The sequence below is a fragment of the Herbaspirillum sp. Her2 genome, from assembly GCF_057961375.1.
In genome coordinates this window covers 230,175-287,845 of record NZ_CM176331.1, presented here as the reverse complement: position 1 = coordinate 287,845, position 57,671 = coordinate 230,175, and the positions used below count along the sequence as shown (strand labels likewise).

Below are 57,671 nucleotides of genomic sequence, written 5' to 3'. Positions count from 1 at the left end.
CCCGGCTGCATGCCGTTGAAGAGGCGGTCCGTGAACAGTCCGCCGGGCAAGTGGCGCACGTGCAGCTCCAGCAGATCGCTGCCGTCCCTGGCATAGGTCGCCATGGAATAGCTGCGGCGCTGGCCGTCTTCCAGCAGCAGATCGATGTACTGGCCGGCGCGATAGGACAGCGGCGCCGCACAGCGCAGGCGCAGGATGGCCACATCCGGAGCGGCGCGCGTGATGCTTTCCAGCGTGGCCTGCACTGACTGCAATGCCGGTTCGGCGCTGGCGATGGCGGCGGCATCGCTCTCCCCGCCCACGCCAATTTCGACCCGTCCCGCGACTACACGCACCGGGAAGCTGCGCACCGCCTCGGTCACCGGCGCACAGCGCGGTGCACCGCTGCGTATGTCGAACAGCCCCTGGTGCAGCGGACACTCGACACAGCCATCTTCGACATAGCCATCGGAGAGCTTGGCATTGCCGTGGGTGCACAAGTCCTTGAGCGCAAAGATTTCCTCGCCCAGGCGGAACACCGCCACCGCCTGGCTGCCCGCGCGGGCCGCAGCCACTTCGCCCTCGGCGAAATCATCGGCATGGCCGACATCGAACCACTCGCTCATGGCCGCCTCAGATCGGAGTGGCCAACAGGGTCGCCACGCGCAGCGTGTCGTAGATCACGCGGCGGCGGGCATAGCGCCAGCCGGCCTCGGTCCTGACCACGCGGTCCTCATAACGGCCGGCCTGGTAGACGAAGGACTCGCCGTTCTGCAAGGTCTGCACCACCACGTAGCTCGATTGCGCATCCACCGAACCGTCGGCGTTCTGCGTGAACACCAGCCCGGAAGTCATGTGGCGATAGGTGTGCGCCTCGTAGATGTTGGCGTGGCGCAGCGAGAGCACGCGATCCTGCAGCATCTTCTTGCTGTCGCAATAGATGATGCCGATGGGCAGGCCGGCATCGGCGTTCTCGCGCGGCACGATTTCATACAGGCAGTCGTCGGTAAAAAACTCCGGCCACTGTTCCAGGCTGTCGTTGTCGAGCGCATGCACGTAGCGCTCCTGCAGTTGGTGCAGCTCGAACCACAAGCTCATCTGTTCCATGTTTTGCATCTGCTTTGCCTCGCTCATGCCTGCTCGATGGACGGGAAGCCCATCAGTTTCTGGTAGCCCATCCAGAACTTGCGGATCAGGCTTTCGGTAATCAAAGTGTCTTCCTGGTCGGGGTTGTCGCGCGCCATGTCGATCACCGAGCAGTGGTCCGGGTCACGGGCGGTGCCACGCTGCACCAGTTCAGTAGCCTCGGTGTCTTCCATCGAGATGTAGCCGGCCGGCCCCACCAGGTTGGCCTGCTTGATGCGCAGGGCGCGCAGCTCGGGGGTGTCGTCCTCGTAGCCGAAGAAGTGGAAGACCAATTCGAAGTTGCTCGGGCCCTTGGGCAGCAACTGGCGCGCCACCAGGGTGTTATGGATTTGCTGCACCACCAGCTGCGGGAAGATGGGCTGGATGTGGTTGGTGGTCAGTTCCTCGAATTCCTTGATCTGGCCCAGCACCGACGGATCCTGCAGCGAAAAGCCCTCGTCGAAGGAGCGGATCTCCTGCTGCTTGTAGGCATCCGCCGTCTCCACTTCATTCTTGGTGGCGGTGATGATGCTGTGCAGGCCATGATGCTTGTCGGCCAGCGAGCGCGCCTTCATGCCCACGCGGAAGATGTTGAAGGTGGTGTGGAACAGGTGCAGCAGGCTGGCGTGATACGGGTCCTTGACGTTTTCCAGGTAGAGCTTCCAGTTCGACTTGGAATACTGGCGCGTGCAGCCGAGGTAGACGATGGGCTTGTGGAAGATGCGGTCGATCCACGGGCGCATCTCGGCGCCGATGTAGTCCGGCAGCGATTCCACGGTCTCGCTGAAGGTGGCGAAGACCAGGCCCTTGTAGCTGTCCACGCGCAACTGGCGCAGGCCGTGGCACTTGGGATCGAAATCCTTGGCCATGCCGGTGGCACCCTTCTGGCCACGGCGGAAAGGCACGCCCAGCAGGTTGCCGCGCGAGTCGAAACTCCACTGGTGATAAGCACAGCTGTGCGAACTGGCATTGCCGCGCGGCGTACGGCAGACGATGGCGCCACGATGCGAGCACTTGTTGACCCAGGCGGCCAGGGTGCCATCTTCGGTGCGGGTGACCACCACCGGGGTGTCGCCGACGAAGGTACTTTTGTAATCGCCGTTATTGGGAATCTCGGCTTCCAGGGCCAGGAAGCTCCAGGTCTCGCCACGGTAGATGCGTTCCTGCTCCAGGTCATAGACCTCTTTGGAGCTGAATACCTTGTAAGGAGTGCGCGCACCATCGGTGCGGGGGAATTGCACCAGCGGTGCATAGCCTTGCTGTTCGAGTTCGGTGGATGTGCTCATGCGACGGTCCTCATCGTGGGATGCCAGGCGGGGCCTGGACGATGAGCCATCTTAGGCAGACTGCACAAGGACGAATATCCGCCATTTGCATAGTTGCGGGGCAGTCTTGTCCGTTTTTTGCATACCCTCAACGTTATACCCAAAAGGTATGCAGCATGCCCGAATCGGTCTTGGACACCCAGGCGGCTTTGTTCCTATCATCCATTCCAAATCAGACATCGTCAGCATTCGCCTTCTTCTTTTCTACGGACTGCATCTTGAATTCCACCCTGCCCGCCACCTCCATTGAAACCGTCGAGGTCCTGCTGCTGGACGTTCCCACCATCCGCCCGCACCGCCTGTCGATGACCACCATGCACCGCCAGACCCTGGTGCTGGTGCGCATCACCGGCAACGATGGCGTGGCCGGCTGGGGCGAGGCCACCACCATCGGTGGCCTCGCCTATGGCGAAGAAAGTCCGGAAAGCATCAAGGTCAACATCGACACCTACATCACGCCGCTGCTGCTGGGCGCCGATGCCAACCAGGTTGCCGCCCGCATGCATCACATTGCCGAGCACGTGCAGGGCAACCGCTTCGCCAAATGCGCCATCGAGACCGCGCTGTCGGATGCGCTGGCGCGCCGCCTGGGCGTGCCCCTGTCGACGCTCTTCGGTGGCCGTGTGCGGGAAAGCCTGCCGATTGCCTGGACCCTGGCCAGCGGCGACACGGCGCGCGACATCGAGGAGGCCGAGAAGATGCTGGCCCAGCGCCGCCACAACATCTTCAAGCTCAAGATCGGCGCGCGCACCGTAGAGCAGGATTGCGCCCACGTGGCCGCCATCAAGCGCGCCCTCGGCGAGCGCGGCAGCGTGCGGGTGGACGTGAACCAGGCCTGGACCGAGACCGAGGCCATGCTGGGCATGCAGCTGCTGGCCGATGCCGGCGTGGATCTGGTGGAGCAGCCCATCGCCGCCGGCAATCACGATGGCCTGGGCCGCCTGCGCCAGAAGAACCGCATCGCCATCATGGCCGACGAAAGCCTGCATGGTCCTCAGGATGCTTATCAACTGGCCCGCGTGGGTGCTGCCGATGTGTTCGCCGTGAAGATCAATCAATCCGGCGGACTGGCCGGTGCGCAACAAGTCGCGGCCATCGCCGCTGCCGCCCAGGTCGAACTGTATGGCGGCACCATGCTGGAAGGCGCCATCGGCACCATGGCCTCGGCCCAGTTGTTTGCCACCTTTGGCACGCTGGCCTGGGGCACTGAACTGTTCGGCCCGCTGCTGCTGACCGAAGAAATCCTGGCCACGCCGCTGCGTTACCGCGACTTCGCCCTGGAACTGCCGAGCGGCCCCGGCCTCGGCATCACCCTGGATGAAGATCGCGTCAACGCGCTGCGCCGCGACCGCAAGACCCCGCTGGTCTCCGTGGCCTGAACCATCGGCCCGGACCAACCGCACTCACCCCCACACATATCCAACCAGAGACAGGAGAGACAACGTGGACAAGAAAGCCATCGACGCCGTACTGCAAAAAATCGAAAGCACCGAACTCGCGGAGGGCAACCAGCGTGTCAAGACCATCGTCAACCGCCTCGTGCGCGACATGTTTTATACGATTGAAGAGCTGGATGTGCAGCCGGAAGAATTTTGGGCTGCCGTGGATTATCTGACCTCGGCGGGCAAGTCGGGCGAGTTCGGCCTGATCGCCGCCGGCCTGGGCTTCGAGCACTTCCTCGACCTGCGCATGGATGAAGCCGAAGCGCGCCGTGGCGTGCAGGGCGGCACCCCGCGCACCATCGAAGGACCGCTGTACGTGTCGGGCGCGCCCGAGCAGAAGGGCTTTGCGCGCATGGACAAGGACCCGCAGCCGGGCGACACCCTCTTCATGCAAGGCCAGGTTTTCGACGAGCACGGCAAGCCGCTGGCCAATGCGCTGGTGGAAGTCTGGCACGCCAATCACCTGGGCCGCTATTCCTTCTTCGATCCGGACCAGAGCCCGTTCAACCTGCGCTGCTCCATCCGCACCGACGAACAAGGCCGCTATCGCTTCCGCAGCCGCGTGCCGGTCGGCTACAGCGTGCCGCCGGGTGGCGCCACCGACCGCCTGCTCAACAAGCTGGGCCGTCATGGCAGCCGTCCTGCGCACATCCACTTCTTCGTCACGGTACCGGGCTATCGCAAGCTGACCACGCAGATCAACATCGCCGGCGATCCGTACCTGTGGGATGACTTCGCCTTCGCCACCCGCGAAGGGCTGGTGCCGGAACTGAAGCACGTCACCGATCCGGCCGAGATCCGCAAGCATGAAGTCGATGCGCCCTTCTATGCCATCGAGTTCAACTTCAACCTGCTGCCGGAACAGAAGGACCTGCCCAAGGCCGATATCAATCGTCCGCGTCTGGCCGCGTGATCCTGCGCTGAACTGAACGACCACGGGCCATGCGATTGCATGGCCCGTGTGCATTGCATCTCGCCCTTCGGAGGCCTGCGATCAGGCGTACTCCTCGGCATGCATGCGCGCAATCGAGGCCGCTGTCGACCGTAATGTTTGCAGCAACAGCGAGCGGTCGTTGGCGCGGAAATTCATGATCACCGGCGAATGCACGCCCTTGTTGGACAGCGGCCGGTACACCACATCCGAACGATGCAGCCCCTGCACCGAACGCGGCACCAGGGTCACGTCCACGCCGGCGGCGACCAGGCCGATGGCGGTCTGCATCTCGTTGGCTTCCTTGACGATGGCCGGCCGCAGGGCGCGGCTCGAAAAAATGTCCAGCACCTGGTCCGCATAGCTGGGACGGGGCTTGGCCGGATAGAGAATGAAACGTTCCTCGGCCAGCTGCGCCAGCGTCACCTTGCTGCGCGCCAGCAGCGGATGGCCTAGCGGGAACACCGCCACCAGCGGTTCTTCCACGATGGTCTCGCAGAGGATGTCGGGGTCGCTGATGGGCAGGCGTCCGAAGCCTACATCGATGCGCCCGGACTTGAGTGCCTCGATCTGTTCCATGGTCACGATCTCGGAAAATCCGATTTCAATGTCCGGCATGTCGGCGCGGAAACGCTTGATCATCTCCGGCAGCAAACCATACAGCGCCGAGGGCACGAAACCGATGTTGAACCAGTGCTGCTGTCCGTGGGCGATGACGCGCGTTCCTTCCTCGATCTGTTCCAGCCGGGACAATACCTGCAAGGTCTGTTCATAGAAAAACTTGCCCGCCATGGTGAGCGCAATCGGACGCGAGGCGCGGTCGATCAGCTCGGCCCCGAGCATTTCCTCGAGCTGGCGGATCTGCCGGCTCAGGGGCGGCTGGGCGATGTGCAGCAATTCGGCCGCACGGCTGAAACTGAGCGTGCTGGCGACGGCATTGAAATACTTGAGATGACGCAGTTCCACACTACCTCCGAGGCATACCATGATGCTGATTTGATATTGTACGTTCACCCGCCAAACGCATAGAATCGGCGATCAGCCGGCCGCAGAGCCGTGCCCCACAGCAACGAGGCCCGCGTCCACGGCAGCAGGGTCCGACCAGAAGACCGTAGAGGAGACCGACATGATCCACCCCGCCCATGCTGGCGCGCTTTGTTCTGCGCACCGCCGACGAGCTTCCATCCCGGGCATGAAACTTGCACTTGCATGACGCTGAACGCAGCCGCCGCTGGCTGAGGGAAAGCAGACAGCGCGCACTCCGTTCGCATCGTCCATGAAGGTGCATGGCAGACCGGATCCCGCGCCGTCTGCACGCAGCAGCACCCCACCCCGGTACCACCGCTCTTCCGCCACCGGCCCGTGCGGAAGGGCAGCGTTAAGAGGTTAACATGCTCAACACTGTCCATGCGCTCAGTCTGGAGCCCTTGTATCGTCGCCGCGTTTTTCACTCCACCCGCAAGGTCGACTGTCACGCCCAGGTCGCCAACGAACTCGCGGAACATGACCTGTTCTGGAAGGGCGACGATGTCGATACCGTGCTCTTCAAGGCGGCGATCCAGCAGTTGCAGATCTTCATGCTCAAGTATGGTGCCGAGGTCGTCGTGCGGCCGCGCCTGTTCAATGGTTTTGCGCTGGTCCACATGACGCTCTCGGGCAGCGCCGAGATCGAATCCGATGGCCGCAAGGTGTGCATCCCGCAAGGCCATACGGCGCTGATCGCACCAAAGAAGAATCTGCGCCTGTGGTGGCAGGCGGGCTCCGAGCAACTGATCCTGAAGGTGCCGCTGGCCCTGTTCGAGGAATTGCGTGCCGTCGGCCAGCGCGGCCCGATGGAGGTCCCCTCGGTGTTCCTGCTGCCGCAGCAGGCCGCGCCTTATTGGGACTTGCTGATCCAGTCGCTGCTGCGCGTGCTGGCCCTGCCCGGCCAAGGGGCCGGACAGGGAGAATGGGTGCAGCACTTCGAACGCAGCGCTGCGCAATTCCTGCTCTCGCAACTGACGTCCACGGTGGAGCCCGTGCATGCCTCCAGCAGCGGTCAGCGTGCGGCCAGCGAATCGGCCGACAGCCTGGTCGGTGCCGGCAAGCTGCAGCGCCTGGACATGCTGGAGCGCTACATCCGCAGCCGCCTGTGCGCGCCGCTGGCGCTGGCCGACCTGGCCGGTGCGGCCGGCGTGAGCGTGCGCGCGCTCAATGCGCTGTGCCACCAGCAATATGGTGTGGCGCCGATGGACCTGCTGCGCAACATCCGGCTCGATGCCGTGCGCGAGCGCCTGCTCACGCATCCCGGCGCCAACATCACCGATACCGCCTTCGAGTTCGGCTTCGGGCATCTGGGACGGTTCTCGGCTTACTATCGCGAGCGGTTTGGCGAATTGCCCAAGCAGACGCGCAGCGTCACGCGCTGATTTTTTGGCCCTGCACCACGCGACGGCATCCTCGCTCGTTCTTGCACCAGCGCGCAGCAAGGCTCACACCGCGTGCCTCCCTTGTGAAAAAGAAGGGAAAATCCGCGGCTGCATGATGCAGGCGGCGCATATTTTTTGGTCAATTCCTTCACCAAGTTCGCCGCAACAAGCATGGGCATACGCATGTCCACGCACGCTGCCTGTCGGGAAATTCATCCGTGCTTGTTACCACCGCGCTTCAGGATCTGCAGAGCGGCCATTGTGGTGTGCACAGCCCCGAACACTCAATCGACAGCAAATGGGGGATGAACATGAAGAACTTGTTCGCACTCAGCTGGCAGACTCCATGGCCTGCATCCATTCCCTGCAGGCCGCCAGCGCCGAGGGCTCGCCCGCCGTGATGGCGTGCTGGAGTTCGACGCTGCGTGCTGCCAGGTCATCCAGCCCCATGGCTTGCAGTCCCCCTTGCAGGCGATGCAGGATGCGCAGCACGCGTTCATGCTCACCGCGATCGATGGCTTGCTGCAGCTTCTCTTTTTCCCCCGGCCAGCTCTGCCGGAATGCCTCCCGCACTACCCGTTCAAACGGATCGACCGGCACCGTCTGCACTGACGGCGCTGACTGCAACGATGGCGCAGGCACCGTGCGCACCAGGCGCGCCAGGATCTCCTGCATCTGCTGCAGCGAGGCCGGCTTGGTCAGCAGGGCATCGAAGAGCGCCGGCGGCCATTGCCCCAGACTGCCCGGCCCTGCCGCCGTGGTGGCGATGATGCGGGCGTGCGGCTGCTGCTCGCGCACGCGCGTGGCCAGCGCCACGCCATCCAGACCGGGCATGCCGAAATCGGTGATGAGCACATCGGCCGGGTGCGCCTGCCATTGCGCCAGTGCATCCAGACCATCGCGGGCCAGCCGCAGAGAGGCGCAGCCCAGCGCCTGCAATTGTTGCTGCATCAAGGTCAGGTTCACATAGTCATCCTCGACCACCAGTACGTCGAGTCCGGCGGCCACACTGACGAGCTCTGCCACCGGTAGCGGCTCCACAGCAGCAGGCTGGCTGGCCAGTGCGCGCAGCCAGTCGTGCCGGTCGAAGGCGCTGACCTGTTGCCAGCCAGGCGCAAGACTGGCGCGCATGGCCACGTCAGGACAGATCAGCACGGCCGGCACGGACTGGTGTTGCGCGCAGGCGATGAAATCATCCACGCAATCCGGTGCGACCAGATGGATCACAGCGCCGGGCGCACTGGCGCTGTCACGCCGCGCTGCACCCCACGCGGCGAGATAGTCGCGGAGCGTGGCTGCCATGTCCGCATCGTGACAATGCAATGCCACGGTCTTGCCTGCCAAGGGGCGCGAGACCGGCAGCGTGCCGCCTCCCTCCACCAGCGCCAGCGTGATTTCCGCACCGAAGACGCTGCCCCGGCCCGGCTCGCTGTCGAGGGTGATATCGCCTCCCATCAGCTCGGCCAGGCGGCGGCACAGCGACAAACCGAGGCCAGTGCCGCCGAAGCGCTGGCTGATGCTGTCATCGGCCTGTTGCAGCGACTTGAAGATGCGTTGCCGGGCGCTGGGCGAGACGCCGATGCCGGTATCGCTGACGTCGAAGCGCACCACCATGCGCGCCGGTTCGCGGCGCAGGAGCCGCACCGACAAGCGGATACGCCCCTGCGCCGTGAACTTGACGGCATTGCCGACCAGGTTGTGCAGGATCTGCATCAGCCGCCGCGGATCGCCCAGCACCGGTGCTTCCAGTGCCACGGCGGGCAGGCAGGAGAAGCTCAGTCCCTTGTCCAGTGCCAGCGGTGCGAACAGCTGCGCGCACTCTTCCAGCAAGTCGTTGAGCTGCATCGTTTCCGAGGCCAGCGTGATGGATTGCGATTCGATCTTGGTGATGTCGAGGATGTCGTTGACCAGCCCCATGAGCATGTCGAAGGCATGACGGATCAGCTCAATGCGTTGCCGCTGCGGCAACGACAGCTCTTCCCGCGCCAGCAGCTCCATATGCCCGATGGCCCCATGCAGGGGCGTGCGGATCTCGTGGCTGACCTGGGCCAGGAACATGGACTTGGCCTGGTTGGCGCGGTCGGCCATGCTCTTGGCTTCGCGCATGAGGGCTTCGTGCGCCTTCTGCATGTTGAGATCGATCATGCCCAGCAGCAGCACATCCTGGCCCGAGAAGCGGGTGCGCGACCAGACCGCGCCCAAATGGCTGATGCCGCCATCGCGCAGCGGCAGTTCGGCTTCGATCATGGCCTGGCGCAGATTGTCGCCGACCCGCACTGCGGTGAGGATCTGCGCGTAGAAGGCCGCGCAGGGCAGCGCCGACTGCTCCAGCATGCGCGAAGCCACCGCATTGCGCAGTACCACTTCGCCCGAGCCGGGCGCATAGACGGCGATGCCGACCGGCAGGGTATCGATGATGGTTTGGCTGAACTGGCGGCTCTCCACCATGGCCAGCGCCTTCTTCTGCAGCGGCCCGATCACGCAGCGGTCGAAATACAGGGTAGCGACCCAGACGAAGAGCAACGCAAACAAACCCCAGACGGCCCCCGTCGTGAAGTCGCCCTGCAAGCCGGCCAGCACGTCGCGCCAGGTGAAGGTGAGCACCACCACCCACTCCGGCCCCTCGATGGTCTGGGCAATGAAGAAACTGCCGTCATCGTGGAAATGGCCGACGTGATCGTGCGGATCGGTGGCATGCCGCACATGCTCCTGGATGTGGCGCATCAGCAGCGGATTGACGTGTGGATCGGGGCTGCTCAGCAAACGTGTGCTGCCCTGCCCTTCAAACACCATCAGGCCGGGCATCTCTTCGTTCTTCATGAAGAACTGGCGAAACTGGCTGGCCGGCACCGAGAACACGGCCGTTGCCTGATCGCCCTTGTCCAGCGCAATGCGCACGGCCAGCCGGGTCACGGCCGAGCGCTGCAGCGGTGCGCTCAAGGCCGGACTCATCCACAGCACGCGCTGCCCGGTGCTGCCCTGGGCGCGCGCCGCCCGTTCGCGCTCGGCGGCGAAGGCCGCATCGACCGGCGCGCTGATGGCGCTGATGTAGGGCGAGATGCCGAGCCGGCGTACCTCTTGCTCTTCCGTGCCAGACAGCGGCGGCGAGACCGCCAGGAAGCCGGCCTCGGCGGTATAGATGAAGCCGTCCAGCGTGACACCGGGCTCGGCCGGATTGAACATCGGCAAGGCCGAGGCCTGCCGCAGCAGGAGCAGCAGCGTGGCCAGGCGCAGGCGGTCGGCGGCGGTGTCACCGCGTATCACGAGGGAAAAAGGCACCACCGTCAGACTCTCGGGACTGCGGGTGATCTCGCCGGGATCGACGCGCTCGCTGTAGGTATCGAGCACCATCAGTTCCTTCTTGTAGAGATGCTGCAGGCGGGCATACATCTCGGCGAACTGGACCACCCGCGCGGTGAGGCGATCGACCTCGGACTTGATCTGCTCGCGCTTGCTGGTGAAGCTGCCGATCTGCCGTTCACGGAATTGCGTGAAGGCGCTGTAGCCCAGAAACATCACGGCGCAGACGATGGCCACCGACAACAGCGTGGCACAGCCATACAGGAGCCGGCGATAGTAGCGCTCCGACAGGGCAAGGATCTGGCGCGGCATCGCGGCTCTCAGTGGCCCAGGTTCTGGAAGATCCGGCTCAGTTCGACGTCATTGCTCACCCCCAGCTTCTTCATGGCCGCCACCTTCTGGTTGCTGATGGTCTTCGGACTGCGGTTGAGGCGCTCGGCGATGTCGCTGATGGACATGCCCTGGCAGATCATGCGCGCCACCACCAGCTCGCGCTCGGACAACTGGGCCAGCCCGGTCTGGCGTGCGTTGACATTGAACAGACTGCCCAGCAAGGCCGACGACAGCGACTGCGGCAGATAGACCTGGCCGTGATGGACGCTGCAGACGGCTTGCGGCAGGTTGACGAAATCACTGCGGTTCTTGCCGATGAAACCGGCCGCCCCCAGCTCCAGGGCGCTGGAAATGATCTGCGGCTGGGCATGGGCACTGAGGAAGATCACCTTCATCGCCGGATGCTGGCGGCGCAGGCGCTTGAGCAGGTCCAGCCCGTCGGCCTGGGGGTCATCATCAAAGGCATAGTCGCACAGCAGCACGTCCACCGGATCGCGCTCCAGGCAGCTCATCAGCTGCGCGATGCTCTCGGCCGAGAAGGCCAGCGCCAGGTCGGCGCAGGTGGCCAGGATGGCTTCGATGCCCCGCAACACGACCGGATAATCATCTGCGATCCCGACCCGTATCAATGTCCCCTTGGTCGCCATGTTGGCATTCCCTTTCCGCGCTGCTCAGTTGGTGGCCGCCTGGCCCCGGCGGCGCTGCATCTGCCGGAAGAACTCCGGCATCGCCAGCGGCCTGGCGAAATAATATCCCTGGAAACGTCGCACCCCCATCCGGCGCAAGCGCTGCCACTGCCCCCGGGTCTCGATGCCTTCGGCGGTGACGGTCGCATCGAACTCGGCGGCCAGGCTGACGATGGTTTCGATGAGGCGACTGTACAGGGAATTGCCCTGCATGGCAGCAACAAACGATCGATCGAGCTTGAGGCAACTGACGCGGCCGCAGGCCAGCTGGTGCAGGCGCGCGTCGCCGATGCCGAAATCATCCAGGGCGATGGCGATATCGGCCCGCTCGCACTGGGCGAACAGGCGGCGGCAGCGCTCCGGTCCGAGGTCGGCACCGCGCTCGGGCATCTCGATCATCAGCTGCAACTGCGGCCACGGCAGGCGGCGCAGCAGGGCCTGGCACTGGGCCACCAGCGACTCGCCCTGCAACTGCTCACCACAGGCATTGAAGGACAGCACGAAGGGCTGCCGCAGACAGGCGGGTGCGCTGCTCCACGACGTGCGCACCTGCTGCAGCATCTGGCGCGTGGTGGCGGCCAGCAGGCCCTCCTCGGACAAGCGCTCCAGAAAAACCGATGGTGCCAGCACACCGGCGTGCGGATGCTGCCAGCGCATCAGGATCTCGGCCCCCTGCCAGTCGCCGTCCTCACCGACGATAGGCTGCAGGAAGGGCTGGAACTGACGGCGACGCAAGGCCAGCAGCAAGTGCCTGCGCTCCATGGGCGGGGGGGCGGCAGAGTGGGCGCAATGAGCGGCGGCATGCATGGGAATTTCCTTCATGGCAGGTTGGGCGGCATCAGGGACCTTGTGTGCTCGCTGGATCGCCCGTCGTCATCGATGAGCTGGAAGCTCAGGCGCGGCTGCTGCCACGGCAGGGTGGCATCGTCCACGGGCAGCACGAAGACCTGTTCGCCATAGGGCGGTGCCATCTGGTCGGGAGCGGCGCGCGGCACCAGTTCGCGGCGACCATCACTGACCCGCAGGCTGGCAAGGGAAGCAAAATAAGGGCTGTCATTGCGGCAGACCAGGGCCCATTGCCCGGCTTGCCATTGCAGCCGGAAGTGCAGCGCATCGCTCCACTGCGGCCCCGGATCGGCAAGGCCGGCGGGACGATGGAACACCTTGATCTGGGTATTGAGCCCGAGCAGCAAGCGCGGCGCGCTTGCCTGCGGCGCATCCGCCAGCAGGGGGATCTCGTAGAGATTGAGCCAGAACACCGATTCGCGATCGGTCGGCAGCGGCTCGCCGGTGGTCAGCACGCGGACCTGGCCGATGGCCTGCGGCGACAGCCGCTGCACGGCAGGCAGGACGAACAGCGCAGACTGGACCGTGTCCGGTGCCTGGCTGCCCTCGCCCTGGTCCACCCAGCTCTGCAGCACCACCGCATGCGGATTGGTATTGGCCAGGCGCAGGCTGAGTTCGCGTGCTCCTTGGCTGAAGACCAGGCGCGTGCGCTCGGGCATGACCCCGGCCTCGGCACGCATGCAGCAGAGCAGCATGGACAGCAGCAGCCAGCCTGCCAGCCAACCGATCCGGCAGCGGCTCATTGCGGGGCTCCCGTTGCGCGCGGTTGTGCGGCCTCTGCCGGCAGGAACTCGGCACGGCGGGGTGCAGCCACACAGGCCGCTTCCAGCCGGATCAGCTCCTGCGCCAGATCCTGCCCCTGCAGATCGTAGCGCGCGGAACAACGCTCCTGCTGGCCGTCGCCCCAGCGCACCAGCAGCTCGCCCTGCAGCTGGTCGGTGCGCAGATAAGCCTGGCTGCCCTGCCCGACCATGCCGATCACGCCGCCTTGCGCATCGAGCACATCGGCTCCCATCGGCAAGGGCGAGGCGCCATCGCGCTGCAGGCGAATCAGCAAGGCGTGGCCGGTGCGCGTCCTGAAACTGAGCTTGAGCGTGGCCCCGGCATACGGGATGACGGTGCGCTGGCTTTCCAGCAATTCAGTCTTGTGGCGCTTGCCGCTGGCCGCCAGTTCGACCACGTTGCGATGATAGGGCGAGAGCGAAGGCAGCAAGGCGTAGCCGTGGCTGTCGATCACCGCTCCCTGGCCGTTGAAAAGACGCGCACCTTCCGCCCCCTTGGCTTCGATCAGGGCAAAGGTATCGCCCAGATAGGGGCCGAGGGTGATACCGCCGGCATGCACGGCGAGCGCACCGCGCACGTTGCCGGCCACCTGCCAGTAGTCGCGCCCGTGCGTAAGATTGAGATTGAGGTTGGCCTTGGGCAGACGCGCGCCGAGGTTGCCGTTGATGCTGTCCTGCTGGCCGCCCGGCACATGGCTGGCCCCCACGCTGTAGCTGAGCTGGCGCTCGCCCGCCAGCATGCCGGACACCTGGGTCTGATAGAGGTCCTGGTCCGCCGCCCGGACCACCGACGTACTGGCGACAGGCCGCTCACCGCCCTCGCGCCCCAGCGGGATCGACAACGACAGCATCAACGAGGAGCCCGGTTGCGCCACCGCTGCCAGCCGCCCGTCCAGATCATTGGCGGTCCGGGCCACACTGCTGACCTGCTGCCGCTGGAAGGCGAGGTTCAGGCTCACGCCGTTGCGCCACAAGGTCGAATACCCGAACTGCAATTGCGTGATGCGGCTGCGGTCATGGTGGAAGGTCTGGGTCAGGCCGGAGAGATAGAGCGAGCCCAGGCTCCCCAGTTGCTGGCTGAGCGAGAGATCGATGCGCGAGTGCTGCTGATAGCTGGTGGAACTGGCCAGCGAAGAGAATCCGGTACGCCGCACCTGGCGCTCGCTGATCACGTCGGCCAGTTCGCGGTAACCGGACGTGGAGTAGCGATAGCTGGCGATGGAGAACTGCGTGCCGGTGACATCGAAGGCCCGTGAATAAGACACGCCCATCATCCAGCCGCCACGCGCACCGCCACCCGTGTCGGCATGCGAATAGTTCAGCGACAGGCCCAGCGAACCGGCCGGCCCGGCCAGGGTGGTGCCCAGCACCGCCGACTGGTAGGCCGGCGCCAGGCGCAGTCCGAGGCTGCCGGTCATGCTGTTGCTCAGCCCGCGCTGGTAGAGCGCATCCACGAACGGCAAGCTGCTGTCGGTATCGCGGGTCCGGCCCAGTGTGACGCTGTAACGCTCACTGCCAGGCCGCATCGATTCCGGCAGCGCCGAGTAAGGCACGCTGAAGCGGGATCGGGTGCCATCGGCCTCGATGACGGTGACATCCAGATCGCCGTTGTAGCTGGTCGGATACAGATCGTCGATCACGAAACTGCCCGGAGCGACGGTAGTGCGGTAGATATCGCACCCCTTCTGGCTGAGGATGACCTGAGCGTTGCTGCGCGCAGTGCCGCGAATGACCGGTGCATAGCCGCGCTGCGAATCGGGTAGCATGCGCTCGTCCGAACTCAGTTCCAGTCCCTGGTAGGCCAGTCCCGACAGCAGCTTGCCGGAGGTATAGCTCTGGCCCACGGTCAGTTCGCTGGTCCAGTCGGGCAAGGCGCGGCGGGCATAGGTGCGCACCGGATTCCAGCGCAGTCCGCTGCGGCTGTCATAGCCCAGGCTGCCTTGCTGGCGCAAACGCCACAGGCCCAGGTTCACGCCGCTGTTGGTAAAACCGTAGACCGAACTGCTGCTGGCCTGGGCGGTATGGGCGTAATACTGGCTGATGCTGTAGTTGAGGAAACCCATGCTGTCACCGGCATCGTAGAGCGCGGGATCGATGTAGCCCCGTGCGACATGGTTGCGTTGCGCCTGCGGCAGGCTGACATCCAGCCGCAGGCGTGAGAGATCGAACACGGCCTGCGCCCCGGGCGCCAGCTCGTCGATGCGGGCGCACTCGCGCTGGCCCAGCTGCGCGACCAGATCCTGCCGCAGGTCGAGCAAGACGGCGTCCTCGGCCTTGAAGCAGGCCGCCGCGCCCATCCCTTCGACCAGGTCGAAGCGCAATGCACGACGGTGGCTGTAGCTGCCATTGACAAACACATCCACACTGTAGATGCCGGGCTCGACATTGCCCACGCGATTGAAACGTGACAGGCTGCCCTTGTTGATGGGCGAGGCCATCTCCAGCGATTCCAGAAATCGATAGCTGTTCTCCGCCGGGCCGGCCACGGCCACCGGCCAGGCCAGCAGCCCGGCCCCGAGCGACAGGACGGACCGGGCCACGCGCCGCAGAGGCGAGGGATGCACACTCACCGTGATCACCTCACTGCACGGGATAGTCGCGCGGCACTTCCACACCCACATCGTTGAGCAGACGCAGACGCATGCGCATGCCTGCACGGTCGGCCGGCACATGGTCCAGCGGCCAGCGCAGTTCCTGGAAAGGCTGGATCACCGTGGTCCTGGCCAGCGCTTGCGCCTGGTCACCCAAGACCAGATCGGCCTGTTGCACCATCAGGTGATAGCCACTGCCGTTGCGCACCACCATGCTGGCCATCCCGTCGCTGCTGTCGATGGCGAAGGAAAGCGCCGCGGGTGCGCGCGCCGCATCGGCCTCGCTGGCCAGGGCGGGGGGACGATAGAAGACTTTCATGCGGCTGCGCACGGTCAGCACCAGCTGATTGTCGTTGACCGAATCGGCCTTGAGGGCCGGCACCTGCAGGAAATTCAGAAAGAACAGCGACTCGCGGTCCTGCGGCAGCGCTGCGCCGATGTAGGAGAGCCGCACCACCTGGCCGCCATGCGGCTCGATGCGGAACACCGGCGGAATGACCAGGAAGGGCGAGGCCTGCCCATCGGGCCGGCCGGCGTGTCCATCATCCAGCCACAGCTGGACCAGATTGGGATGATCGTCAGGGTTGCTGAAGCGCAGCACCTGCTCGCCGGCGTCAGCCGGATAAATGACGCGCGTACCGAGCATGGTCACGCTGGCGCTGGCGTGCGCACTCAGCAGGAAGACCAGCAACATGAGGAGACCTGCGCGCAAGCTTGTTCTGTTCATGGCAAAAACGGGGATGCGCCGCCGGGAGCTATCCCGGCAGCGACAGGGGTGAGACCAACGGGGAAACGGAAGTCCGCGCCCGGACAGGCGCATCAGAAGTAGTCGAGGGCGTACTGCACCGAGCCAATCACGGAGCCGGCTTCGGCCGCACCGCCTTCGGCGACGTAGCGTACGGCAAAGGTATGAGAAGCGCTGGTACTGCCGGCGGCGATCTCCAGCCCCTCGACCGATACGCCGCTGCCGCCCACCAGGCTGATCGGATCGCCGCCGACGCTCTTGCGCAATTGCAGCGCCACGTTCTTGGCGCTGCCCAGGTTGGGAATGTTGTTGCCGCTGGTGGCGGCGCTGGCCAGGAATTGCGTTTTGATCTTCAGTTTATCGGTGGCCGATGCCGTGCAGCCGCTGACACTGACCACGAAGGGCGTCTCGCCCGCTGAAGTGCCTGCCGCCGCGAGGTCGCCGGTGGCCACCGTGGGCAGCAGCACCACCGGATTGGCCGCGCCGTCGACCATCACCTGGCAGGTCTGGCTGTTGACCTGGCCACGGAAATTGATGGTACTGCCTGCCGCCAGTACCACCGACGGCGAGACCAGCAACAGAATTGCGAGATGCTTTTTCATTTTTACCCCCAAGGAGAATTCGGTCGATCCACGAAGAATGCCGACACCAACCGATGTGTCCGGCACCAGACGAATCATAGGCAGGCAGGTGGCGCAGCAGAATCGGCGCTCCCCCAAGCAGCCGTTGGCAATTGCTGATTCAGCAATGGGCAAAATCCCAAACGCGGGCATCGCCGCACAATGGGATTTGGCCCATGCACATTGCAGAGCCGGCCCATGTCGCGCACAGGTGCGCTTGCGCGAACATGCAGGGCTTCCCATCCTTGCCGGAGTTTTCCCTTGTCTGCTCGCCCGCCCGATCACGCCAGGCCCGGCGTACCCTCCCACTGGGCCCTGCCCTGCCCTTTGCACCTGCTGCTTGCCTTGCTGGCGCTATGCCTGCTGTCGGTGCCGGCAGAGGCCATCTGCAAGCGCAACAATCGCATCGCCTATCCCTTTACGCCCTTGAGCGATGGCGGCTCGGCCCAGTTCTGGTTCGGCCGCATCAATCTCGCCAGTACCGTCCTGCAGCCGGCCGGCACACTGCTGGGCAGTGCGGTGGCGACGGCCGCCGAGGCCTCCGGCATCAGCGGCGATACGCTGCTGTGGACCTGTGACCTGGCCGATGCCGGACAGATCTCCGAAGTGTTTTCCACCAATGGCGATGACCGCGTGGGCGGATTTGCCGAGATCGGCACGCAGGATGGCTTGCCGGGTTTCTACCGCACCTGGTTTCCCGGTGTGGCGATCCGGCTCACGCATCTGCGCTCAGGGAAGGTGTTTTCGCGCTATTACCAATCGGCCCGTCTTGAGAACTACGACGTCGATGAAGCCAGCAAGAAGATCCTGATCCGCGCCAGGCATCTCAGTCCGGTCAAGGCCGAGATCGCCCGTGTCTCCGATCTCAGTCCCGGCACCGGCACCAGCAACTGGTGCGGCGACCGCCCGAACAACCGTCTACAGACAGCCGTTCCCTACCGCTGTCTGCAGCCCAATGGCTACCTGATGCTGCGGGGCCCGGGCTACAACCGCGCCAGCGGCGACATGGATGATGATGGTGAAGACCACGCGACGCGCTTCCTGTTCTTCGGTGCCGCCAACGGCATCGCATTCGGCATGCGCCAGGCGGCCACCCTGAGCGTGCTGCCCTCGTGCGTGGTGCAGAACGTGACGCCGGAAGTGGTTTTTCCCACGATCTCGGAAGAGGAACTCAACCAGGGCGAGACACGGCAGGTGGAATTCACGCTGGCCTTTCGCTGTGACGAGGGCGTCAATACCCGACCGCCAGCCACCGCCGGTACTGACGACAACCAGACCGCCTTTGGCATTCAGGTCTCACCGGGCGCACTGGCGGCAGCGCGGCAGCTGGGGTATGTCAATCAGGACCAGGGCGTGCGGTATCTGCTCTCGGACTACTACGGCCTGGATCCTTCTCTGGCCAAGGGTGTGGGCATCAGCCTGAGCGACAGCGACAGCCAGCAGCCGATGCAATTCCTCAGCTCGCCGCTGGCCGGACAAGGATTATCCAGACCGCTGCCAGCGGGTCGCAACGCCGGATGGTATCGCCTCGACGCCAGCAATGCATCACGCTGCCTGCCGCCGGAACCTGCTGCCCCCGCGTATCAGTTCACGGTGGAAAAGCGGCTGACCGCTACGCTGCAAAGGCTGCCAGGGCAAGCCGTGGCAGCAGGCAGGGTGTTTGCGACCGCCTATGTGATCGTCAAGGTGCAGTGAGGCGCGCGGCCGGTGCGTAACCGGCTGGGGCCGGAGCGCCCGCAGGGAAGCTTGCCCTGCATGCTATCCATCGTGACTGATGCAGTATTGCTGTGGAGTTCGAACACGGATGGAGATTGGCCTGACATCGATGCGATCTCACCGGCATGGGCGCATATGCTTATGAGAAATCATTTCTTTGCGCGCCCTGCCCGCTCGCGCTAGCGTCTGGGGTGCGACAGTGTTCCCGCATCCCATTCACGAGAAGAAGAGAGACAACATGCCAGACAACCCGCAATGGAAATTCGAAACCCTCTCCGTCCACGGCGGCTACGATCCTGACCCGACCACGCGCGCCGTGGCCGTGCCGATCTACCAGACCGTGGCCTTCGCCTTCGACGATACCCAGCACGGTGCCGACCTGTTCGACCTGAAGGTCCAGGGCAACATCTATTCGCGCATCATGAACCCGACCCAGGACGTACTGGAAAAACGCCTGGCCGCACTCGAAGGCGGCATCGCCGCCCTGGCCCTGGCCTCCGGGCAGGCCGCCGTGACTTACGCGATCCAGACCATTGCCGAAGCGGGCGACAACATCGTCTCGGCCTCCACCCTGTATGGCGGTACCTACAACCTCTTTGCCCACACGCTGCCGCAGTTCGGCATCCAGACGCGCTTCGCCGATCCGCGCCAGCCGGAGTCCTTTGCACCGCTGATCGATGAGCGCACCAAGGCCATCTTCATCGAATCCATCGGCAACCCGCTGGGCAACGTCACCGACATCGCCGCCGTGGCCGAGATCGCGCATCGCCATGGCGTCCCGCTGATCGTGGACAACACCGTGGCCACGCCCTATCTGCTGCGTCCCTTCGAGCATGGGGCCGACATCGTGGTGCATTCATTGACCAAGTATCTCGGCGGCCATGGAACTACGCTGGGCGGGGCCATCGTCGATTCGGGCAAGTTCCCCTGGGCCAGGCACAAGGAACGCTTCAAGCGCCTCAACGAACCCGACGTCAGCTATCACGGCGTGGTGTATACCGAGGCGCTGGGCGAGGCTGCTTACATCGGCCGTGCGCGCGTGGTCCCGTTGCGCAATACCGGCGCCGCGCTCTCGCCCTTCAATGCCTTCCAGATCCTGCAGGGCATCGAAACCTTGTCCCTGCGGCTGGACCGCATCACCTCCAATGCGCTGGCCGTGGCGCAATACCTGAAGCGCCACCCGAAGGTACGCTGGGTCAACTATGCGGGGCTGGAAGATCATCCCGACCATGCGCTGGCGCAGAAGTATTTCAAGGGCCGCGCCTCGGGCGTGCTGACCTTCGGCGTGGCCAATGGCCGCGACGGCGGCGCGCGCTTCCAGGATGCGCTGCAACTGTTCACGCGGCTGGTCAACATCGGTGATGCAAAGTCACTGGCCACGCATCCCGCTTCCACTACGCACCGTCAGTTGTCGCCCGCCGAACTGGAGAAGGCGGGCGTGACGGAAGATACCGTGCGCCTGTCCATCGGCATCGAGCATATCGACGATCTGCTGGCCGACCTGGAACAGGCCTTGCAGTCGGCCTGATCTGATCTTTCCTCAAAAAAAATGGCTCCGCATGCGGAGCCATTTTCGTTTCAGGCAGTAGATAAATCAGGCGGCCTGCTTTTGGGCTGCCCGTTGCTGCAGGCGCTGCGCCACCAGCTCACGCGTCCGCGGGATCAGTTCACGGCCATAGTCGATGGCATCCTCCAACGGGTCGAAGCCTCGGGCAAGACAGGTGGCACGTCCAGGTCGGAGCAAGCCAGCAGTGCCTCAGCGCAGCTCGCCCATGGACACACCCGGAACGCCTTGCCGGATGCGCCTGCTGTAGTCCTGCTCCGGGCCGCTTTGCAGGGCGCGTTCGGTGATGCGCCCGGCCTCGCGCAATTGCACGAAGCTATATCCCGGTGTCAGCACGCCGTGGTCAAACACGTAATCGGCGAAGTAGCCGGAGAGCAGCAGGCGATAGTCCAGCGGCAGCGAAGGCGAGAGACGGCGCGCCAGTTCGAAGACGATCGTGGTGCAGTTGCTGGTGAGGGTGTTGTAGAAACGCGGACTCTCCCGCAATTGCGCCGCGCGTTCGAGGTAGCCGAGGAAGACGCGGCGCAATTGATCCGGGCGCAATTGCAGACGATACAGATACACATCCTCCCCGCGCGCGTTGGTACGGGTACGGATGATGTCGGCTTCGTCGGCGGCAACGATGACGGTCTCGAACTTGCGGAAGAAGCCGCCCACGGCCGAGAAGGCTTCATCGCGTTCTCGCCGGATCTCCAGCGAGAACACCAGGCGCCGTCCATCGGCAAAACCGAAGGACACCAGCGTGTGCGCAATCGCCGGCCCCATCCAGTAGGACAGCAGCAAGTCGGCCGAGACCAGTTGCGCGAGATCATATTGGCGCGATTCCCAACGGAGGTCGACATCGGTCTCGGTGCGCCAGTCGAAGTTGCGGACGTTGTCGAGCGTGACGGTATCGCCTTGCACCTGCGACACCAGCATGCGCGCCACATCATCGGCCCAGTCGCGCGCGTGGCTGGGGCGGATGCTGCTCCACCAGCCGGCCATGGCGATACCGGCCAGCACCAGGGCCACCGGTCCCCAGCGCCAGGAGTGCGGCAGGCCGGGCAGGCCCGGCACTCCGGCCACCAGCGCCAGCGTCGCGGCAGGCGGCAAGCTCCACAGCACGATGGCGGCGATGCGCAGCCAGGCGGCGCCCGGCAGCTGGAACCACAGCGCAAACCCGCCCCATACGGCCAGGCCCAGTGCCAGCAGGCCCAGCACCATCATCATCGCAGCATGCACAACAGCCATCGGCAACATCCTCAACTTGTCTCGGTTCGGTCCAGCCGCATTGTAGCGGCCTTGTCCGCACAAGTTCATGCGAAAGCATTCGTGGCCGTCACGGCGGGCGCGTTCCACAATCGACGACCCGCTTTGTCTTCTCCGAGGAATCCGCATGTCACAGCCGCCCAAGCCAACGCAGCGACTGCGGCGTCCGCTGGCGCCGGCAGGCGGGGAGCATGAGCCCGGCGATGTGAAGACATAAACAAAAAAGCCGGACCGCGCTGCTGATTCCGGCGCGGTCCGGCTCAGGTGCAGGGATCAGTTCTTGCCGAGTTTGAGCGTGCTGGTGGCTTCCAGTCCGGTGGAGAATTCGTAGTAGCGGATCTTGTAGCCCTTCTGCTGCAGCTGCGGCCGCAGGGACTTCAACATGGCAGGTTCGCTTTCCGGGAGAAGAAGGGTCGCCCGCCAGTGTAGGGATGCGCGGCGCGGAACTGAACGAAGCAATCCGCATGTCGATAGTTGATCGTTGCTCGCCTGGGCAAGCACAGGAGTCGCTCAGGACCCGTCCGCACCCAGCAGTGTGGCCAGGTGCGGCAGCACCGACTCGGCATCCTCGCGCAGCTTGAAGGCCAGCAAGTCATCGGCACGGGTCACGCCGCGGTTGATCGCCACCACCGGCTTGCCGGCCGCAGCCACCGTGCGCGGGAAGCGGAAGCCCGACAACACCATCAGCGAAGAGCCGATCACCAGCATGGCATCACAGGCCTGGGCCGCCGCTTCGGCCTGGGCCGTGCGCGCGGGCGGTACGCCATCGCCGAAGAACACCACGTCCGGTTGCAGCATGCCGCCACAGGCTACGCAGGACGGCACATGGAAGGTGGCATCGGCCTCCGGTTCCAGGCGGGCATCGCCATCGGGCAAGGCCTCGGCCTGCAGGTTGACCAAGGAGGGATTGCAGCGTGCCAGCTCCTGCTGGATCTCGGCGCGCGGATAGACGGTGTCGCAGGCCAGGCAGCGCACCGCATGGATGCTGCCATGCAGTTCGATCACGTCGCGGCTGCCCGCCTGCTGGTGCAGGCCATCGACGTTCTGGGTCAGGATGCCGCCGAGATGGCCGGCCTGCTGCAATTGCGCCAGCGCGCGGTGCGCCGCATTGGGCGCGGCATGCGCCAGGCGTGGCCAGCCCAGCATGCTGCGCGCCCAGTAGCGTTTGCGGGCCGCTTCCGACTGGCGGAACTCGGTGCCCTGGATGGGCAGCCGGCCGCGCCGCACGCCGCTGTCGTCGCGGTAGTCGGGAATGCCGGACGCGGTACTGATGCCGGCCCCGGTCAGGACCAGCACCTGGCGATGACGCTGCAACAGTTGCGCCAATGCGGGCAGCAGGTCGGTATCGGCATTGCTGATCACGTCAGTTGCACCAGGGAAAGCGGCATCACGCGGAACGGACAGACTCGGGCTCATGGCAAAGATTGGCGGGAGGATCACACACGGCAGACTACGCGAATTCGGCCGAGCCTGCAGCCGCGAGGACCGCTCCTGCCAGGGGCCGGCGGACGCGATTTGCCGATTCTCCCTATAATTCCCGTGCAACTTTCAAGGCGCACCCGGCTCGCAAGGCCGGGACAGCGCCGACATAAAAATTCTTCCGCCAAAAGTTCGAGGAGCATCAATCATGCGGCTATTACTTCTGCTGCCTTTCATCGGCCTGCTCTGGGTCCCCTTCTACAACGCCGAATTGCCCAGCCTCTTTGGCTTCCCCTTCTTCTACTGGTACCAGTTCGCCTGGGTACCGCTGACCTCGCTCATCATCTGGCTGGTCTATCGTGATGGCCTGAAGAAGGGAGTCCAATGATGGAGACGTCCAACATCCACTGGACCGCGCTCTGGGTCTTCCTGTTCTTCTTTGTCCTGGTCACCGTGATGGGCTTCCTGGCCTCCAAATGGATGGCCGGTCCCAGCAACAAGGGCGCCCATCTCGATGAGTGGGGCCTGGGTGGCCGCAACTTCGGCACCTGGATCACCTGGTTCCTGGTCGGTGGCGATTTCTATACCGCCTATACCGTCATCGCGGTACCGGCGCTGGTGTATGCGGTCGGGGCCTATGGCTTCTTTGCCCTGCCCTATACCATCCTGGTCTACCCGATCGTGTTCGTGATCATGCCCAAGTTGTGGCATGCGGCGCACAAGGCCGGCCACGTGACCGCCGCCGATGTGGTGTGGGGACGCTATCAGTCGCGTCCGCTGGAGTTCGCCATTGCGCTGACCGGCGTGGTCGCCACCATGCCCTACATCGCCCTGCAGCTGATCGGCATGGAAGTGGTCATCAAGGCCCTGGGTCTGACCGGTGAACTGCCGCTGCTGGCAGCCTTCGTGATCCTGGCCCTGTACACCTACTCGGCCGGCCTGCGGGCACCGGCGCTGATCGCCTTCGTCAAGGACATCATGATCTACATCGTGGTGCTGGTGGCGGTGGTGGTGGTGCCGGCCAAGCTGGGCGGCTATGGTGCCGTGTTCAACTCGGCGCGCGAGGCGTTCGCAATCAAGGGCGGCGCTACCGGCCTGACCCTGAAACCCACGCAGTTCCTGCCCTTCGCTTCACTGGCACTGGGTTCGGCACTGGCGGCCTTCATGTATCCGCACACGCTGACCGGCATCTTCGCGGCCAAGGATGCCAATACCATCCGCAAGAACGCCGTGTTCCTGCCGGCCTATACGGTGCTGCTGGGTCTGATTGCGCTGCTGGGCTACATGGCGTATGCGGCGGGCATCAAGGTGCAGGCCAATAACGACGTGGTGCCGGCGCTGTTCAACGGACTGTTCCCGGGCTGGTTCGCGGGCTTCGCGTTTGCCGCCATTGCCATCGGTGCGCTGGTGCCGGCGGCGGTGATGTCCATCGGGGCCTCCAACCTGTTCACCCGCAACTTCTGGAAGCCTTACGTCAATCCTGGCATCAGCCATGAAGGCGAAGCCAAGGTGGCCAAGGTGGTGTCGCTGGTGGTCAAGTTCGGGGCGCTGGTGTTCATCCTGTTCCTGCCGACCAAGTTCGCGCTGGACCTGCAATTGCTGGGCGGCGTGTGGATCCTGCAGACCTTCCCGGCGCTGGTGTTCGGTCTGTTTGTCGGCTGGTTCGGTGCCCGCGCACTGCTGTGCGGCTGGGCCGTGGGCATCGTCGGCGGCAGCTGGCTGGCCTTCAGTGACGGCATCAAGCCGGTCCACAGCTTCCTGATCGGCGGCGAGACCTACACGCTCTATACCGGCCTCATTGCGCTGGCCCTGAACGTGGTGGTGGCCGTCATCGCCAACCTGATCCTGGGCAAGGGCTCGCAACCTGCATTGAAGCGTTGATGTGATGATGCAAGGATGCATCGGCGTTTGATCAGGCGATGCATCCGCGCATCAGTTCGTCACTGCGCTGCGCCGGCGTTAACCTGAAAGTTGCAGCGCCCGTGCAAGAAAAAATGCTCCTCGATGAGGAGCATTTTTTTTGCCTGGCTCGGTTCGATGAAGCGCGTTCCGGACCTGGGTCAGCTGCCCTGCCCCGTCTCCGCCAGCAGTGCCACCAGCCGCTCCAACGGTGCCGGTTTGGTCAGGTGGTGATCGAAGCCGGCGGCGGCCGCTTCCTGGCGATCCGAATCGGCACCACGGCCGGTGAGCGCGATGAGCTGCATGCGCGCGCCCGCCTCGGTCGCGCGCAGCTGCGTGGCCAGTGCGTAACCCGACATGTCGGGCAGTCCGATGTCGATGAAGCCGACGTCAGGGCTGACCTCCTGCGCCAGCCGCAAGGCCTCGGTCCCGTTGCCGGCCACATGGGTGGCATGGCCGCGATAATTGAGCAGCATGGCCAGCATGTCGGCATTATCGAAGTTGTCGTCCACGATCAGGATGTCCAGGCCCTTGCCGCTCTCCGCCTGGGGCAGCTCGCCGGTCGCCTCGCTGCGGTCCTGCGCCGTGGTCTGCGGCAGGCGCACCGCGAAGGTGGCTCCCAGTCCGGGGCCGGGGCTGGTGACCGAGACGCTGCCCTCATGCAGGTCCACCAGCCGCTTGACCAGGTGCAGGCCAATGCCCAGGCCGCCCTGGGCGCGATCCACTTCGGACTGGATCTGGGTGAACATGTCGAATACCGTGCCGATATCCTCGGCGGCCAGTCCCACGCCATTGTCACTGATGCTGATGAGGACATCGTCGCCATCCATGCGCGCCGTCACGCGGATGAGACCGCCCGGGGGCGTGTATTTCGCCGCATTGTTGAGGATGTTGCTGACCACCTGCACCACGCGATGGGTATCGGCTTGCAGGAAGAGGTCGCTTTCCGGAGCTTCAAGTTCCAGCTTGTGGCGATTCTTCTCGATCAGCGGCATGCTGATCTCGACCGCGCTGGCCAGCGCCGACTTGACCGACATGTGCTGCTTCCTCAACTTGATCTTGCCCTCGGTGATGCGGGAGATATCGAGCAGGTCTTCGATCAGGTGCGCCAGATGGCGGATCTGGCGATCCATCATCTGGTGGATGTTGTGCTGGCGCTCGTTGCCGGCCCCCATCAGCTTCATCACTTCCAGCCCGTTGCGGATCGGGGCCAGCGGATTGCGCAACTCGTGCGCCAGCGTCACCAGGAATTCGCGCTGGCGGCGATTGATGGTGGTCAGGTCCTGCGCCAGCAGTTCCAGGTTGCGCTTGGCTTGGCGTTCCTCATGCACGTCCACGATGGCACCGACGAAACCACCGGGCTGGTCGTCCTCTGTCTGCAAGGGCGTACCTGAATCGATCACCCAGCGATAGCCGCCATCGGCATGGCGCAAGCGATAGACGGCGTGGAAGGCGCTGCGTGTCTGCTGGCAGCGGACGAACTCGGCGAGGGCGGCCTCGCGGTCCTCCGGATGGATGCAGGCGATATGGCCGCCATCGGCGATGGCGCTGGCCGGCAGGCCGGTGAAGGCGTGCCAGCGACGGCTGAAATAGTTGGTGCGGCCCTCCGGGCTGGTGGTCCAGATGATGGCCGTGGAGGCATCGACCAGCGAGCGGAAATAGCGCTCGCTGGCCTGCAGCGCCTCGCGCGCGGCCTGCCGGCGGCGTGCCGCTTCCACCTGGCTCTTGACGCGTATCATCAGCTCGGTGGCCGCGAAGGGCTTGACCAGGTAATCATCGGCACCGGCGGCGATGCCCTCGATGCGCGCTTCTTCACCGGCACGTGCCGAGAGCAAGATCACTGGCACCTCGCGCGTACGCGCATCACGCTTGATTCGGGCCAGCAGGCCGAAGCCATCCAGCACCGGCATCATCACGTCGCTCAGGACCAGGTCCGGTGGCGCGGCGCATACGGCTTCCCAGGCGGCCTCGCCGTCGGAACAGGTTTGCACGTCGGCGTAGTCACCGAGCAGGCGCTGCAGGTAGTCGCGCATGTCGCGGTTGTCGTCGGCAATGACGATGCGTACCGGATGCGCCGCGTCGCCTGCCGGAGGCAAGGCCGGGGCCGCCGCGGTGACGGGTTCGGCGGCCGTCGTGGAGAGCAGCGCTGAGGTGGCTGCAGGCAGCCAGGCTTGCGCCTCTTCGACGAAGGCCTGGCCGGGCTGGCGGTCCTGGCTGATCGCCACGGCGTCGGCCCGGATCACGTCATCGGCCTGCAAGTGTGCGGTGCCGAACGGGATCTCGACGAAGAAGGTCGAGCCCGCGCCCGGCACGCTGTTCACCCCGATCTGGCCGTGATGCAGCTTGACCAGTTCCTGGATCAGGGCCAGGCCGATGCCGGTGCCTTCATAGGTGCGGCCGTGCGCGTTGTCGATGCGATGGAAACGCTCGAAGACGCGCGCCTGCTGGTCCAGCGCAATGCCGGAGCCGGTGTCGGTAACCGACAGGCGCACGCTGTGCGCCAGCGGCTCAAGCAGCACCGTGATGCTGCCCTCGAAGGTAAATTTGAAGGCATTGGAGAGCAGGTTGAAGACGATCTTTTCCCACATGTCGCGATCAACGAAGACCGGCTCGGGCAGCGGGGGGGTCTTGACCTCGTAGTGCAGTCCGGCCTTTTCCAGGGTCGAGCGGAATACGCTGGCCAGATCTTCCGTGAGGCTGGCCAGATCGGTGGCGACGAAGCTGGCCTTGGCGCGTCCGGCCTCGATGCGCGAGAAATCCAGCAGCGCATTGACCAGCTTGAGCAGGCGCAGCGAATTGCGGTGCGTGACCTCCAACCGCTTGCGCTGCGCCGGTCCCAGCGGCTCGGCCTGATCGGCCAGGGCATCATCAAGCGGGCCGACCATCAGCGTAAGCGGGGTGCGGAATTCGTGCGAGATGTTGGAGAAGAAGGCGGTCTTGGCGCGGTCGATCTGGGCCAGCTCCTCGGCCTTGCGCTGTTCATGCAGGTAGACCAGCACGTTGGAGACAGCCGTGCTGAGTGCTCCGCCCAGCAGGGCATAGAAATCCTGGTACTCGGCGTCCAGCGCACGGCGCGCACTCACGCCCGCGACCACGAAACCGAAGGGCTGTTCCATCCCGGCCACGGTGACCGGGAGGATCACGGCCTGCACCGGGGCTTCTTCATACGGCCCGGCCACGAAGGGGCCGAAGCGCGCGGCCAGATCGTCGACCTGCACCATGCGCTGTTCGGCCAGAGCCTGCGCGAAAGGCCAGGCTTGCGCATCGTCCAGACGTACGCTGGCCGGTGCCAGCGTACTATCGGCCGCGATGCCGGCCAAGCCGCGGCGCTGCAGGACATCGCCTTCGAGCTGGTAGAAGAGCGTGAAAGGCAGGTCCAGTTCCATGGCGGCGTGGCGCTGTTCCAATCCCAGGCACAGGTCATCGATGGAGAGGCATTTGCCGAGTGCGGTCGCCAGTTCGCGCAAGGCGGCGGTGCGGCGCGCGCCCAGCACCTTGTCGGTGGATTCCGAGATCGGGTGGAACACGCCCCCCACCTCGCCTGACTCGACCCGGATCGGCGAGAAGGAGAAGGTCATGAAGGCTTCTTCCAGATAGCCGTAACGATCCAGGAACATGCGCTGGTCGCGGATGTAGGTGCCCTCGCCCTGATGCGCGCGGTCGAAGGCATCACCCACCACCGGCAAGGCGGTGGCCCAGCAGATGCGGAAATCCTGGCCCATCGACTCGGGATGCTTGGCCCCGCAGATGGGGCGATAAGCGTCGTTGTAGATCTGGATGTCGTGCGGCCCCCAGGCGATCAGGATGGGGAAGGTGGAAGACAGGCACAGGCTGACCGCCGTGCGCAGGCTTTGTGGCCAGGTATCGAGGGGACCCAGCGGGGTGGACGACCAGTCCATCGCGCGAATCAGTTTCCCCATCTCGCCACCACCGGAGAGCCAGCTGAATTCCGACTGTTGTTCGTCCACTTCGCTGACCTTTATGTGCGTGAAACCTTCAATATGCGGTGATGCTACTCCCCTATGCTGACAATCGCCGGGTTTTCTACCGCTTTTTGTCATAAAACGTCACTACACCAACGAAAAAAGGGCAGCGGGTACGCGCCCGCTGCCCTTTTGCGCCAGGTCTCGCGTCTGAAGCTTCATATCGCCTCAAACCCGTGTCTCATGGCAACCAGCTCAGAGCTTTTCGGTCTCCCCGCTCTTGGGCTGCCATTTCATGAGCCGTTTCTCGATCACCCCCACGGCCAGGTCCAGCACCAGCGCAAAGATGGTCAGCACGACGATGCCGGCAAAGACGGTGTTGATGTCGAAGCTGCCCTCGGCCTGCAGGATCAGGTAGCCCACGCCACGCGCCGAGCCCAGGTATTCACCGACCACCGCCCCGACGAAGGCAAGGCCGATGGACGTGTGCAGACTGGAAAACACCCATGAAGTGGCCGAGGGCAGGTAGACCGTGCGCAGCAGCTGACGTGCATTGGCCCCCAGCATGCGGGCATTGGCCAGTACCACCGGGCTGACTTCCTTGACGCCCTGGTAGACGTTGAAGAACACGATGAAGAACACCAGCGTCACCGCCAGCGCCACCTTGGACCAGATGCCCAGGCCGAACCACATCGCGAAGATCGGCGCCAGGATCACGCGCGGCATGGAGTTGGCGGCCTTCACATAGGGATCGAGGATGGCCGAGGCGGTCGGAGAGAGCGCCAGCCACAGGCCGATGGCCAGGCCGAAGACGGTGCCGATGAGGAAGGCCAGCACGGTTTCGGTCAGCGTGATCAACAGGTGTGAATAGATTTCTGCCGGGAAGCTGAGCGTGAAGAAGGTGGTGTCGCCCATGCCCACTTCCAGCGAGCCGCTGCCGACGGTGAACCATTCCCAGATGCGCTGCGCCACCTTCAGCGGTTCGCCGAAGAAGAAGGCGGTCTGCGGATTGCGCGTCGCCACGTGCCAGACCAGCAGCACGATGGCCAACACCATCAACTGCCAGAAACGGATGTTCTTGTGATTCGGTTTAAATAATTTCCACATGATGCAGATTCTCTTCCCTGATCTTTTCGGTACGGCTTACGCTGCGCGCTTCTGTTGTTGATAGCCCTTGAGCACTTCATCGCGCAGCACATCCCAGATCTGCTGGTGCAGTTCGACGAAACGCGGATGCATGCGGATCTCGGCGACGTCGCGCGGGCGCGGCAGGTCGATCCTGAATTCACCGATGGGATGCGTGCCGGGGCCGGCCGCCAATACGATCACGCGGTCGGACATGGCGATGGCTTCATCCAGATCGTGGGTAATGAAGAGGACGGCTTTTTTCTTGGCATTCCACAGGTCCAGCACTTCGTTTTCCATCAGCTGTCGGGTCTGGATATCGAGCGCGGAGAAGGGTTCGTCCATGAGGATGATGTCCGGGTCCAGGATCAGCGTCTGCGCCAGCGCCACGCGCTTGCGCATGCCCCCGGAGAGCTGGTGCGGATAGCGGTCGCCGAAGCCTTGCAGGCCCACGCGCGCCAGCCATTGTTCGCCCAGTTCTGCTGCCGCCTTTTCCTCATGGCCGCGATACTGCAGGCCGGCGATCACGTTTTGCAGCGCGCTGCGCCAGGGCATCAATGCCTCGGCCTGGAACATGTAGCCGGCGCGGCGGTTGATGCCCTTGAGTTCCTCACCGAAGACCTTGACGCTGCCCGAGGACGGTTGCAGCAATCCGGCCCCGACATTGAGCAAGGTGGACTTGCCGCAGCCGGTGGGGCCGACTACGGAAACGAATTCGCCCGGCGCAATCGAGAGGTCGGTATTGGCCACGGCGGTGTAGCGCTGGGAACGGTCGTCCTTGGAGACGAAGGTGCAGGTGATGTTGTCGAACTGGAGTGCTGGCGTCATGGTGGTGCGGGCGGCTGCGGCCCGGTTGGAGGAGACGAAAGAAGCTGAAAGGAAGCTGAGCACTCCCTGCCCAAGATGCGCAAATGCCCGTTGCCGGGCATTTGCGGTGCGTTCGCACGGGACGGGAGCGCCTTGCCTGTGCTTACTTGTACTTGGCGTTGGCCTTCTGTACGAAGGAATTGGTGAAGGTCTTGGACAGATCGATCTGCTTGTCCGCCAGCGAGGGCTCGAAGGCCTTCAGCGTGCGCAGCGCCGTATCCGGACCGCCCGGCGGGAAGTAGCCGTCCGGCGAAATGGCCTGGCGCACCTTCATGAAGGCATCGATGTAGAGCGAACGGTCGCCCAGCAGATAGCTTTCCGGGACGGCCTTGATGATGTCGGAGGGACCGGCCTTCTGGATCCACTTCAGCGCGCGCACCATGGCATTGGTCAGGGCTTGCGTGGTGTTGGGATACTTCTGCACGAAGGCCGCCGGTGCATACAGGGTTGCCGCCGGCATCGGGCCACCGAAGACATCATTGGTGTCCTTCAGGGTTCGGGTGTCGGCGACGACCTTGATCTCGTTGTTCTGCTCCAGCATGGAGATGACCGGATCGAGGTTGGCGATCGCGTCGATCTGGCCCGAGCGGATCGCCGAGATGGCACCGGCTGCCGCCCCCACGCCGATGAAGGAAACGTCGGTAGGCTTCAGGCCCGCCTTGGCCAGCACGTAGCTGGCCATGATGCTGGTCGAGGAGCCCGGTGCGGTCACGCCGATCTTCTTGCCCTTGAGGTCGGCCACCGTCTTGTAGTTGGGCATGGTCTTGTTGTTGACCGCCAGCACGATCTGCGGGGCCCGGCCCTGCAGCACGAAGGCGACGATGGGTTGGTTCTTGGCCTGCATGTTGATGGTGTGTTCAAAAGCGCCCGAGACCACGTCGGCGCTGCCGCCCACCATGGCCTGCAGCGCCTTGGCACCGCCGGCGAAGTCGGAGATCTCGACCTGCAGGCCTTCATCCTTGAAATAGCCGAGCTGCTCGGCAATGGTCAGCGGCAGGTAGTAGAACAGGTTCTTGCCACCCACGGCGATGGAGACCTTGGGTTTTTCCAGCGCCTGCGCGCCTGCGCTGCCGTTGAATGAAAAATAGCCGGCCAGGAACAGGCCAGCGGCGATCAGCAATTGCTTCCAGCTCAATTTCATTGTGTCTCCTCCGTGTGTGGATGGGGGGTGCTGCTTGTTGTCCAGCTTGTTGCAGGCGACCCCGTGCCGGTGCCTGCCTTTGTCATGCTGCTTCAGACCACGCCTGCGTCCCGCAGCTTCTTGATGTGGGCCTCATCATACCCCAGCGATTGCAGGATTTCATCGCTGTGGGCACCCAGCTCCGGGCCCAGCCATCGGGTCTGGCCGGGCGTTTCCGACATCTTGGGCGTGATGCCCGGCAGCTTGACCGGCGTGCCATCGGCGAACTGGTGCTGCTCGAACATGTCGCGCGCCAGGAATTGGGCATCGTTCATCATGTCCTTGACGGAGTAGATCTTGCCGACCGGGACGTCAGCTGCCTGCAACGTGGCCAGGGCCGAATCGATGGTCTGCGTGCTGCACCACTGCTGGATCGCGGCATCGATTTCTTCGGTGCGCGGCACGCGGCCATCGTTGCGTGCCAGGCCCGGATCATTGGCCATGTCGTCGCGGCCGATGGCACTCATGAGACGTTTGAAGATGGCATCGCCATTGCCAGCGATGACGATGTTCATGCCTTCGCCGGTGGTGTAGGTGTTGGAGGGGACGATGCCAGGCAACGCGCCGCCGGTGCGCTCCCGCACCACGCCGGCGAAATCGAATTCGGGCACCATCGATTCCATCATGTTGAAGACCGCTTCGTACAAGGCCACATCGACCATCTGGCCCTGCCCTGCCACGCAGTCCGCACCGGACTTGCCGTTCCAGCGGCCACCGCTGACATCGCGATGGCGCAGCGCCATCATGGCCCCGATCACACCGTGCAATGCGGCGATGGAGTCACCGATGGAAATGCCAATGCGTACCGGCGGGCGGTCCGGATGGCCGGAGACGTAGCGGATGCCGCCCATCGATTCGCCGATGGCACCGAAGCCCGGCAGGTCGCGCAGCGGGCCGGTTTGGCCGTAGCCGGACAGCCGCACCATGATGGTGGCGGGATTGAGTTGCTTCAGGTCCTCATAGCCGAGCTTCCACTTCTCGAGCACGCCGGGGCGGTAGTTCTCGATGATGACATCGGCGTCCAGCGCGAGCTGGCGGGCGATCTCCTGGGCGCGCTCATCCTTCATGTTCAGGGTGATGCTCTTCTTGTTGCGCGCCTGGACCGACCACCACAGCGAGGTGCCGTCCTTGAGCACGCGCCAGTGACGCAGGGGGTCGCCATCACCGGGCGCTTCGATCTTGATGACCTCGGCCCCGAACTCGGCCAGCATGCGCGAACAGAAAGGACCCGCAATCAGCGTGCCCAGTTCAAGAACCTTGATGCCGGCCAGCGGGCCGGGCTTGGATGTGGCTGTGCTCATCGTGCTTGCACCGGATGCCTGGCAGGCGCGGCCTGCGCGGGCGCTCCGGTGTTCTCCTCTTGGTCGATGCTGCGGACCGGGCTCTTGTGGGGTATTGGCCAGTGTCCTGGAATGCGATGGATTCGGGTGATGCTGCGCAGCGGGCGAAGAGCAGTGCGCGGTATGTGGGTGGGTCACCCCCTTGCGGCTCCTGGCCTGACGTCGTACGTGCACGCCGGCAAGCCCACATTCTATTGCAGCATGCGCGCGATGTCGCGCATTTTGACCTGCATGGGCGACGTCATGCCTGCAAGTTTTTCATCTGAAAACGATCTCGTCCGCGATTCGTGCGGATCTTGCGGTCGCCTCGGGTTCAGGTCGAACGGCGATCCAGCATGGCGCGGGCGATGGTGCCGGCGTCCACGTATTCCAGTTCGCCCCCGACCGGTACGCCGCGCGCCAGGCGGCTCACCTTCAGGCCGCGGGCCTTGAGCGTTTCGCTGATGTAGTGGGCGGTGGCTTCGCCTTCGTTGGTGAAGTTGGTGGCCAGCACCACTTCGCTGACTACGCCATCGGTGGCACGGGTGATGAGTTTTTCGAGATGGATGTCGCGCGGGCCGATACCGTCCAGCGGCGAGAGCCGGCCCATGAGCACGAAATAGAGGCCTTTGAAGGTCAGGGTCTGCTCGATCATGACCTGGTCCGAGGGCGACTCCACTACGCACAGCTGGGTGTGGTCGCGCTGGCTGTCCTGGCAGGTCTCGCAGACCACCTGCTCGGTGAAGGTATTGCACAGGGCGCAGTGACGGATGGTCTCCAGCGCCTTGGTGAGCGACTGGCTCAGGCCGGCGGCGGCGTCGCGGTCGTGCTGCAGCAGGTGGAAAGCCATGCGCTGCGCGGTCTTGGGGCCGATGCCGGGCAGCCGGCGCAGCGATTCGGTCAGGAGGGTGAGACTGGAGGGCGTTTTCAATTGCGGTCTACGGAATAGCGGAAGGCTTCGAGTGCCTCGGCCGTCATGGAGGGGACGAATTCGATGATCTCGTATTCGGCCACGCCGCCGATGAAGAAGGGATCGGATTCCATGATGGCTTCGATCTCGGCACGGTCGGCACAGTCGGCAATGATGATGCCGCCGGTACGCGGCACCTTGCGGCCGGACATCAGGAATACGCCTTCGGCATATTGCTGGTTGAGGAATTTCTTGTGCGCGGTCAGCAAGGAATCGATTTCGCTTGCCGGCTTGGTGTACGTGATCGAGACGATGAACATGGTGCCTCCACTAAGCAATCCTGCATTCCATCAGAATCAGACTGTCCTGCGCGATGCTGCCTGCGCCCGGCGGTCGCAGCCACCGGGCCGGCACAGCATCAGAACGGCATCTTGAAGCCCGGGGGCAGCGGCATGCCGGCGGTCACGCCGGACATCTTTTCCTGGGCGGTGGCTTCGGCCTTGCGGACGGCGTCGTTGAAGGCAGCGGCGACCAGGTCTTCCAGCATGTCCTTGTCGTCCGCCAGCAGCGACGGGTCGATGGAGACGCGCTTGACGTCGTTTTTACAGGTCATCACCACCTTCACCAGGCCGGCACCGGACTGGCCCTCGACTTCGATGCTGGCCAGCTGTTCCTGGGCCTTCTTCATGTTGTCCTGCATGGCCTGTGCTTGCTTCATCAGACCTGCCAGTTGACCTTTCATCATGCTCATTGCTCCTTGTTTCAATTCACGGAATTCTATCGCGTTTGGCTCGGCGGCCGGCAATCTCGCCAGCAGCGCCGTGCACGTCTCACAACGCCTGGATCGACCCCGGCACGATGGTGGCACCGAACTCGCGCATCATGCTCATCACGAAGGGATCGCTCTTCATCTTCTGTTCGGCCTTGCGCTGGCGCTCGGCCCGTTCGGCCTCGGCCACCGCGTTGGCGGTATCGGAGACGGCACCGATCTCGGTCTCGACGCGGATTTCCTTGCCGAAACGCTCGGACAGGGCGGCGATCAGTTTTTCGATACTGCCCGAGGAGCGCAAGGTTTCCAGCGGGATACGCAGATGGAAGCACACATTGCCTCCATTGAGCGCTTCACAGCGTACCATTTCACTCTGAAATGCCATCTGGTGCGCCACGCCGCGCAGCGTGGTGAGGCTGGCAGCCAGCGTCGGCCAGTGGCCATCCCAGCCCAGTTCGGCGGCGATGCGCGCGGTTTCCTGCTGCTGTGCGGGCGTGGCGGCCGGGCGCTGGGGCGCGGGGGGTTCTGCGGAGGCCGGTGCGGCTGGCGCTGGGGCAGCGGCGGGAGCAGCCTGCATGCGTTGCTCCGCGAACTCCGGCATGGGGGCGGACGGCGGCATGGCGGACGCACCGGTGTCATCTTCCCAGGGCGGGATGGAATCGAACGGCGGCGGTTCCGGCATGTCCGGCGGCATGGCGGAGGCGGCACGGACAGCCTTGGGAGCCGGTGCCGCTGCGGCAGCTGGAGCGCTGGCCATCGGCGCAGCTGCTGCCGGGACCGCTGAGGGTGCCGGGGCTGGCGTAGCCGCGGCGGGTCGGGCAGCGCCCTTGCCGCCCTTGCCACCACGCAAGGCCATCAGTGCAGCTTCACGGGCGGATGTCGGGGCTGCGGGTGCTGCAGGTGCCGCAGGCATCGGTGCTGCTGGTGCGGGCGCCGCTGCGGCCGTCGGGCTTGCGGCAGGCGCTGAGGCCGGTGCGGCCGGCGCAGCAGCGGGTACAGCGGCCGGTTGCGCGCGGCTGACCGGCGCACTGGTCACGGCCGCCTGCGGCGCCAGCAGCGGGGCAGCCTGGCGCGGCGTGGCCGGACGAGCACCACCCGGCGCGGGCGCTGCCGGTACCGGACCGCTCGCGCTGGCACTGACCGGGCGGAAGGCCAGCATGCGCAGGAGCGTCATGCTGAAACCTGCATATTCATCAGGGGCCAGGCCCAGTTCATTGCGGCCGTGGACGGCGATCTGGTAGAACAACTGCACATGTTCCGGACTGAACTGAGCGGACAGGCGCAGGATATCTTCGCGATTGGGCAGGTCATCGGCCAGCGCCGCCGGCACTGCCTGCGCCAGTGCAATCTGGTGCAGCAGCGTGCCCAGGTCCTGCAGGGCGGCGTTGTACGACAGGCTGCGGGTGGCCATGTCATCGGCCACACCCAGCAAGGCGGCACCATCCTGCACCGCCAGCGCATCGAGGACGCGGATCAGGTAGGACTGGTCCAGCGCACCCAGCATGCCCTGCACCGCTTCCAGGGTGACCTTGCCGGCGGCATAGGCGATGGCCTGGTCGGTCAGCGACAGCGCATCGCGCATGGAACCCGAAGCCCCTTGCGCCAGCAGGCGCAGCGCGGGCGGATCGAATTCGATGCCCTCCTGGTTCAGGATGTTGTCGAGGTGGCCGATGATGTGGCCGGGCGGCATCTGCTTGAGGTTGAACTGCAGGCAGCGCGACAGCACGGTCACGGGAATCTTTTGCGGATCGGTGGTGGCCAGGATGAACTTGATGTGCTCCGGCGGCTCTTCCAGCGTCTTCAACATGGCGTTGAAGGCGTGGTTGGTGAGCATGTGCACTTCGTCGATCATGTAAACCTTGAAGCGTGCATTCGACGGTGCATAGATGGCCTGCTCCAGCAGCTGCGCCATCTCGTCCACGCCACGGTTGGAGGCGGCATCCATTTCGATGTAGTCGACGAAGCGGCCGGCATCGATGGCCACACAGGCTTCGCACACGCCGCAGGGTGCAGCGGTGATGCCGCCGGTGCCATCAGGGCCGACGCAGTTGAGCGACTTGGCCAGGATGCGCGAGAGCGTGGTCTTGCCCACGCCGCGGGTCCCGGTGAAGAGATAGGCGTGGTGCAGCCGCTGCTGTTCGAGCGCGTGCGTCAGCGCGCGCACGACGTGTTCCTGGCCGACCAGGGTGTCGAAGCTGCGGGGACGGTATTTACGGGCGAGAACTTGATAGGACATGGAGTGGCTGCTGTGGGCTTTTTGGCTCAGGGGGGCATTTTAAGCTATTTCGCCGCCGCCAACGCCTTTGCCTGCATCCACCGCCCTGCCTGCCCTTCAAGCCGGGGCGCTGCGCGCCTTCTTGCGCTGATACATGGCGTGGTCAGCGCTGCCCATCAGGTCTGACAGATCGGCATGGCTGGCCGCATTGTACTGGGCCACACCGACGCAGTAATCCAGCTGGTACTCGCGCCCACCGTTCTGGTTGAAGGCCTGTACGGCCTTCTGCAGATGCGACAGGACCACCGGCACATCGGTCTCGGCGGTATTGGTCAGGAACACAGCGAATTCATCCCCGCCCAGGCGACCGACGACATCGGACTCGCGCAAGGTCGTCAGCAGCAGGCCGGCAAAATCGGCCAGCGCCAGGTCGCCGGCGGCATGGCCGAAGCGATCGTTGATCTGCTTGAACTGATTGAGGTCGAATCCCAGCATGCAGGCCGGGCGCCCGGTGCGCTTGCTGGTGGCCATGGCATGCCGCGCCAGCGCCTCGAAGCCGCGCCGGTTGGAGACACCGGTCAGGTCGTCGATGGTGGCCAGTTTCACCGCGGCCAGCTCCTGTTCCACCATGGCGGCCAGATCCTTGAGCAGGGCCTGTTCATCCGCATCGAAGTCGCGCGGCTTGAGATCGACCAGGCACAAGGTACCCAGAGTGAAGCCGCTTTCACTCTTGATGGGGCAGCCCGCGTAGAAACGGATGAAGGGTTCGCCGGTGACCTGTGGATTTTCGGCAAAACGCTCATCCAGCCGGGCATCGGGCACGATAGTCATGCCTTCATGCAGGATGGCATGAGCGCAGAAAGAAATGTCGCGAGAGGTTTCCGAGGCGTCGCCCATGCCCACGCAGGATTTGAACCACTGCCGGTTGACGTCGATCATGGTCACCACCGCCATCGGCACGTCGAACAGTCGCCGCGCCAGGCGCGTCAGCCGGTCGAATCGCTCTTCGCGGGGCGTATCGAGGATGCGCAGCGAATGCAGGGCGTCGATACGGGCGGCTTCATTGGCGGGTAGCTCGGCGATTCTCATGGTCATCAGCGCAGAATCAGAATGGACGTGGTTGCCGACGTTAACGACAGGCTTCGGACGACTTTAACCCCAAATTTTTGCAGAAACAAGAAATAGTTGTTCACAATTGCATATACCAATATGAATCGTGAGAACCGACTTTCGTTGACGCTTGCACCGCCGGAAACGACAGGCTCCCCAGTTCCCTGGCCTGCCTTTGCATCACTTGCCGCCGGCCTTGTCCTGGGCCTTGTCAGCGCTCTTGTCAGCGCCCTTCTCTGCCGGCTTGTCGTCGCTCTTGGCGGACTTGGCCGAGCCCTCCTTGCCCTTGTTCTCAGCGCGTGAGGCTTTGCCTTCCTTGGCGGCCGGTGCAGCGGCTCCCGCCTTGGCCTGGCCGTTGACGGTCAGGCCATTGGCGGACAACTTCACGGCGGCCTTGTCCTTGATGCCCTTGACGCGCTTCTCCAGATCGGCCCAGTCCTTGAAGGCACCGCCCTTCTGGCGCTCTTCCAGGATGCGTTTGGACATCGAGGGGCCGATGCCGCGCACCCCATCCAGGGCGGCCTGGTCGGCCTTGTTGACGTCCACCTCGGCCCAGGCCAGGGCGGTGGCGGCGAAGAAGCTGAGGATGAACAGCAGGGTTTTCTTCAACATGATGTGTCCTTTCGACTTTCAACGTTCGGTTGGAGGAAAAAACAAAAGGCAGTCCATCGGAAGATGGACTGCCCTTGCTCAACGAAAACCGAACCCGCCTGTTGACCGAAATTCCGCTAGAAACAGTCGTCAAATCAGACCGCCAGCAACTCCTCGCGCGTGACGGTGGCGGTGCCCAGCTTGCCGACCACGATGCCGCCGGCCCGGTTGGCCATGGTCACCGCATCGACCAGCGAGGCCCCTGCACCCAGCATCACGGCCAGCGTACCGATGACGGTATCGCCGGCACCGGAGACGTCAAAGACTTCACGCGCCATGGTCGGGAAGTGCGTGACCTCGCCGTCGCGATACAGGCTCATGCCCTCTTCCGAGCGGGTCAGCAGCAGGGCTTCCAGGTTGAGCTCGGCGCGCAGCTTCTGGGCGCGGGCGGTGAGGTCTTCCTCGTTCTTCCACTGGCCGACGATGCGCACCAGTTCCGACTTGTTGGGCGTGAGCACGGAGGCCCCGGCATAGCGCGCGAAATCGTCGCCCTTGGGATCGACCAGGATACGCTTGCCGAGCTTGCTGGCCGTCGCGATCATCTCGGCAACGTTGACCAGGCCGCCCTTGGCGTAATCGGAAAAGATGATCACATCGTAACCGGCCACCAGTGAATTGAATTGCGTGAGCTTGTCGCGCAACACCGTATCGGTAGGCGCTTCTTCAAAATCGATGCGCACCAGCTGCTGCTGGCGGCCGATCACGCGCAGCTTGACGATGGTGGAAATGCCAGGATCGCGGTTGAGATGGCTGCGAATGCCCATCTCGCCCAGCATGCTCTCCATCACGCGCGCCGGTTCATCGTCGCCGGTCACTCCCAGCAGCGCCGTCTGCGCACCCAGGCTGGCGGTATTGCGGGCCACGTTGGCGGCACCGCCCAGGCGCTCTTCCTTGCGCTCCACGCGCACCACCGGCACCGGAGCTTCCGGCGAGATGCGATTGACTTCGCCGAACCAGTAGCGGTCCAGCATGACGTCGCCAACGATGAGGATGCGTGCCGAATTCCAGGCTGCCGCGATGTTCTTGTTCACGATCTTGTCCGTATTCATGTTAAGGGGACGCAGCAGCTTACTGCGTGCGGGCTTGCAAGGAACGGCCGATGCCGTAGTACTCGATGCCGCTGTCAGCCATCAGCTGCGGATCGAACAGGTTGCGGCCGTCAAAGATCACCGGATGGTTCAGCGCTGCCTTGACGCGTTCGAAATCGGGGCTGCGGAAAGCCTTCCATTCGGTAACGATGGCCAGTGCATCCGCACCCTGCAGGGTATCCATCGGCGAAGCCGCAAAGCGGATCTGCTGCAGACGGTCGGACTCGTCGGCGAAGTCCAGTTCAAGCACGCGTGCAGCTTCCTTCATGGCGACCGGATCATAGACCGCCACGCTGGCGCCACGGCGCACCAATTCTCCGATCAGCACGCGCGAAGAGGCCTCGCGCATGTCGTCGGTATTGGGCTTGAAGGCCAGGCCCCAGATGGCGAAATGCTTGCCGGAGAGGTCTTCGCCGAAGCGCGTCACGACCTTCTTGCCCAGCACGTGTTTCTGCAGGTCGTTGACCTGCTCCACGGCCCGCAGGATCAGCAGCGACTGGTCATAGTCACGCGCGGTGCGTTCCAGCGCCTGCACATCCTTGGGGAAGCAGGAGCCGCCATAGCCGCAGCCGGCGTACAGGAAGCTGTGGCCGATGCGCGGATCGGAGCCGATGCCGTGGCGCACGGATTCGATGTCGGCACCGACGCGATCGGCCAGATTGGCCAGTTCGTTCATGAAGGAAATGCGCGTGGCCAGCATGGCATTGGCCGCATACTTGGTGAACTCGGCCGAGCGGACGTCCATCCAGTAGGTGCGTTCGTGATTGCGGTTGAAGGGTGCGTAGAGCTTCTTCATGAGGGCCTGCGCGCGCAGGCCTTCGGCAGTCTGGTCATGGCCGATGACGATGCGGTCAGGACGCATGAAGTCTTCGACGGCCGCGCCTTCCTTCAGGAATTCCGGATTGGAGACGACCGAGAAGCTCAGTTCAGTCTTGCCACGCCCGGCCAGCTCCTCCCTGATTGCTGCCGTGACGCGGTCGGCAGTTCCGACCGGCACGGTGGACTTGTCGACCACGACCTTGAAACCTTCCATATGGCGGCCGATGTTGCGGGCCGCCGCCAGCACGTATTGCAGGTCGGCCGAACCATCTTCATCCGGCGGCGTGCCGACGGCGATGAACTGGATGTCACCATGGGCCACGCTGGCTGCCACATCGGTAGAGAAGTGCAGACGACCGGCAGCGCGGTTGCGGGCCACCACTTCTTCCAGGCCGGGTTCGTGGATGGGAATGCCGCCATTGTTGAGGATGTCGACCTTGCGCTGGTCAACGTCCAGGCAGAACACGTCGTTACCCAGTTCGGCCAGGCAGGCCCCGGTCACCAGGCCTACGTAGCCGGTGCCGATGATGGTGATTTTCATGGTAGATCCAGAGTTCAAGTACGGCCCGCGAAGGCCTCAATTCATGACATTCAATTCTTCAGTGCGGCGCGGCGGGTAAGTTTCCCACTGGCTGCAGCCCGGGCATTGCCAGTAGAACTGGCGCGCCTTGAAGCCGCAATGGCTGCACTGGTAGCGCGCCAGCTTCTGCGTATAGCCGTGCACCAGGGTCTTGACCACGGCCAGCTCGGGACGCACGGTCTGCGGCGCGCTCATCATGCGCGCTTCCAGGAACTTGTCCAGGCCCAGCAGCGTCGGCGTACGGCGCAGTTCGTCGCTCACCAGCACGTTGGCGGCATCGATGCCGTCGGCGTCCAGCACGGCCTTGAAGACCACTTCCAGCAGATCGATCGACGGGGCTTCCGCCAGGTAGGCGCGCAGCAGGTTGATGCCCTCCTGCGGGCGACCGACGGCGATGTAGCCATCCATCAGGCGCTGCGCCACCAGGGCGGTGTGCGGCACGCTCTGGTGCTCGACCCGACGCCAGGTTTCCAGCGCGCCTTCGATGTCGCCGCGCGCGCGCAGCGCATCGCCGATCAGCATGGTGGCGCGTACGCTCTTGCGGTCGGCGGCCAGGGCCTTGTCCAGCAGGGCCATGGCAGCATCGGTGTTGGAACGCACCAGTTCATCGGCGGCCAGTTCGCAGTAGAACTGGGCAATCTCGCGCTGGCGACCACCGGCACCCGTGGCTTGCAGGATTTCGGCGGCGGAGATGGCGCGCTCCCATTCCTTCTCGCGCTGGTAGATCTCCAGCAGGGCGCGGCCGGCCTGGGCGCTGTAGGGGGTGTCGATGAGCTTGTTGAAGGTTTCTTCAGCGCGGTCCAAGAGGCCCGCCTTCAGGTAATCCTGACCCAGTTCATAGAGCGCATGGCCCTGGTGCTCGGCTGGCAGGTCGGGACGCGCCAGCAGGTTCTGGTGCACGCGGATGGCGCGCTCGGTCTCGCCGCGGCGGCGGAACAGGTTGCCCAGGGCGAAGTGCAGTTCCACCGTCTCGGGGTCCAGCTTGACGATCTCGATGAAGGCGTCGATGGCCTTGTCGGGCTGCTCGTTCAGGAGGAAGTTGAGCCCCTTGAAGTAGCCGCGCGGCAGGGTGCGCGACTCGGACAGCAACTGGTTGATATCCACCCGCGCGGCAATCCACCCCAGGCCGAAGAAGACCGGGATGCCGAGCAACCACCAAAATTCAAATTCCATAAACAGTGAGGGGCAATTAGAGGATGTGCTGCGCGGTGATCACGCTGTCAGGCTGCGGCGGCTGGGCCTGCACCTGGGCGATCTCTTCCTGCTGCTTCTGGACTTGCGACAGGGCTTTCCTGTAACGCGAGGCTTCGCGGCGGTGGCGCATCACCAGCGGCACCATGGCCAGCACGCCCAGGATCGCGCCGATCACGAAGAAGGCCAGCAGTACCAGTACCAGCGGGTCGGTGCGTTCATAACCGAGGAAGAAATGCATGGTCACTTCCTGGGTATTGCGCAGGGCGAAGAAAAAGAAGAACACGAACAGGATGGCCGCGATCAATCGGGACAGTATTTTCATGGCGTAATCCTTTCTGGCGGGTCGTGGTTAGCCCGGAGGCCCGAAGGCCAAGCTCGCCGGCAAGCGATGCGCAACACCCATGACGATAAAGGCGATGCGCGAGGACGGTGCCGGTCCGCAGCATTATTGCGCTGGCCGGAAAAATCGCGCCGATTTCGCGCGCATTCCCGGTCAATCCAGGGTAAATCGGGATTGTACGTGAAAAAAAACGGCATCCAAAGATGCCGTTCATTTTGTTGATCAGCCTTTACACCCGTTCACCTAGCGGTGCGCGAGTGTGCAGCTTTCAACCATTGTTACTGCTCGCGGGCGCAGAAAACTTCATCTGCGCACCGCAAGAACTGCCTGGTCACAGGCCCAGCCGGGTCAATCCTCGCGGATTGGCTGGCCGACCATCGCATCGACGCGTTCGCGCAATTCCTTGCCCGGCTTGAAGTGGGGGACCCGTTTTTCAGGGACCATCACCTTGTCGCCGGACTTGGGATTGCGGCCGATACGCGGCGGACGGCGGTTGAGCGCGAAGCTGCCAAAGCCACGGATCTCGATGCGCTGGCCGGTCGCGAGCGCGTCGACCATGGCATCGAGGATGGTTTTGACCGCGTAATCCGCATCCTTGGCAACAAGTTGCGGATAACGCTCAGCCAGACGGGCGATCAGCTCCGACTTTGTCATCGTGACCGGAAGATCAGTTCTTGTTGTCGAGCTTGGCCTTCAGCAGCGCGCCCAGGCTGGTGGTGCCCGAAGCAGCGTTGGAGTCAGCCGACATCTTCTGCATGGCTTCCTGGGTCTCAGCGTTGTCCTTGGCCTTGATCGACAGCTGGATGCTGCGAGCCTTGCGGTCGATGTTGATGACCAGGGCTTCGACGGCGTCGCCAACCTTCAGGTGGGTACCGGCATCTTCCACGCGGTCGCGGGAGATTTCGGAAGCGCGCAGGTAGCCTTCGACTTCGTCGGTCAGCTGGATCACGGCGCCCTTGGGCTCAACCGACTTGACGGTACCGGTCACGATCGCACCCTTGTCGTTCAGGGCGGCGAAGTTGTTGAACGGGTCGCCTTCCAGCTGCTTCACGCCCAGGGAGACGCGCTCGCGTTCCACGTCGATGGCCAGCACAACGGCTTCCAGCTCGTCGCCCTTCTTGAACTTGCGCACGGCTTCTTCGCCAGCTTCGGTCCAGGACAGGTCGGACAGGTGCACCAGGCCGTCGATGTTGCCCGGCAGGCCGATGAACACGCCGAAGTCGGTGATCGACTTGATCGAACCCTTGACCTTGTCGCCCTTCTTGTGGCTCATGGCGAAGTCGTCCCACGGGTTCGGCTTGCACTGCTTCATGCCCAGGGAGATACGACGACGCTCTTCGTCGATTTCCAGAACCATGACTTCGACTTCGTCGCCCAGCTGGACAACCTTGTTCGGGGCCACGTTCTTGTTGGTCCAGTCCATTTCGGAGACGTGCACCAGGCCTTCGATGCCTTGTTCGACTTCCACGAATGCACCGTAGTCGGTCAGGTTGGTGACCTTGCCGAACAGGCGGGTGCCTTGCGGGTAGCGACGCGACAGACCGGTCCACGGATCGTCGCCCAGCTGCTTGACGCCCAGGGAGACACGGTTCTTCTCTTGATCGTACTTGAGGACCTTGGCGGTGATTTCTTGGCCAACCGACAGCACTTCCGACGGGTGACGCACACGACGCCATGCCAGGTCGGTGATGTGCAGCAGGCCGTCGATGCCACCCAGGTCAACGAACGCACCGTAGTCGGTGATGTTCTTGACGATACCGGTGACGACGGTGCCTTCCTTCAGGGTTTCCATCAGCTTGGCGCGCTCTTCGCCCATCGAGGCTTCGATCACGGCACGGCGCGACAGAACGACGTTGTTGCGCTTGCGGTCCAGCTTGATGACCTTGAATTCCAGGGTCTTGCCTTCGAACGGGGTGGTGTCCTTGACCGGACGGGTGTCGACCAGCGAACCCGGCAGGAAGGCACGGATGCCGTTGGTCAGAACGGTCAGGCCGCCCTTGACCTTGCCATTGACGGTACCGGTGACGATCTCGCCGGACTCCATCGCCTTTTCCAGCGAGAGCCACGATGCCAGACGCTTGGCCTTGTCGCGCGACAGGATGGTGTCGCCGAAACCGTTTTCCAGGGATTCGATCGCAACGGAGATGAAGTCGCCGACGTTGACTTCGACTTCGCCGTTGTCGTTCTTGAATTCTTCAACAGGGATGAATGCTTCGGACTTCAGGCCGGCGTTGACGATCACGAAGTTGTGATCCAGGCGCACGACTTCTGCCGAGATGACTTCACCCGAACGCATGTCCTGACGCGACAGCGATTCTTCGAACAGAGCAGCAAATTCGCTGGAGGTATCAACACCTGCAGCGATAACGGTAGTGGTAGACATAAAAGAAAGTAAGAAAGATTGGCCGGTATCCGTGTGATGCAATCAGGCTGACTTGCACTGCCGTCTTCGTTGCCGCCGACGACATGGGTACTGGGTTAGGTTTATCAACACCCGTCAGACTTTGCATCTGCCGGGCACCAATGGCACTACGGGTACAACAAGGACTTGCCCATGATGGGTGCTGAACGGGCCGTTTCAATCGGATTGCAACGGATTTCAGTGCCCCAGGGCAGCGTACCAGCTGAGTACCTGCTGCACCGCTTCGTCAGCGGTCATGTCGGATGTATCCAGGTGATATGCACCCTCCGCAGCCTTCAAGGGCGCCGACGAGCGATTCATGTCGCGTTCGTCGCGTTCCTTCAAATCTCTGGAGAGGTCTTCGATATTAGCAGAAAAACCCTTGTCAATCAATTGCTTATAGCGTCTTGTAGCGCGTGCTTCCACACTGGCGGTCAAAAACACCTTCAGACGGGCACCGGGGAAGATGACGGTGCCCATGTCGCGGCCGTCGGCCACCAGGCCGGGAGGTTTCCTGAATGACAACTGCAGGCCATACAAGGCCTGGCGCACGGTGATCAGGGCGGCGATCTTGGAGGCGGTATTGCCGACCTCTTCGGCGCGGATGGCCTGGGATACGTCTTCGTTGGCCAGGAAGATGTGGCCGCCATCGAAATGACAGTGCAGGTGCTCGGCCGCCTTGGCCAGGGCGTGTTCGTCATCCAGGGCTACGCCGCGGCGCAGCACGGACAGCGCCGTCAAGCGGTACAGCGCGCCCGAATCCAGGTAATGGAAGCCCAGTTCCCGGGCCACCTTCTGGGCCACGGTGCCCTTGCCGGAGGCGGTCGGACCATCGATGGTGATGACCGGTATCTTTGCTTTTTCCATGGCCTGATCCCTTTATCTGTGAATAATTTAGTGTAATTCCGTCAAATAAAGGGTTTATCAGATCAAGGTTTGTTCGGCAATCTTTTTGAAGACCTCGAAGTAATCGGGGAAGGTCTTGGCCACGCACTTGGGGTCGTTGATGCGGATGCGGTTGCCACGCCGCAATGCACCATCCAATGCCGCCAGCGAGAAGCACATGGCCATGCGATGGTCGTCATAGGTGTCGATGGCAGCCGTACCGATCTCGGCCGGGGGAGTTACCGTGAGGTAATCCGCGCCCTCTTCCACCTGCGCACCCAGCTTGCGCAACTCGGTCGCCATGGCCGAAAGACGGTCGGTTTCCTTGACGCGCCAGCTGGCGATGTTGCGCAGGGTGCTGGGGCCGTCGGCGTAGAGCGCCGCCACGGCGATGGTCATCGCTGCATCCGGAATGTGGTTGAAGTCGGCATCGATGGCCTTGAGCGGGCCATTGGAGGAGGCCTCGATCCAGTTCTCGCCCATGGTGATGGTCGCGCCCATCTGCTCCAGCGCTTCGACGAAGCGCACGTCGCCCTGGATGCTGTCGCGGCCCACGCCCTCGACCCGGATCGGGCCGCCGGTGATGGCACCGGCCGCCAGGAAGTAGGAGGCCGACGACGCATCGCCCTCGACGTGGATGCTGCCGGGGCTGCGGTAATGCTGGCCCGGCTTGACAGTGAACTGTTGCCAGCCGTCACGCTCGACCTCGACGCCGAAGCGGCGCATCAGGTTCAGGGTGATCTCGATGTAAGGCTTGGAGATGAGTTCACCGACCACCTCGATCTGCATGGCCTCCTCACGCGCCATCAGGGGCGCGGCCATCAGCAAGGCCGTCAGGAACTGGCTGGAGACGTTGCCGCGCACCTTCATGCGCGCCGATGTCAGCTGGCCACGGCGGATATGCAGCGGCGGGTAGCCGGGATTGCCGGTGTACTCGATGCGCATGCCCACGGCATTCAAGGCATCCACCAGGTCGCCAATCGGCCGCTCGTGCATGCGCGGCACGCCATGCAGCGTGTAGTCGCCACCCAGCACGGCCAGGGCCGCGGTCAGCGGACGGATGGCGGTGCCGGCATTGCCCATGAAGAGATCAGCCTGGTGCACCGGCAGCACGCCGTTGACGCCATGGACGATGTAATCCTGGGTACCTTCGATCTGCTCCCACTTCACGCCCAGAGTCTGCAGAGCCATCAGCATGACCAGCGTATCGTCGGAGGCCAGCAGGTCGAAGATACGGGTGGTGCCGCCCGAGAGCGCCGCCAGCAGCAGGATGCGGTTGGAGATGCTCTTGGAGCCCGGCAGCTTGACCGTGCCTTGCACGTGCGGGACCGGGTTCAGGTCGATATGGCGGGGGTAGGAAGGCTGTTTCATCTTGCTTGCTTTTCTGTGGATGATGCGGTGATGGAATCGGGCCGCCCAGGCGGCCTTGACGATGTGACCGGGAAAGAATGTTCAGTTGGCCTTGCGTTCGGCCGCCTCGATGGCGGCCGCCCATTGCTGGCGGGCATGCTGGGCGCTGGCATAGATCTTTTCGAGGCCCGCGCCGTCGCTGTCGGCAATCATCGCGCGTATGCCCTGCAATTGCACCAGATAGGCATCGACCTCGGTGAGCAAGGCATCACGGTTGGCCAGCGTGATGTCGCGCCACATCTCGGGCGAGGAGGCAGCAATGCGGGTGAAATCGCGGAAACCGCTGGCGGCATACTGAAACAGGGTCCCGGCATGCGGCTTGGCGGCGATGTCATCCACCAGCGCAAAGGCCAGCACGTGCGGCAAATGGCTCACCGAAGCGAACACCGCATCATGTTCCTGCGGGGATAGGCGATGGATGATCGCACCACAGGCGCGCCAGGCGGCGGCCACGGTTTCGACATCGGACTCGCTGTTCTCGGGCAAGGCGGTGATGACCACTTTCTTGCCTTCATACAATTCGGCCAGCGCGGCTTCCGGACCATGTTTTTCACGGCCCGCAATCGGATGCGCCGGGACGAACTGCGCAATGCGCTCCCCCATCGCCTTGCGGGCGGCGGCCACCACATCGCTCTTGGTACTGCCGGCATCGGTGACGATGGCCCGGGCCTCCAGATGCGGCTTGATGGAAGCGAGGATGGCTTCGGTCTGCGCCACTGGCGCGGCCACCAGGATCAGATCGGCACCGGTAACGGCGGCGGCCGCATCGGTGGCAATGGCATCGATGATGCCCAGCTCGCGCGCACGCTCCAGGCTGGCCAGCGAGCGGCCCACGCCGACGATGTGCACAGCCTGGCCGGCACGGCGCAGCGCCAGGGCGAACGAGCCGCCGATCAGACCCACACCGAAGATGACGACTTTCTTGAACACGTTGAACTCAGCCTTGAAGAATGGCGGGACGGCAGGCGCTCACAGGCCCAGCGGATACGAGCCCAGCAGCTTGAAGAAGGCGGCGTTCTGGCGCAGCTCTTCGAGCGCCTTGGCGACCTTCTCATCCTGCTCGTGGCCTTCGAGGTCGACGTAGAAATAATATTCCCACGCGCCCATGCGGGCCGGACGCGACTCGAAGCGCGTCATCGACACGCCATGCCGCGCCAGCGGTGCCAGCAGGTTGTAGACCGCTCCGGCCTTGTTGGGCACCGACAGCACGATAGAAGTCTGGTCGCGCCCCGACGGTGCCGTGCGCAGGCGGCCGATCACCGCAAAGCGAGTGCGGTTGTGCGGATCGTCCTGGATGTGGGCGTTGACCGTCTGCAGGTTGTACTTCTGGCCCGCGATTTCACCGGCAATGGCCGCCACGCTCTTGTCTTCACCTGCCATGCGCGCGGCCTCGGCGTTGGAGGCCACCGCCTGGCGTTCGATGGCAGGATAGTTCTGATTGAGCCACGCATTGCACTGGGCGAGGGCCTGCGAATGCGCGCAGATGCGGGTGATGCCTTCCATCTTGCCGCTAGCGGTCATCAGGCTGTGATGCACAGGGATCGCCACTTCGCCGCTGATGGTCAGCGTGGTCTGCAGCAACAGATCGAGTGTGCGGTTGATCACGCCTTCGGAGGAATTCTCGATGGGCACCACGCCGAAATCGGCGGTACCGGCTTCGGCATCGCGGAACACTTCATCGATGGACACGCAGGGCAAGCCCTCGATGGCATGGCCGAACTGCTGGTACACGGCCTGTTCGCTGAAGGTGCCTTCGGGGCCGAGATAGGCCACCACCACACGCTTTTCCAGCGCACGGCAGGCCGACATCACTTCACGGAAAATGGTCTGGATATCGGTGCCCAGCAAGGGCCCGGGATTGCGGTCGGCGGCGCGGCGCAGGACCTGCGCTTCGCGCTCGGGACGAAACACCGGGGCATTGGTCTCGGCCTTGACGTGGCCCACTTCCTGCGCGACACGGGCGCGCTGGTTCAGCAGGTCGAGGATCTGCGCATCGATGGCATCGATCTTCTGGCGCAGGGGCAGCAACTTGTCGTCACTCATCTTGCTCTTTCAGGTTCTGCACGGCGCACGGGCGCTACGAGCGGCCGGCGGCGCACCGGGCATGGCGTTGGCTTGGCGCACGGCCACGGCCAGCACTGCGCGGGCGATGATACGCCCGGCCAGATGCGGCCTCAGCCGTGTTGCTGTTCGAAGTCTTTCAGATAATCGACGAGAGCCTGTACGCCCTCGATCGGCATCGCGTTGTAAATCGATGCACGCATGCCGCCGACCGACTTGTGGCCTTTCAGCTGCAGCAGCCCGCGCTCTTTGGCGCCGGCCAGGAAAGTGTCATTGAGCGCCTCGTCGCGCAGGAAGAACGGCACGTTCATGCGGGAACGGCAGTCCGCTGCGATCCGGTTGCTGTAGAAATCGGTGCTATCCAGGTAGCCGTAGAGCAGCTCGGCCTTGGCGATGTTGCGCGCTTCCAGCGCGGCCACGCCACCCTGGCGCTTGATCCACTGGAACACCAGGCCGGCGATGTAGATCGCGTAGGTCGGCGGGGTGTTGTACATGGAATCGTTGTCGGCCACGATCTTCCAGTCGAAGGCCGAGGGACAGAACGGCAGCGCGTGACCCAGCAGGTCTTCGCGCACGATGACGATGGTCACGCCGGCCGGGCCGATATTCTTCTGGGCGCCGCCATAGATGACGCCATATTTCGAGACATCCACCTCACGCGAGAGGATGTGCGAGGACATGTCGGCCACCAGCGGTGCGCCATCGGTGTCAGCCGCGACTTCCGGCGTGTATTGGTATTCGACGCCGTCGATGGTCTCGTTGCTGCAGATGTGCACATAGGCGGCATTGCGCGAGAGCTTCCAGTCGGCACGTGCCGGGATGCTGGAAAACTTGTGATCAGCCGAGGAGGCGGCCACGTTCACGCTGCAGTAGCGCCCCGCTTCCTTGATCGACTTGGTCGACCAGGAACCGGTGTTGATGTAGTCGGCCACACCGGCTTCATGCTTGCCTGCCGGCGAACGCAGCGCCGCCAGGTTCATCGGGATGATGGCGTTCTCGGCGATGGCCCCGCCCTGCAGGAACAGCACTTTGTAGTTGGAAGGAATGTTCATCAGCGCGCGCACATCAGCCAGCGCGGCTTCGATGATGGACATGTATTCCTTGCCGCGGTGGCTCATCTCCATGACCGACATGCCACTGCCATGCCAGTCCAGCATCTCGTCGGCTGCCTGTTGCAGCACTTCCTTGGGCAATACCGCCGGACCGGCGGAAAAGTTATAAACCATGTCTGCGTTCGCCATCAAAAAAGACGGCAGGCATGCGGCCCGCCGCCCTGGACTTGCTTTACTCGCCTGCGGCTGGTGCTTCGCCGCCGGCCGCCTCTGCGCCTTCGCCTTCGATCACGTCTTCCACATCAGACTCGACCACGCGCTGCAGGCCGGACAGCTTGGTGCCGTCTTCCACCGCGATCAGGGTCACGCCCTGGGTCGCGCGGCCCATCTCGCGGATCTCCGAGACACGGGTGCGGATCAGCACGCCACCGGTAGTGATCAGCATGATCTCATCGCTGGAATCGACCAGCGTGGCGGCCACGACCTTGCCGTTGCGCTCGCTGGTCTGGATGGCGATCATGCCCTTGGTGCCACGGCCGTGACGGGTGTACTCGGTGATCGGGGTACGCTTGCCGAAGCCGTTTTCGGTGGCGGTGAGCACGGACTGTTGTTCGTTCTCGGCCACCAGCAAGGCGATGACTTGCTGGGCTTCTTCCAGATTCATGCCGCGCACGCCACGGGCGGTACGGCCCATCGGGCGCACATCGTTTTCATCGAAACGCACGGCCTTGCCGCCGTCGGAGAACAGCATCACGTCATGCGCGCCATCGGTGAGAGCAGCACCAATCAGGAAGTCGCCTTCGTCCAGGTCCACGGCGATGATGCCGGCCTTGCGCGGGTTGGAGAAGTCCGACAGCGGGGTCTTCTTGACCGTGCCCAGGCTGGTCGCCATGAAGACATAACGGTCATCCGGGAAGCTGCGATTGGCACCCGACACCGGCAGGATCACCGTGATCTTCTCGCCATCCTGCAGCGGGAACATGTTGACGATGGGCTTGCCGCGCGAATTGCGCGAACCCTGCGGCACTTCCCAGACCTTCAGCCAGTACAGGCGACCACGGTTGGAGAAGCACAGGATGTAGTCGTGCGTATTGGCGATGAAGAGCTGGTCGATCCAGTCGTCATCCTTGGTCGCCATGGCCTGCTTGCCGCGGCCGCCGCGTTTCTGCGCGCGATACTCGGAGACCGGCTGCGACTTCATGTAGCCTGTGTGCGACAGCGTCACCACCATGTCCTGCGGGGTGATCAGGTCTTCGGTGGCCAGGTCGGTGGCGTTGTGCTCGATGGTGGAGCGGCGCTCGTCCTTGGCACCGATGCCGTAGTCGTTGCGGGCGGCGTTGAGTTCGTCGGTGATGATGGCAGTGACGCGGGCCGGCTTGGAGAGGATATCCAGCAGGTCGGCGATCTGCGCCATCACGTCCTTGTATTCATTGACGATCTTGTCCTGCTCCAGACCGGTCAGGCGTTGCAGACGCATCTGCAGGATTTCCTGCGCCTGTTCGTCGGAGAGCTTGTAGAGGCCGTCGGACTGGATGCCGTAATGGGCCGGCAGGCTCTCCGGACGGAAGGCTTCGATGCCGCCCGGATTGCCTTCGCCGGTGCGGGCCAGCATCTCGCGCACCATGGACGAATCCCAGGCGCGCGTCATCAGTTCTGCCTTGGCGATCGGCGGAGTCGGTGCGGCGCGGATGATGGCGATGAAGTCATCGATGTTGGCCAATGCAACGGCCAGGCCTTCGAGCACGTGACCGCGTTCGCGCGCCTTGCGCAGTTCGAACACGGTGCGGCGGGTGACCACTTCGCGACGGTGCGACAGGAAGCATTCCAGCAGTTGCTTCAGGTTCAAGAGGCGCGGCTGGCCATCGACCAGCGCCACCATGTTCATGCCGAAGGTGTCTTGCAGCTGGGTCTGCTTGTAGAGGTTGTTGAGCACCACTTCAGGCACTTCGCCGCGCTTGAGTTCGATCACCACGCGCATGCCCGACTTGTCGGATTCGTCGCGCAGGTCGGAGATGCCTTCGAGCTTCTTGTCGCGCACCAGCTCGGCGATGCGTTCCAGCAGCGCCTTCTTGTTGACCTGGTAGGGCAGCTCATCGACGATGATGGCGATGCGGCCTTCGCGGCCATACTCTTCGAAGTGGGTCTTGGCGCGCATGACCACGCGGCCACGGCCGGTGCGGTAACCATCGCGCACGCCCGAGACGCCATAGATGATGCCGCCGGTCGGGAAGTCCGGTGCCGGCACCAGTTCGATCAGTTCATCGATGGTGCAGTGTTCATTGGCCAGCAGGTGCAGCGCGCCGTTGATCACTTCGGTGATGTTGTGCGGCGGGATGTTGGTGGCCATGCCCACGGCGATGCCGGAGGAGCCGTTGACCAGCAGGTTGGGGATACGCGTCGGCAGGACCGAGGGTTCCTTTTCCTTGCCGTCGTAGTTGGGCACGAAATCGACGGTTTCCTTCTCGATATCGGCCAGCAATTCGTTGGAGATCTTGTCCAGGCGGCACTCGGTGTAACGCATCGCCGCAGCGCCGTCGCCGTCGATGGAACCGAAGTTGCCCTGGCCATCGACCAAGGTGTAGCGCAGCGAGAAGTCCTGGGCCATGCGCACCAGAGTGTCGTAGATGGAGGCGTCGCCGTGCGGGTGGTATTTACCCATGACTTCACCGACCACGCGCGCGCACTTCACGAACGGACGATTCCAGACGTTGTTCATCTCGTGCATCGCATACAGCACGCGGCGGTGCACCGGCTTCAAGCCATCGCGCACATCCGGCAGTGCCCGACCCACGATCACGCTCATGGCGTAATCGAGGTAACTCTTGCGCATCTCTTCTTCGAGGGAAATGGGGATGGTTTCTTTAGCGAATTGATCCATTGGAGAGTCGAAAGATGTTTCCCGGCCAGAAAATCGTGCCGGGCGGGCGTGGCCCTTGGACTGATCAGAACAGCGCATTCTAGCACGCCAGGAGGGTCAAAAGCCCGTCAAACGCCCTCAATGACCCTGCAACGGCATGCTTCGCGAGGACACCCGGCCCGGGGCAGGCCCTCACCGCATGCGCCGCAAAGCTCCTCCCAGCGCCTGGGAGCGACGAAATCCCAGGTCCGAAAGCCTATATATATTAGAGCGCCCGAACTCAGCGGCCGGCATTGCCGCCCGGCATCGAATGTTTCTCCGCCGCAGGTTGCTGTCAAATGACCAATTTGGGGAAAATTTTCCGAAACTCACTTTCCCGGTGCACGCCATCAGGAGAATTCCGAGGGACCGGGAATCGCGATGCTGCGGAGAAAATGGCAACTACTTGCCCGAGTGAAAATGCGCGAACTGTATGAAATATAAGGATTTTCTTTAAAAAATCCGGCATTTTTCAGCCTTAAAGGAACAAAAACGGCCCGAAAATATCGCGTTGCGAAGAAACAACACAGTCCCAAAAACGTTGTCTGGACCAATTGGCAAGCATCGCTGAAGGTCAATCCGTGTGGCAGAATGGCGGCTAAGTTCATTACTAGCCCCATGGAACAAGGGCCTGTGACGACCTGAACACATGATATTATTCATTTTTTTGATGTCGTAATCTTGTAGCGCAGTTTATCTGCGGATATCTCACCCGAGAGGAGAAACATGAACAAATTAGCAAAACTCGTCTTCGCTGCTGCGTCCGCAGCCATCGCACTGTCTGCCACCGCTCAGGAAACCAAGGACATCAAGGTTCGTCCCGGCAGCCTGTACCTGCAAGATGGCCGTGACGTCGTGACCCGCAGCGGTTACGGTCTGTGCTGGCAAACCGCTTACGTGAACGGTCCGTGCGAAGAACCGCCCGCACCGGCTCCGGTTGCCGCTGCTGCTCCTGCTCCGGCTCCTGCTCCTGTCGCTGCCCCGACCTCGGAAAAGGTCACCTACGCTGCTGACGCCTTCTTCGATTTCGACAAGGCAACCCTGAAGCCGGCTGGCAAGGCCAAGCTGGATGAACTGGTTGGCAACCTGAAGGCGATCAACCTGGAAGTCATCATCGCCGTCGGCCACACCGACTCGATCGGCTCCGTCGCCTACAACCAGAAGCTGTCGGTTCGCCGTGCTGAGTCCGTCAAGGCCTACCTGGTCTCGAAGGGCGTTGAAGCCAACCGCGTCTACACCGAAGGCAAGGGCAAGTCGCAACCGGTCGCTGACAACAAGACCGCTGCTGGCCGCGCAAAGAACCGTCGCGTGGAAATCGAAGTTGTGGGTACCCGCAAGTAATCGATTGCTGCTACAAGGCTGTTATGAAAACCCCGCTTCGGCGGGGTTTTTTTATTCCTGTTTCATTTGCTGGTCATGCACGCCTCTGCAAGCACTTGTCCCGTCATTGCGGCGCATCTTGACCTGGCACAGCCTACCCGCCGCGTCGGATTGGGCTATCATTAGGCCCCATGAACACGACCAATGCGACCATGAACGCCGATCCCCAAGAGATCCAGAAATTCAGTGAACTGGCCCATCGCTGGTGGGACCCGGGTTCCGAATTCCGTCCCCTGCACGAAATCAACCCGCTGCGCCTGGAGTGGATCAACGCCCGCGCCCCGCTGGCCGGCAAAAAGGTGATCGACATCGGCTGCGGTGGCGGCATCCTGGCGGAATCGATGGCCAAGAAAGGGGCCGACGTCACCGGCATCGACCTCTCCGACAAGGCCCTGAAAGTGGCCGACCTGCACAGCATGGAATCCGGCGTGAAGGTGCGCTACGAAAAGATCGCCGCCGAAGACATGGCCGCGCGTGAAGCCGGCCAGTACGACGTCGTGACCTGCATGGAGATGCTGGAACACGTCCCCGATCCGGCTGCCATCGTGCGCGCTGCGTCCAATCTGGCCAAGCCGGGCGGCAAGCTGTTCTTCTCCACGCTGAACCGCAACATGAAGTCCTACGTCATGGCCATCATCGGTGCCGAATACGTGCTGCGCCTGTTGCCCAAGGGCACGCATGACTATGCCAAGTTCATCACCCCGGCCGAGCTGGCGCACTACACGCGCGAAGCCGGTTTGCAGATCGATGGTTTCAAGGGCATGGGCTACAACCCGCTGACCAAGATCTATTCGCTCAACGACGACACCAGCGTGAACTACTTGGTGGCCTGTACCAAGCTGGGCTGAGCCGCCTCGCTCGCGCCTCGCCGGTTCGTTCCCCTCGCCGCAGCTGCCCGCTGCGGCGCTTTTCTTCCTGCCATCCTGAAGCCCATGCCACTCCGCCCTCCCCGCGCGATCCTGTTCGACCTCGACGGCACGCTCGCCGACACTGCTCCCGACCTGGCGGCCGCCGCCAACTACCTGCGCCAGCAAAGGGGCCTGGAAAATGCCCCCTATGAAAGTTTGCGTCCGGTCGCCTCGGCCGGTGCCCGCGGGCTCATCGGTGCAGCGCTGGGCATCAATCCGGGCGATGCGGAATATGAAGACTTGCGCGTACTTTTCCTGGACCGCTACCAGGCCAACATGACGACCCACAGCGGCCTCTTCGACGGCATCCCGGAACTGCTGGCGCAACTGGAAGCGCGCGGCATAGCCTGGGGCATCGTCACCAACAAGGCGGCACGCTTCACCGACGTGCTGGCCCCGCAGATCGGGCTGGGCCATGCCGGATGCATCGTCTCCGGCGACACCACCCCGCATCCCAAGCCGCATCCCGCGCCGCTGCTGGAAGCTGCCAAGCGCCTGGGGCTGCCAGCCGAGGATTGCTGGTACGTCGGCGACGACCTGCGCGACATCCAGGCCGGGCGCGCCGCCAACATGCCGACCATTGCCGCTGCCTGGGGCTATTGCGGCCACACCGAACCGGCTGCGTGGCAGGCCGATGCGCTGCTGCATGCACCGCTGGACATCCTGACCCTGCTGGACTGATCCGCTTTCCCGCCTTTGCTGGCGCGCGCAAGGAAACTTGAGCGCGCCATTTCCCTCCTAGCAGTGCCATGTCGCCTCGCATTAGAATGGCGACAACCCGGCGCACGCCGCAGCACCACACACCATCACAACCAGAACCGGCCACCTGCGCAGGCATCGCCCCAGGACGGACCGGCACCGACAAGGGAAACCGTCATGAGCAAGCCGGATCGCGCCTCACTCACCCAGCACCTCGCCTGGCAACGAATGAGACGCCCGCTGCGCTGGGCCGGCTGGACGCTGGCCGTCCTGCTGGTCCTGGCCGCGTTGAGCTGGGCCGCCCTGCCCGCGCTGGTGCGCAAGATCGCCGTCGACCAGACCCAGGCCCAGATCGGCCGCAAGCTGGAAATCGGCGAGATCGCCTTCAACCCCTTCAAGCTGGCCCTGCGCGCCTCCGACATCACACTCTATGAAGCCGATGGCACGCAGCCCTTCTTCAGCGCCAAGGGCTTGCTGGCCGACCTCTCGGCCGCCTCGCTGCTGCGCCTGGCACCGGTGCTGGACGAGATCAGGCTGACTACGCCGCAATTGCACGTGGTGCGGGTAGATGCCGAGGGCAGTGGCCATTACAACTTCTCCGACATCCTTGATCGCCTGGCCGCGCAGCCCAAGAGCGAAGGTCAGGCGCGCTTCTCGCTGGCCAACGTGCAACTGCAGGATGGACAGATCCGCTTCGAGGACAAGGTCAGCGGCAAGAACATCGACATCGCCGCGCTGCAGGTGGGCCTGCCCTTCATCTCCAACCTGCCGGGCAACATCGACAGCTTCGTGCAGCCGCAACTGTCGGCCACCATCAACGGTACGCCGCTGCACCTGAAGGGCCGCAGCAAACCCTTCGCCTCGACGCAGGAATCGGCCTTCGCCATCGATATCGACCAGCTCGACCTGGTGGGCTACCTGCCCTTCGTC

48 protein-coding genes (2 of these 48 cut by a window edge) are annotated in these 57,671 nt (G+C 63.7%); 11 read left to right on the top strand and 37 right to left on the bottom strand.

Annotated elements, in window-relative coordinates; genetic code table 11:
* The 3 genes in view from andAb to andAc are tightly spaced (at most 7 nt apart) and all read right to left on the bottom strand, a layout consistent with a single transcriptional unit that may run on beyond the window.
* Positions 1-605: the 5' portion of an anthranilate 1,2-dioxygenase ferredoxin subunit AndAb gene (andAb, locus tag ACWHXP_RS01240; RefSeq protein WP_489634661.1), read on the bottom strand. 469 nt of this gene lie to the left of the window's left edge; only the first 605 of its 1,074 coding nucleotides appear in the window; the start codon lies at positions 603-605; its stop codon lies off the left edge, out of view.
* A gap of 7 nt (positions 606-612) precedes the next feature.
* Complete coding sequence (gene andAd / locus ACWHXP_RS01235) at positions 613-1,113, bottom strand: anthranilate 1,2-dioxygenase small subunit AndAd (protein ID WP_489634662.1); 501 nt, start codon at positions 1,111-1,113, stop codon at positions 613-615.
* On the bottom strand, positions 1,110-2,390 hold the full coding sequence (gene andAc / locus ACWHXP_RS01230) for an anthranilate 1,2-dioxygenase large subunit AndAc (RefSeq protein ID WP_489634663.1): 1,281 nt from the start codon (positions 2,388-2,390) through the stop codon (positions 1,110-1,112). Before andAc ends, andAd begins: the two co-directional genes overlap by 4 nt.
* Before the next feature lie 257 nt (positions 2,391-2,647).
* Between andAc and ACWHXP_RS01225 the strand changes: the two genes are divergently transcribed.
* Together ACWHXP_RS01225 and catA are read left to right on the top strand one after the other, a co-directional pair.
* Entirely contained in the window at positions 2,648-3,808 is a 1,161-nt protein-coding gene (locus ACWHXP_RS01225; protein ID WP_489634664.1) for a muconate/chloromuconate family cycloisomerase, read from the top strand.
* Positions 3,809-3,872: 64 nt separating this feature from the next.
* Positions 3,873-4,784 carry a catechol 1,2-dioxygenase gene (gene catA / locus ACWHXP_RS01220; protein ID WP_121043453.1) on the top strand — a complete coding sequence of 304 codons (912 nt, stop codon included), beginning with the start codon at positions 3,873-3,875 and terminating at the stop codon, positions 4,782-4,784.
* An 81-nt stretch (positions 4,785-4,865) separates the two neighbouring features.
* Here catA and ACWHXP_RS01215 read toward each other — a convergent pair whose 3' ends face one another.
* Positions 4,866-5,768 (bottom strand): LysR family transcriptional regulator, encoded by a 903-nt coding sequence (locus tag ACWHXP_RS01215; protein ID WP_489634665.1) that lies wholly within the window; start codon positions 5,766-5,768, stop codon positions 4,866-4,868.
* A 425-nt stretch (positions 5,769-6,193) separates the two neighbouring features.
* Here ACWHXP_RS01215 and ACWHXP_RS01210 point away from each other — a divergent pair, with 425 nt between their 5' ends.
* Positions 6,194-7,210 (top strand): AraC-like ligand-binding domain-containing protein, encoded by a 1,017-nt coding sequence (locus tag ACWHXP_RS01210; RefSeq protein WP_204725905.1) that lies wholly within the window; start codon positions 6,194-6,196, stop codon positions 7,208-7,210.
* A gap of 330 nt (positions 7,211-7,540) precedes the next feature.
* Here the strand turns inward: ACWHXP_RS01210 and ACWHXP_RS01205 are convergent, their stop codons facing one another.
* From ACWHXP_RS01205 to ACWHXP_RS01175, 7 genes are all read right to left on the bottom strand, one after another.
* Complete coding sequence (locus tag ACWHXP_RS01205) at positions 7,541-10,822, bottom strand: hybrid sensor histidine kinase/response regulator (RefSeq protein WP_489634666.1); 3,282 nt, start codon at positions 10,820-10,822, stop codon at positions 7,541-7,543.
* Between the two features lie 8 nt (positions 10,823-10,830).
* A complete protein-coding gene (locus tag ACWHXP_RS01200) occupies positions 10,831-11,490 on the bottom strand; it encodes a response regulator (RefSeq protein WP_039784218.1) in 660 nt (219 codons plus the stop codon).
* 24 nt (positions 11,491-11,514) lie between these two features.
* Positions 11,515-12,336, bottom strand: a complete 822-nt coding sequence (locus tag ACWHXP_RS01195) for an EAL domain-containing protein (protein WP_489623657.1) — start codon at positions 12,334-12,336, stop codon at positions 11,515-11,517.
* An 11-nt stretch (positions 12,337-12,347) separates the two neighbouring features.
* Positions 12,348-13,118, bottom strand: coding sequence for a fimbrial biogenesis chaperone (locus ACWHXP_RS01190; RefSeq protein ID WP_489634667.1), 771 nt, complete (start codon positions 13,116-13,118; stop codon positions 12,348-12,350).
* Positions 13,115-15,727 (bottom strand): fimbria/pilus outer membrane usher protein, encoded by a 2,613-nt coding sequence (locus ACWHXP_RS01185; RefSeq protein ID WP_489634668.1) that lies wholly within the window; start codon positions 15,725-15,727, stop codon positions 13,115-13,117. Before ACWHXP_RS01185 ends, ACWHXP_RS01190 begins: the two co-directional genes overlap by 4 nt.
* Positions 15,728-15,737: 10 nt before the next feature.
* Entirely contained in the window at positions 15,738-16,442 is a 705-nt protein-coding gene (locus tag ACWHXP_RS01180) for a fimbrial biogenesis chaperone (RefSeq protein WP_121043471.1), read from the bottom strand.
* Positions 16,443-16,567: 125 nt separating this feature from the next.
* Positions 16,568-17,095: a fimbrial protein gene (locus tag ACWHXP_RS01175; RefSeq protein WP_199725100.1), complete on the bottom strand. Its 528-nt coding sequence runs from the start codon at positions 17,093-17,095 to the stop codon at positions 16,568-16,570.
* A gap of 279 nt (positions 17,096-17,374) precedes the next feature.
* Between ACWHXP_RS01175 and ACWHXP_RS01170 the strand changes: the two genes are divergently transcribed.
* Positions 17,375-18,808 (top strand): fimbrial protein, encoded by a 1,434-nt coding sequence (locus ACWHXP_RS01170; protein WP_489634669.1) that lies wholly within the window; start codon positions 17,375-17,377, stop codon positions 18,806-18,808.
* A 259-nt stretch (positions 18,809-19,067) separates the two neighbouring features.
* The gene (locus ACWHXP_RS01165) at positions 19,068-20,357 is read left to right on the top strand and encodes an O-acetylhomoserine aminocarboxypropyltransferase/cysteine synthase family protein (protein WP_489634670.1); all 1,290 of its coding nucleotides are present in this window, start codon (positions 19,068-19,070) and stop codon (positions 20,355-20,357) included.
* A gap of 66 nt (positions 20,358-20,423) precedes the next feature.
* On the opposite strand, the gene ACWHXP_RS01160 is transcribed toward ACWHXP_RS01165, so the two are convergent.
* The 3 genes from ACWHXP_RS01160 to ACWHXP_RS01150 all read right to left on the bottom strand — a co-directional run bounded on the left by ACWHXP_RS01160 (position 20,424) and on the right by ACWHXP_RS01150 (position 23,057).
* Complete coding sequence (locus tag ACWHXP_RS01160; protein WP_420840840.1) at positions 20,424-20,573, bottom strand: hypothetical protein; 150 nt, start codon at positions 20,571-20,573, stop codon at positions 20,424-20,426.
* A gap of 12 nt (positions 20,574-20,585) precedes the next feature.
* Positions 20,586-21,623, bottom strand: coding sequence for an Lnb N-terminal periplasmic domain-containing protein (locus tag ACWHXP_RS01155; protein WP_489634671.1), 1,038 nt, complete (start codon positions 21,621-21,623; stop codon positions 20,586-20,588).
* 528 nt (positions 21,624-22,151) lie between these two features.
* A complete protein-coding gene (locus ACWHXP_RS01150) occupies positions 22,152-23,057 on the bottom strand; it encodes an NAD-dependent protein deacetylase (protein ID WP_489634672.1) in 906 nt (301 codons plus the stop codon).
* Positions 23,058-23,268: 211 nt separating this feature from the next.
* Between ACWHXP_RS01150 and ACWHXP_RS01145 the strand changes: the two genes are divergently transcribed.
* Positions 23,269-23,448 (top strand): DUF3311 domain-containing protein, encoded by a 180-nt coding sequence (locus tag ACWHXP_RS01145; RefSeq protein ID WP_489634673.1) that lies wholly within the window; start codon positions 23,269-23,271, stop codon positions 23,446-23,448.
* Positions 23,448-24,941: a monocarboxylate uptake permease MctP gene (gene mctP, locus ACWHXP_RS01140; RefSeq protein WP_034332752.1), complete on the top strand. Its 1,494-nt coding sequence runs from the start codon at positions 23,448-23,450 to the stop codon at positions 24,939-24,941. The genes ACWHXP_RS01145 and mctP overlap by 1 nt, the downstream gene beginning before the upstream one ends.
* A gap of 179 nt (positions 24,942-25,120) precedes the next feature.
* On the opposite strand, the gene ACWHXP_RS01135 is transcribed toward mctP, so the two are convergent.
* The 23 genes from ACWHXP_RS01135 to gyrA form a co-directional block, all read right to left on the bottom strand.
* Entirely contained in the window at positions 25,121-28,927 is a 3,807-nt protein-coding gene (locus tag ACWHXP_RS01135; RefSeq protein ID WP_489634674.1) for an ATP-binding protein, read from the bottom strand.
* A gap of 210 nt (positions 28,928-29,137) precedes the next feature.
* Complete coding sequence (locus ACWHXP_RS01130) at positions 29,138-29,989, bottom strand: ABC transporter permease (RefSeq protein WP_209534214.1); 852 nt, start codon at positions 29,987-29,989, stop codon at positions 29,138-29,140.
* Positions 29,990-30,025: 36 nt separating this feature from the next.
* Complete coding sequence (locus ACWHXP_RS01125) at positions 30,026-30,835, bottom strand: ABC transporter ATP-binding protein (RefSeq protein ID WP_489634675.1); 810 nt, start codon at positions 30,833-30,835, stop codon at positions 30,026-30,028.
* Between the two features lie 142 nt (positions 30,836-30,977).
* On the bottom strand, positions 30,978-32,015 hold the full coding sequence (locus tag ACWHXP_RS01120) for an ABC transporter substrate-binding protein (RefSeq protein ID WP_034332751.1): 1,038 nt from the start codon (positions 32,013-32,015) through the stop codon (positions 30,978-30,980).
* Positions 32,016-32,107: 92 nt separating this feature from the next.
* Positions 32,108-33,355: a CaiB/BaiF CoA transferase family protein gene (locus ACWHXP_RS01115; RefSeq protein ID WP_209534215.1), complete on the bottom strand. Its 1,248-nt coding sequence runs from the start codon at positions 33,353-33,355 to the stop codon at positions 32,108-32,110.
* A 352-nt stretch (positions 33,356-33,707) separates the two neighbouring features.
* A complete protein-coding gene (gene recR, locus ACWHXP_RS01110) occupies positions 33,708-34,304 on the bottom strand; it encodes a recombination mediator RecR (protein WP_034332758.1) in 597 nt (198 codons plus the stop codon).
* Positions 34,301-34,603 (bottom strand): YciI family protein, encoded by a 303-nt coding sequence (locus ACWHXP_RS01105; protein WP_034332759.1) that lies wholly within the window; start codon positions 34,601-34,603, stop codon positions 34,301-34,303. Before ACWHXP_RS01105 ends, recR begins: the two co-directional genes overlap by 4 nt.
* Positions 34,604-34,701: 98 nt before the next feature.
* Entirely contained in the window at positions 34,702-35,028 is a 327-nt protein-coding gene (locus tag ACWHXP_RS01100) for a YbaB/EbfC family nucleoid-associated protein (protein ID WP_008331542.1), read from the bottom strand.
* An 85-nt stretch (positions 35,029-35,113) separates the two neighbouring features.
* Complete coding sequence (locus tag ACWHXP_RS01095) at positions 35,114-37,288, bottom strand: DNA polymerase III subunit gamma/tau (protein WP_489634676.1); 2,175 nt, start codon at positions 37,286-37,288, stop codon at positions 35,114-35,116.
* Positions 37,289-37,384: 96 nt separating this feature from the next.
* Positions 37,385-38,356 carry a GGDEF domain-containing protein gene (locus ACWHXP_RS01090; RefSeq protein WP_489635886.1) on the bottom strand — a complete coding sequence of 324 codons (972 nt, stop codon included), beginning with the start codon at positions 38,354-38,356 and terminating at the stop codon, positions 37,385-37,387.
* A 201-nt stretch (positions 38,357-38,557) separates the two neighbouring features.
* Positions 38,558-38,989: a ComEA family DNA-binding protein gene (locus ACWHXP_RS01085; protein WP_489623675.1), complete on the bottom strand. Its 432-nt coding sequence runs from the start codon at positions 38,987-38,989 to the stop codon at positions 38,558-38,560.
* A gap of 134 nt (positions 38,990-39,123) precedes the next feature.
* A complete protein-coding gene (gene rfaE1 / locus ACWHXP_RS01080) occupies positions 39,124-40,077 on the bottom strand; it encodes a D-glycero-beta-D-manno-heptose-7-phosphate kinase (RefSeq protein WP_489623676.1) in 954 nt (317 codons plus the stop codon).
* Positions 40,078-40,096: 19 nt separating this feature from the next.
* Positions 40,097-41,476, bottom strand: coding sequence for a UDP-glucose dehydrogenase family protein (locus tag ACWHXP_RS01075; RefSeq protein WP_489634677.1), 1,380 nt, complete (start codon positions 41,474-41,476; stop codon positions 40,097-40,099).
* 36 nt (positions 41,477-41,512) lie between these two features.
* Complete coding sequence (gene lapB / locus ACWHXP_RS01070) at positions 41,513-42,688, bottom strand: lipopolysaccharide assembly protein LapB (protein WP_489623678.1); 1,176 nt, start codon at positions 42,686-42,688, stop codon at positions 41,513-41,515.
* Between the two features lie 16 nt (positions 42,689-42,704).
* A complete protein-coding gene (locus ACWHXP_RS01065) occupies positions 42,705-43,031 on the bottom strand; it encodes a LapA family protein (protein WP_034332766.1) in 327 nt (108 codons plus the stop codon).
* 366 nt (positions 43,032-43,397) lie between these two features.
* Entirely contained in the window at positions 43,398-43,703 is a 306-nt protein-coding gene (locus ACWHXP_RS01060) for an integration host factor subunit beta (RefSeq protein ID WP_006462119.1), read from the bottom strand.
* A gap of 13 nt (positions 43,704-43,716) precedes the next feature.
* Positions 43,717-45,432, bottom strand: coding sequence for a 30S ribosomal protein S1 (gene rpsA, locus ACWHXP_RS01055; protein WP_008331552.1), 1,716 nt, complete (start codon positions 45,430-45,432; stop codon positions 43,717-43,719).
* A 216-nt stretch (positions 45,433-45,648) separates the two neighbouring features.
* Positions 45,649-46,317 (bottom strand): (d)CMP kinase, encoded by a 669-nt coding sequence (gene cmk / locus ACWHXP_RS01050; RefSeq protein WP_088756372.1) that lies wholly within the window; start codon positions 46,315-46,317, stop codon positions 45,649-45,651.
* A gap of 57 nt (positions 46,318-46,374) precedes the next feature.
* Positions 46,375-47,706 (bottom strand): 3-phosphoshikimate 1-carboxyvinyltransferase, encoded by a 1,332-nt coding sequence (gene aroA / locus ACWHXP_RS01045; protein WP_402709873.1) that lies wholly within the window; start codon positions 47,704-47,706, stop codon positions 46,375-46,377.
* Between the two features lie 81 nt (positions 47,707-47,787).
* Positions 47,788-48,675: a prephenate dehydrogenase gene (locus tag ACWHXP_RS01040; RefSeq protein ID WP_489623679.1), complete on the bottom strand. Its 888-nt coding sequence runs from the start codon at positions 48,673-48,675 to the stop codon at positions 47,788-47,790.
* A 39-nt stretch (positions 48,676-48,714) separates the two neighbouring features.
* Positions 48,715-49,788, bottom strand: a complete 1,074-nt coding sequence (pheA, locus tag ACWHXP_RS01035) for a prephenate dehydratase (RefSeq protein WP_259433076.1) — start codon at positions 49,786-49,788, stop codon at positions 48,715-48,717.
* A gap of 131 nt (positions 49,789-49,919) precedes the next feature.
* Positions 49,920-51,032 carry a 3-phosphoserine/phosphohydroxythreonine transaminase gene (gene serC, locus ACWHXP_RS01030; protein WP_489623680.1) on the bottom strand — a complete coding sequence of 371 codons (1,113 nt, stop codon included), beginning with the start codon at positions 51,030-51,032 and terminating at the stop codon, positions 49,920-49,922.
* Between the two features lie 58 nt (positions 51,033-51,090).
* Positions 51,091-53,736 (bottom strand): DNA gyrase subunit A, encoded by a 2,646-nt coding sequence (gene gyrA, locus ACWHXP_RS01025; RefSeq protein ID WP_489634678.1) that lies wholly within the window; start codon positions 53,734-53,736, stop codon positions 51,091-51,093.
* Between the two features lie 744 nt (positions 53,737-54,480).
* Here gyrA and ompA point away from each other — a divergent pair.
* From ompA to ACWHXP_RS01005, 4 genes are all read left to right on the top strand, one after another.
* Entirely contained in the window at positions 54,481-55,095 is a 615-nt protein-coding gene (gene ompA, locus ACWHXP_RS01020; protein WP_006462111.1) for an outer membrane protein OmpA, read from the top strand.
* 170 nt (positions 55,096-55,265) lie between these two features.
* The gene (gene ubiG / locus ACWHXP_RS01015) at positions 55,266-55,982 is read left to right on the top strand and encodes a bifunctional 2-polyprenyl-6-hydroxyphenol methylase/3-demethylubiquinol 3-O-methyltransferase UbiG (protein ID WP_489634679.1); all 717 of its coding nucleotides are present in this window, start codon (positions 55,266-55,268) and stop codon (positions 55,980-55,982) included.
* Between the two features lie 84 nt (positions 55,983-56,066).
* Complete coding sequence (locus tag ACWHXP_RS01010) at positions 56,067-56,723, top strand: HAD-IA family hydrolase (protein WP_209582568.1); 657 nt, start codon at positions 56,067-56,069, stop codon at positions 56,721-56,723.
* 195 nt (positions 56,724-56,918) lie between these two features.
* Positions 56,919-57,671 carry the 5' portion of a DUF748 domain-containing protein gene (locus tag ACWHXP_RS01005; protein WP_489634680.1) on the top strand. It continues 2,652 nt past the right edge of the window, so only the first 753 of its 3,405 coding nucleotides appear in the window; it begins with the start codon at positions 56,919-56,921; the stop codon falls past the right edge of the window.

What these genes read in the sequence shown, in the direction of transcription:
- ACWHXP_RS01200 (WP_039784218.1), bottom strand. Translation starts at nt 11,490, where the DNA reads ATGGCGACCAAGGGGACATTGATACGGGTCGGGATCGCAGATGATTAT.
- ACWHXP_RS01105 (WP_034332759.1), bottom strand. Translation starts at nt 34,603, where the DNA reads ATGTTCATCGTCTCGATCACGTACACCAAGCCGGCAAGCGAAATCGAT.
- ACWHXP_RS01130 (WP_209534214.1), bottom strand. Translation starts at nt 29,989, where the DNA reads ATGTGGAAATTATTTAAACCGAATCACAAGAACATCCGTTTCTGGCAG.
- ACWHXP_RS01090 (WP_489635886.1), bottom strand. Translation starts at nt 38,356, where the DNA reads ATGAGAATCGCCGAGCTACCCGCCAATGAAGCCGCCCGTATCGACGCC.
- mctP (WP_034332752.1), top strand. Translation starts at nt 23,448, where the DNA reads ATGGAGACGTCCAACATCCACTGGACCGCGCTCTGGGTCTTCCTGTTC.
- ACWHXP_RS01155 (WP_489634671.1), bottom strand. Translation starts at nt 21,623, where the DNA reads ATGGCTGTTGTGCATGCTGCGATGATGATGGTGCTGGGCCTGCTGGCA.
- aroA (WP_402709873.1), bottom strand. Translation starts at nt 47,706, where the DNA reads ATGAAACAGCCTTCCTACCCCCGCCATATCGACCTGAACCCGGTCCCG.
- andAd (WP_489634662.1), bottom strand. Translation starts at nt 1,113, where the DNA reads ATGAGCGAGGCAAAGCAGATGCAAAACATGGAACAGATGAGCTTGTGG.
- serC (WP_489623680.1), bottom strand. Translation starts at nt 51,032, where the DNA reads ATGGTTTATAACTTTTCCGCCGGTCCGGCGGTATTGCCCAAGGAAGTG.
- ACWHXP_RS01115 (WP_209534215.1), bottom strand. Translation starts at nt 33,355, where the DNA reads ATGAGCACAGCCACATCCAAGCCCGGCCCGCTGGCCGGCATCAAGGTT.
- ACWHXP_RS01010 (WP_209582568.1), top strand. Translation starts at nt 56,067, where the DNA reads ATGCCACTCCGCCCTCCCCGCGCGATCCTGTTCGACCTCGACGGCACG.
- ACWHXP_RS01210 (WP_204725905.1), top strand. Translation starts at nt 6,194, where the DNA reads ATGCTCAACACTGTCCATGCGCTCAGTCTGGAGCCCTTGTATCGTCGC.
- ACWHXP_RS01085 (WP_489623675.1), bottom strand. Translation starts at nt 38,989, where the DNA reads ATGTTGAAGAAAACCCTGCTGTTCATCCTCAGCTTCTTCGCCGCCACC.
- pheA (WP_259433076.1), bottom strand. Translation starts at nt 49,788, where the DNA reads ATGAGTGACGACAAGTTGCTGCCCCTGCGCCAGAAGATCGATGCCATC.
- lapB (WP_489623678.1), bottom strand. Translation starts at nt 42,688, where the DNA reads ATGGAATTTGAATTTTGGTGGTTGCTCGGCATCCCGGTCTTCTTCGGC.
- rfaE1 (WP_489623676.1), bottom strand. Translation starts at nt 40,077, where the DNA reads ATGAATACGGACAAGATCGTGAACAAGAACATCGCGGCAGCCTGGAAT.
- cmk (WP_088756372.1), bottom strand. Translation starts at nt 46,317, where the DNA reads ATGGAAAAAGCAAAGATACCGGTCATCACCATCGATGGTCCGACCGCC.
- ACWHXP_RS01190 (WP_489634667.1), bottom strand. Translation starts at nt 13,118, where the DNA reads ATGAGCCGCTGCCGGATCGGTTGGCTGGCAGGCTGGCTGCTGCTGTCC.
- ACWHXP_RS01060 (WP_006462119.1), bottom strand. Translation starts at nt 43,703, where the DNA reads ATGACAAAGTCGGAGCTGATCGCCCGTCTGGCTGAGCGTTATCCGCAA.
- ACWHXP_RS01100 (WP_008331542.1), bottom strand. Translation starts at nt 35,028, where the DNA reads ATGATGAAAGGTCAACTGGCAGGTCTGATGAAGCAAGCACAGGCCATG.
- andAc (WP_489634663.1), bottom strand. Translation starts at nt 2,390, where the DNA reads ATGAGCACATCCACCGAACTCGAACAGCAAGGCTATGCACCGCTGGTG.
- ACWHXP_RS01195 (WP_489623657.1), bottom strand. Translation starts at nt 12,336, where the DNA reads ATGCATGCCGCCGCTCATTGCGCCCACTCTGCCGCCCCCCCGCCCATG.
- ACWHXP_RS01145 (WP_489634673.1), top strand. Translation starts at nt 23,269, where the DNA reads ATGCGGCTATTACTTCTGCTGCCTTTCATCGGCCTGCTCTGGGTCCCC.
- ACWHXP_RS01065 (WP_034332766.1), bottom strand. Translation starts at nt 43,031, where the DNA reads ATGAAAATACTGTCCCGATTGATCGCGGCCATCCTGTTCGTGTTCTTC.
- gyrA (WP_489634678.1), bottom strand. Translation starts at nt 53,736, where the DNA reads ATGGATCAATTCGCTAAAGAAACCATCCCCATTTCCCTCGAAGAAGAG.
- ACWHXP_RS01205 (WP_489634666.1), bottom strand. Translation starts at nt 10,822, where the DNA reads ATGCCGCGCCAGATCCTTGCCCTGTCGGAGCGCTACTATCGCCGGCTC.
- ACWHXP_RS01175 (WP_199725100.1), bottom strand. Translation starts at nt 17,095, where the DNA reads ATGAAAAAGCATCTCGCAATTCTGTTGCTGGTCTCGCCGTCGGTGGTA.
- ACWHXP_RS01120 (WP_034332751.1), bottom strand. Translation starts at nt 32,015, where the DNA reads ATGAAATTGAGCTGGAAGCAATTGCTGATCGCCGCTGGCCTGTTCCTG.
- rpsA (WP_008331552.1), bottom strand. Translation starts at nt 45,432, where the DNA reads ATGTCTACCACTACCGTTATCGCTGCAGGTGTTGATACCTCCAGCGAA.
- ACWHXP_RS01095 (WP_489634676.1), bottom strand. Translation starts at nt 37,288, where the DNA reads ATGTCCTATCAAGTTCTCGCCCGTAAATACCGTCCCCGCAGCTTCGAC.
- ompA (WP_006462111.1), top strand. Translation starts at nt 54,481, where the DNA reads ATGAACAAATTAGCAAAACTCGTCTTCGCTGCTGCGTCCGCAGCCATC.
- ACWHXP_RS01125 (WP_489634675.1), bottom strand. Translation starts at nt 30,835, where the DNA reads ATGACGCCAGCACTCCAGTTCGACAACATCACCTGCACCTTCGTCTCC.
- ACWHXP_RS01150 (WP_489634672.1), bottom strand. Translation starts at nt 23,057, where the DNA reads ATGAGCCCGAGTCTGTCCGTTCCGCGTGATGCCGCTTTCCCTGGTGCA.
- ubiG (WP_489634679.1), top strand. Translation starts at nt 55,266, where the DNA reads ATGAACACGACCAATGCGACCATGAACGCCGATCCCCAAGAGATCCAG.
- ACWHXP_RS01165 (WP_489634670.1), top strand. Translation starts at nt 19,068, where the DNA reads ATGCCAGACAACCCGCAATGGAAATTCGAAACCCTCTCCGTCCACGGC.
- ACWHXP_RS01075 (WP_489634677.1), bottom strand. Translation starts at nt 41,476, where the DNA reads ATGAAAATCACCATCATCGGCACCGGCTACGTAGGCCTGGTGACCGGG.
- ACWHXP_RS01180 (WP_121043471.1), bottom strand. Translation starts at nt 16,442, where the DNA reads ATGTTGCTGGTCTTCCTGCTGAGTGCGCACGCCAGCGCCAGCGTGACC.